This window comes from Pseudomonas sp. NPDC089392, from assembly GCF_044749595.1.
Classification (GTDB): Bacteria; Pseudomonadota; Gammaproteobacteria; order Pseudomonadales; family Pseudomonadaceae; genus Aquipseudomonas.
This window is the reverse complement of record NZ_JBIVIF010000025.1, coordinates 1-54977: the sequence shown is the minus strand read 5'-3', so window position 1 is coordinate 54977 and position 54977 is coordinate 1. Positions and strand designations below refer to the sequence as shown.

Below are 54977 nucleotides of genomic sequence, written 5' to 3'. Positions count from 1 at the left end.
TTGATTTGTACGAGTATGATAAAGATTTGATTCCTATTGAGTCTCTATGGCGAAATTATGGTAATGGTAGGTATGCGACCACTTGTCGGGAATAGCTGACTGAGCGTTGCTGCACTTGCATGTTAAGTCTTGGTCGATTGGGTAACAATTTCTAGTAGGTTTCGTGCTTCTGGGTAGCGATTCCTTTTTTCTAGGCACCGATGCAGTGTGGGCACCAACGCGAAAATATGACTAGCTCGAACAGGGAAATTCGTGGCCGAGTATTTCAGTCTTTGAATGCTCAATTCAATTGATTCGCATAGTTGCCTGTCGCGAGCACTCCAATCGATTTTTTGATTGTTGCCTACGCGACCACTTGGCATCCGCTTAGTTTGAGCCATCAACCAGTCATTATCGTTCCGGTATAGCCATTGATAGACCTTGGGGAGCATTGATCTCAGGCTTTTCGGACTGGCGTCTGGATTCATGCCGATGGCGCTAACCCACTCCGCACGGTGATTGTGTAGCAGTAGCTCCCTGCGCTGAGTTGTCCAAGCAGCCATCAGTAGAGGATCAGCACTTAGGGAGACGCTGAACAATTTACCTCTTCAGTCCGCATTCCATTTTCCAACCGATTTTTTCAACCTGACGGTCTTATTTTGCGTTTATGGGCCGATTTCAGGCCCTGTTTTACTGATTAGCGGGTAAACCCCGCCTTTCAGACGGATTTATCCCGCCACCCGTTGCAAGTACCGCTTTGCCAGCATCAGATTGGCCAACCCGAACAGACTGAATAACTGCGCCGTATTCTTTTCCAGTCCACGGTAACGGACTTTGCGATGGTTGAAGCGCACTTTGATCACTTGGAACGGATGCTCTACCTTGGCACGCAGTTGCGCCTTGGCGTATTCGATCTTGCGCTTGACCCGGAACAGCACGCTGTCTTTGCCGTGATGCTGGTAGCTGCTTGGCCGTGCTGCAATCGACCAGATAACGTCCCGTTCAGCATACTCCGCTCGCTTGGCCGCACCGGTGTATCCAGCATCTCCCGAGACATAGGTTTCGGCACCGTGCAGCAGCTTGTCGACCTGGGTGACATCGGCCACGTTAGCCGCGGTCCCCACCAGGCTGTGCACCAGCCCCGACGTGGCGTCGACGCCAATGTGGGCCTTCATCCCGAAGTGCCACTGATTGCCTTTTTTAGCCTGATGCATCTCAGGATCGCGCTTACCTTCTCGGTTCTTGACCGAGGGCGGTGCGGCGATCAGGGTGGCATCGACGATGGTGCCTTCCTTGAGCAGCAGACCCCGACTGGCCAGATGCTGGTTGATCGTTTCAAACAACACCCGCGTCAGCTGATGGGTTTCCAGCAAGCGGCGAAAGCGCAACAAGGTAGTGGCATCCGGTGCCGACTCCCGGCCCAGGTCGATGCCCATGAAGCCACGAATGGCCTGGCTGTCGTAGATGGCATCTTCGGTGCCTTCATCGGAGAAACCGAAACACTGCTGCACGACATACATGCGCAGCATGCGCGACAACCCAATCGAGGGGCGTCCGCGCTTGCCGGTGGTGTCGCGGTAGAACGGCGCCACTTGAGCTTCCAGCTGTGCCCAGGGCACCAACTGCTCGATATCCGCCAGGAAGCGATCTCGTCGGGTTTGCTTTTTCTTGCCGGTGTATTCGAGTTCGGAGAAGGTCTTCTGCATAGCGCGTAACGAGGCTCACGAAGAGGGGGCTGATTGAGGGGGTCAGTGTGCCAAGGCTCTGAGCGGTTGGCTATTTATGCAGCGTCTCCTTAGGATCCTGTTTATTGTAGAAACCGAAACGTCATATCGTTCCGCTATGGAATGTTTCTCCACTCCTTTGCCCAAGCAACCCAAGATTTGTTCCCGAAGCTCGGGTTTCAGCTTTTTAGGCTTCAGTTTTTTGAAGACTCTATCCCTGATTTCCTGACCTTTAAATCGGTGTGCTGCTTTATCGCCTACTGCTCGTCTTCCGTGGTCTGGAGACTGTACTGGGGTTTCCTGATCCCCTGGAGACTGAAATCTTTTTAACGCACATAAAAACGGCGCAAACTCGCCGAATATACAGGTGATCAAAATCAGATGTTTGAGCGGATGGGAGTAAACGCGCGGTGTACGGGTCAGACTCTGTATAAAAGTTTCAGCTCTCTTTGGAGTGGTCGGAAGCGAGGCCAGTGGAAGATACGGTTGCAGTTGTGAAGCGAACGAAGCTAGGTCTGCTTGGGCATCAAAGCATGCTTCTGTATTGACTGAGAGGCGACGAATAGCTTCGTTATAAGCAGCCGTGACATTTTCTGGACGAAATTGCTCAGAAATGCCTAGCTTGGCTAACTCAATCACTGAGTGTCCTAAACGCTTGAGGGTTTGTACCACTGTCGGGCATACGGGCTGCTCTGCAACGCTCGCTATTAGGTGCTCGGCAGGTAATACCCAGTGCGCAGAGTCCGACCACTGCCGGTTGGCCGAGCAAATCCTGATGAGAGTTCCGTGCTTAGGGCATAACGTGACGCCTGGATACTGATGGGACAGGTGCCAGTAGGCGACCCCATGATTGATACGGTCTTCCCTTAAACATTCGAGGCATGCTTTCAATGGGTGCTCTGCGCCAAAGCGACCGGTCACCAGACCCAGGCGATATTTTAAGGTGCCCAAAGAATTGTTTGAAACTGTATGAAAGACGTCGTCAATTCTTTCCTTGGATTGAAAAGGAAAAAACAACGGCAATATCGTATGTTCTGTAATGATGTTGAATGGGCTTCCCCATACTTCTTTGGCTTTTTGGGGCAAAGAGTTTAGTCTGCTAGGAAAGTCATGCTGCACACTACTTGATCCCTCACCAAATAGCCATGCAGTGGTGCTAGCCTTAGTAACGTGGCACATAAAACGATGCTGACGACAACAAATACTGAAAAAGGTCTCATCCGGTAGCCATCGAACGACAGGGACAGATGCATTTGCAGAATCAGCCATTTCCCTCACCAAACGCTTGTCGTTTTCAACATTTTATTTGATTGGGGCTAAACCCTTAAATTATCAGTTGAGATAAGGGGGTGAAGATATATATCCGATGGGTGTGAGGCGCACGGTTGATCTAGATAATGACCCAAGCTGGACAATTTTGAATCCAGTCGCGACCCAGAGAGGGATGACTTTTCAGTTGTCACCCTGTTAACCACGGCGGTAACATACCCTGCTAAGCGAAGCGCTTTAAAATGTGCACACAGATACGTGTACACCCAGCGAATCCATTGCAGATAGCTGCTAACTATGTCCTAGATTCTTAACACGTATGAATAATAAGGAAGTATTGAATGAAATCTGACTAGTTAATTAGCGCTAGAATTCAGATAGACAAAGGCCCAAGTGCGACCTTGGGCCTCTGTGGATAAGTCAGAATTTAGCGACCTGACCTTTCCATTGTCTATTCCGAACATGCGGGACGTCAAGTCCTGCAGGGCTTCGTTCATCCACAAGAAGGTGAGCGTTATCCACAACCCGCACTCTTGGGTACGCCCGGGAGGCAAGGGCTATAGGGGCATCCAGCAAATTATCCCCAGGCTGGATGACGATCCTAGGTCCGTAGACATTGGACTGTATTGATGACTTTGCAGGAGAGATTTGCCCTCATCAGGAGCCGACAAGCTCACTTCGCGTGGGGCGATATCTACACGCCTTCGATTTTAGCGGTTCCACGAGAAGCCCCTAAGGGCTCTCGTATCAGCAGAATGAATAGCCGGAAGCTCGGCCGTGCGATTCACTCGCTGTCCACCCCAGAAGCGGTGTTCGCACAGCTCGCGCTCTTCCATCCTCAGCTGCTCGATATTCACGAGCAGAAGATGCTGTGGCCATATCACGCCCCGCATCCATTGCACGGGCATCCACTCACCAAAGGACATTTTTCTCATCCTGTCACTGGGACGATGGAAATTGCCAAGCAAATTGGCTTCAAGCATCACCAGGTGGTGATTACCACTAAAGCTGGTAGCCGACAGAGAATGCCCTTTCCCTATCAGGGGGACCTTTTACTGTATTTGATGGGTTCAGATGGGAAACCCTACGCGGTCAATTGGACGGTGAAGGATCAAGCTCATGCCTTCAGCGAGAGGCGCTACTCAGCAGCCAAGACCCCTAATCAGCAAAAAAAGGACCGTGATCATGCTGAGCTACGCACAGCCCTAGAGCAACTGCATTACGCAAGCGGCGGTATCAGGACCGTGCAAATGTCTTTGGATCGTCTGGACCCGATCGTCATGGGCAATCTCGATCTGCTATTTCCGATGCATGGCTTGCCGCTGACCCACGACCCCGAGCTGCTCAGGGAGTTTAGCGCTGAGATTGAGGGCGCTGTGCATGCTGGGGCCTTGATCCACCCCATCATTTACCGGTATGCAGCCCGATGGGGTAAGCGTGACCAGTTTATTGCGAAGGTCTACCAAGACATCTGGGACCGAAAGCTGCCAGTAAATTTCTTCAAGCCGATTCTGATCGACCATCCTCTCGATACCGACGGTGGTGATCTGCTGGCAGCCTACGGCAAATTTTTCTTGGAGATTGAGCCGTGATCACGGGCGCTAGGTTATTTGCGCCTGAAGGTTATCGGAGCCTTGTCAAAGGCCACTATTACCATTTCCTGAACAGTGATGCGGTCCACAACCGGGTGCGCTTGGTGGAGTTCAGTGATCTAGCGAAAGACGTGCGCACCACCTTGATCACCCTCACAAGGTTCGAGTTCGAAGAAGCGCTCGAAGCGGGTGCGCTGCTGGCGTCAGGGGAGACGGACAAATTTCCGCCATGGCTGGAACCGATTAAGGGGATCGCAATTTCAGATCGTGAAACGAAGCGGGTTTCTGCTAAGGAAACCTACGACCAAAAGGTCAACCGCCGTTTTCTGGCTATCTCAGGCCTGATGGTTCGTCTCCAGGAGGTTCTAGCCAGTGACGATCCGGACGCTGTAATTAACGCTCATGCCAAAAGCCAGTCGCCTCAGCAAAATGCAGCTCGCTTGAGGTTGTGGTTCTACACTTACATTACTTTTGGACAAAACAAGTGGGCTCTCATGCCTCCCCTGCACCGCATCGGGAGGTGGGACAGGGAGGGGCCGGGGAAATTACGCAGGCTGGGCCGGCCATCACCCAATGGCAAAGAGTGGGGTTACCGGGCCGATAGCGCCATGAGGGAAAGAATCCTTTCTGCGTATCTTAGGTTCCGTTCCGCTGACAAAACATATAGTCAAGTTTACCGAAAAATCCTTACAGAGGAATTTGGTTGCGTTTCCGTTGAACGAAATGGAGTAGCATTTTTCATCAATCGTAAAGGGCACCCATTTCCAACTATTGACCAAGTGCGTTACTGCATCGAACAACAAGTTAGCGCTAAAGAGAAATCTATTGGCGTAAGAGGTAAACAAAAGACCCGCGACCAGAGCGGCAGTTTGGGCAGTTTCTCAGAACGCTTGACGAATCTAAATCAGCAGGTCGAGTTTGATGGTTACTACATAGTTGAAAAACTTTCGGGCCTGACAGAGGGTAGCCCCGTTGACGGATTTTGCGTCGTTCGTGCCGTGTGTGGATTGTCCGGAATGGTGGTTGGCATTGGATTTGCCGAAGGTAAAGAAACCAAAGAAGCTTATCGGATGTGTCTGTTTTCCATGGCTGTCGACAAAGTATGGTTTTGTGGGCTTTTCGGAGTAACCATCAAACCGGACTGGTGGCCCTGCGAAGGCTTGGCAGGTGGGCTGGTGTTTGATCGAGGTCCTGCAGCAGCCCTGGACACGGAGCCTGAGATCCACTGGCTAGGCACACTTGAAAATACGCCAGTTTTTTCTGGCCAGTCTAAAGCTACGGTTGAGTCATCGCACCCGCGAGCAAAATCCGACCTCGATCAACCCACCTATGTTCATAGCACACTGAATTTTGTCCAAATGGCCCGCAGGGAGATTCACCAAGTCCTGAAAGACAACCGGTCGTCTGACGCAAGTGGCCGCATGGAAACCGAAATGTATTGGTGCGGAATAAAGCCCACCCCGCTGGGTATCTGGAATTACTGGGACAGCCGCTTCCGTAATTCTGCAATCGGGATGCAGCAAGAGGTTGCCATAAAGAGCTTCCTGTCTGTGCACCCGGCCGTTGTACGTCAAGACGCAGTCTATCTGTACGGGCGCAAGTATAGGTCTGTTGATTTGATCAATACCGGGATATTTGATCGAGTTGCTAGGAGCAGCGTTATTGAAGTTGATGTATATGTACTGACTATGTGCGTTCGGCATATATGGATTGAGGTAGGAGGCACACTGTTCGAACTGGACTTTGTAACGACGCAAAGGACCGTTGACGGTGATCGGGACATATCATTACGTGATCTTCAGTCACTAGATGCCTTAAGGCGAAAATCTCAAACTTTGCTTCGTAATGAGATGCCGGCAATTCATCAATTTCACGATGATAGATTCAAAGAAGATACCGGTGAAGAGTGTAAAGGTGGCGTGAGAAGAATTGGTCGACCACCTAAATCGGCATCTGCGCAGCGAGATACAGATGACTATGATCGATTCCGAGGTAAAGCCAAATGAATGAGGCCATTGCGAGTTGGTTCGACGGCTGCCAAACGGCTGATCAGGTCCGCCAGATCATCACGCGTCGACCTGAGCCATTGGAAAGTCTGTACGAAATTGAACCTCGGTTGGCGGCAGAGGTGCTGTCTCAAGCATTGCGTGAATCGTTCATTCCCAACGCATTTACGATTGAGTTCATCCAGGAGATGGTGGGGCGCGCAGCGCTGCATGCGCGAGCATTGTTCTCTTCTGAGCGCGAGTACGCCCGAGGGCTCTATGAAGCACCTGCAGTCGATGCTGTGCCGGTGTGTTTTACAGGGCTTGCAGGGGTTGGGAAGAGCCAGACCATTGCTGCGCTGCGCAAGGTTCTGCCTGGCCCCGTTGATCTGTCCTGCGATCACTTCCAGGGTGAGCTACCGTTGCGGTCGCATTGGTATGCAAGCGCCCGAGGTACCACCAATGCTAAGGCCCTTCTTCGAGAGTTCGTTGAGTTGCCTCTGTCGCGACTGACCGTTGCTGAGCTGCTGAGTGAATGCCGGCGTAGGGCGAATCGTGATGGGGTATCGTTAGTCATCCTGGATGAAATGCAGTACATCCAAAAGGGGCTTGGTGCAGCGAAGGTTACCGATATCCTCTTGAACATGGCTGGTATCGGTCCGCCAATGGTCTACGTGTGCAATTACAGCTTGGGTCACAAGTTGTTTGAGAGAAACAATGAGGATCAGCAGCGCTTGCTGACGGACCCAAGAATCATGCTTCCCGATGAGCCTGGCAGTTCCGACTGGAAAGCTTTCATTGATGAATGTGTTCGCGTGGGCAATGGCGCGATTCGCGGTAATCAGGGTGAATTGGCAAGGGAAATTTACCGTTGCACCTTCGGTATCAAGCGCCTGGCGGTGGAGTTGTTGAAGCAGGCGTACATTGAGTGCCGCAGTGCAGGCCGTCATGCGGCCTCCCTTCAAGACATCGGCCATGCTTACCGCTCAGCGGCTTACACGTCCAGTGCCAAACAGGTCGAACACCTTCAAAAATTGGCTCTGGGTGGTCGGGTGTCCAAACAGCATCCAGACCTGCGGTGTCCGTTTGACCTGCCAGCCGCGTTCACGTCCAACGTAGTGAAATTTGCGCGAGCTGAACGGCAGGACCGAGTCACCCAGAAGGTTTTCGACTCATCGCTCACTGCGTCGGAACGATCTGTAAAAAAGCAACTTGATGCCTCAGCGAATGCTCTGCAGAAGCCGACTGCGCGCCCGCGGCGGACTCCGGTTGAGGAGCTCTCCGAGGAAGAGCAGGCCAAAGCTTTCTTTGCCTTGATGGAGGACGACAAGGACCCCAAACCCAAGTGATGGTGTGGCGAAGAATTCCGTTCGCGGGCCCTATGATTGCTGGCGTGTAAACCTATTTTTTTCACTGTTAACCAGAGTGGTTTACAGTGAAAAAAACAGGTTTACACGCCTGAGTTAGCGAGGGGCAGGTACACCAGGATAGAGCACCTGAGCTCGGATGCATCTCCGACGCCGCTGAAATGTGCTATCACGTGCCAGTACAAGCATGTCCAGATTCGCGTCATGCATTGGCGTTAGACAGTTAACTCCAGGTACAAAGATCTTATGAGCACACCAATTACGCTGTCTGTGGGTAGCCTCGATCTCACATACAACACTGGCTATATGGGCATGGATCACGGGATGCTCTATCAAGAGTCCGACCGCCAGTACCGTCGGCACGAGGGCATCGACTACGACTACGCTCATAGCCCTGAAAGTCTGGAGCAAATGGAGCTGTGTTTTTGCCGGACACTTGGTTCGATGGTGTCACGGTTGGAGCTGCTCGGATACACATTGGCGGCGGTGAGGTCGGAATACGAAAATCAGGTCGTGCTCGACAGAGACCAGTTCGAGGAATACCTGCCAGGTGAGCGTCGATCCGACCGTTTGACTTTCGATCAATTTATCGACTTCATCAAAGCGTACGCATTGCGAGACCTAAAAAGCGACTATGTCGCCAGCTACGATTCCGATCATGCACAGGGCCGGGGCCGCTTTGCGGCTGATCCAGCGGCATCTCTACTCCCGACGGGAGTGTTTGATCGAGACATCGGAGGCTACTCCGAGCGCAGCCATTTCGGCTCAATGTTAGGATTTCTGAGCCCATATGCAACTCTGCGAATCCTTGCCGAAAACCCCGCTAATCTAGGTGAAGATGTCGTCTGGGATTACGGCAATTTTGTGGATGCAGGATGGGCTAAAAATGAGGATTTCATTGGGAACGCACGTCGGACCCAGACCTATTTGATAGCGACTGAAGGCACTTCTGATACCCACATTCTGAAGCGGGGTCTGGCGCTGCTCCGCCCGGACATCGAGGATTTTTTTCGATTCATTGACATCGAGGAGCGTCACCCATTTTCCGGTACAGGTAATCTGTCCAAGTTCGCCGAGGGACTGGTCAAAATTGATGTTCACAATCGCGTGGTCTTCCTGTTCGATAACGACGCCGAAGGAGTGGATACCTATAAAAATCTACTCAAACGCTTTCAATTCCCAGTGAACATGAAAGCTATGGTTCTTCCTGACTTGGACGAGCTGCGCGAGTTTCCGGCGAAAGGCCCGTGTGGTGTTGCCAACGCTGACATCAACGGCTGCGCGGCCGCTATCGAGTGCTATCTCGATCTCAATCTTAAGGGGCGACCCCCAGCGCAGGTGACCTGGACGAATTACAAGGAGTCGTTAGGTATTTATCAGGGCGCCCTCGATTTCAAAGATAGCTACGCAAAGGCGTTTTATGAAACCACTCAGGAGGATGTTGAATCAGGTGTGTATGACGCGAGTAAGCTCCGATCCGTGATAGCGGCGCTTCTTGAGGAATGCACTGGTTTGGCTGCTGCGATGCTCTATTCGAAGTCCTAAACCTCAATAGCCTCTCGGCGAAGGCGCTTCCACCTAACGCGGACCGAGATGATTTCTGGCCCCTACCATCCGCTCGTCGCTACCTCTTGGAGATGGCCATCCATCCAATGCCCATGGGGTACAGCATGGCTAGAATGGTATAGTCTCTCATTTATTTGCAGAACAGCCGCAGGAAGCCGCTGGGAGATTTCACATGGCGATCTACACCGCAGGCTATGAAGGGTTGTCTATCGACGCCTTCATCGCTCGTCTTAAGCAAGCTCAGATCGACAAGGTTCTGGACGTTCGCGAGTACCCTCTGTCCAGAAAGCCTGGTTTCTCCAAGAAGGCTTTCGCCCAGTGCTTGGCGGATGCAGGAATTGCCTACGAGCATTCCCCTCCCTTGGGTTGCCCAAAACCGATTCGAAACCGCTATAAGGTCGATGGCGATTGGGGGGTCTATGCGCGCGACTTCAGGGCTTACATCCGTACCCGGATGGACCTTCTGGAGAACCTGACAGCTGATGCCTCAAGCCAGCGCATTTGTATGGTTTGCTACGAAGCTGACGCGAATTTTTGTCACCGCAGCCTTATCGCCGAGGCTGCGAGTGAATTGGATTCATCCCTGGATACGCGGCATCTGCCTCTCAAAATAGAGAAATTTGCTGATTTGCTTCGGGCGGTTGCTTAGGTGGATAGATGAGACTGATGATAAGCCACTGTTGCGGAAATCGATGAATCGTTCCCATTAGAAGCATAAGATCTTTTCCTGGTAACTCGACCTCCAGCTTCTGTCGAAACGGCGCTTCCCAGCCGTTAGGCCCATGAGCTCGGCGCATGTTTCTGTACAGCTGGCTTGCCTCCCAGTCTACGATCTTGTGCTTATAAATCTTTACCTCACCATCAAGTACTGACTCATAGCTGTAGTAGAAATCGAAGGGCACCTTCTCTAGGCGCTTGATGCTGGCTTTGACATCGTCCTGATCGAATAAACCGGGCTGGCGCTGCAGTCTCTCCAGTTTTTCAAGCTCCTCATCAGTCCAGCTTTCTGACGCGGCTTTACGGATCTCTAATCCAATAATTCGCTCAGGCTTGATCAAGCCGAGCGTGACATTGGAATTCTGTCGAGCCTGCTCCAGAGCCTCAAAACTGTCGTAGATGGGCAGCTTGCTAAGCATTTCCCTCCTTCGAATCCACGCTTTCGAGGTTGGAATAATGTCTTGGGGCTGAATCGTATCCACGCCAATCTTATGGCTTTCAGGTCGGTGATCGTTGGAGCTTTTTTCGATGGAGGCTTCGATCCACTGCCACTTTGAAAATCGTTGATCATCAGTGACCAGGCGGAACGGTACAGGGTAAAGACGGATCAGATTGCCTGCCTCGTCCATCCCCGCAACGCACGAAGTCTCTGTATAGGCAGCGCTGGGTGACGGGTATGTTTTGCATAGGATTAGTATGCGAGCTTTCCTTCTCATACAGGCACGTCCTTATTGTACTGCTGATACTGTAGCGACCAGAGCGTAAACTGGCCATATGATATCGCCCTGTCCCGACAAACCTCATCCATGTGCGGCTGCCACTGAGCGTCATCACCAAGAGCGAGCAATTCAGGCATAGCTGCTGCTAGGGATTGCCTAACCGGGCTGCACCGCAGAAAGATTGAACGCAGCTTCGGCACGAACTTGCCGTCCGATTGAAGCGGACGAGCTACGCACCGTTTGGGGTTGCGGCCCCTTTCGATGTTCGTCGATGGGATCTAGCTCAGTCGCAAGGGGCTTCCGGCGTACTGAACACTCCAACAAAATGGCATTTGCAAAGCTGCTTGAGCAAATCACCGCTTGCATGGCTGCTGGAGTATGATGGGGACTGGTAGCTCTGGCAGGAGAGCCCAATGACTGAATCAGCGCGCACCACGGTAAAGTGCCTGGATCCCGGCGACGGCTCCGGCGATGTGATTGTGGAATTACCTGACGACATTCTGCGCGAGCTCGGGGTCACGACGGGCGACAGACTCTCCATAGAGCTCATCAACGGCGATATCGTACTCAAGCCAGTCCGCGAGCGCCGCGAATCTGATTAGCTACGCGTTGCAGGCCCTCTGTGTCGTCGTGTTGAGCTGATGAAGCTTTCTAGCGGGGATACATGGGACGGCAGTCAGCCTACTGCCGTCCTTCTGGTCGGTGCGTTATTTGGCTGGATAGTTGGCGACTACTAGGTCCGCGCCGCTTTTGGTTAACCCAATGACTTGGTAGGCATGGCTTACGCCATCAACCTCCATGCCTGGGGATCCAGCTGGCATTCCTGGCACGGCGATCCCGACCAGATCGTTCCGCTCCTTGAGTTCTCGAATCTGCTCAGCTGGCACGTGACCTTCAACAAACTTTCCATCAATCACGGCTGTGTGGCAGGACGCTAACCGTGGCGCTACGCCCAGCTTCTGTTTCACTGCGCTCATGTCCGTCTCAATATGGTCGGTCACTTTGAAACTATTGGCTTCCAAGTGCGCGATCCATTTCTTGCAGCAACCGCAGTTCGCGTCTCGGTGAACGTCGATGGACAAAGGCTCGGCAGCGTAGGCCGCTGAGGTCACCAGCAGCCCAGCGATAGCGGCTAGACGAACGAGTATCCGGTTAGTTGGCATGAGTGTGCTCCTTACCGTCTTTGTGAACATGCGTCTTTGTCGACGATTTCGGGTGGGCGTCCGAATGGGCTTCGGCCGCATTGTGGTCACCGTGATGATCTGCCGCTTGGGTGGCGCCTGCGGGTGGAGCTCCATGGTCGTGAGCTGCCTGGGCATGATCGTTGTCTGCCGCTTCGTCGTGATCGCCATGCTCGGCATGCCCGCTCCCGCCGTGCTGGCCCTCATGGTTATGCATATCGCTTTCGCCGCCGCCGTGCTGATGGCCACCGCTCGTGGCCACCAAAGCCTTGTACTGCTCGGGATTCATTTCGGGAAGTTGATCCAGGAACGCGACTATTCCCCAGATGTACTCATCACCCATGCTCTTGCCCCAAGCGGGCATGCCGGTGGCTTTGATGCCGTGCTTGATCGTCCAGAATGCGGCAGCCGGTTCGCCTCCGACACCCACCTTGGTGAGGTCAGGTGGCGACGGGTATAGCGCTTGGCTAAGTTCTGTCTTTCCAACGCCAGGGGCGAGGTGGCACCCAATGCACATGGCGTTGTAGTTGCCTGCGCCTGCCTTGATCAACGCAGCGTTCTTCAGGTCAGGCACTTCAATGTCTCGCGCTCGAACCTCAATCGACCGGTCGCGAGCCATGGCGAGAAACGAATGGACAGCCGGGAAGTGAGGATCATCGGCGCCGACATTCACCAAGCCGAAATACGCGGTGCCCAATACCGCAGCACTTCCGACAGCACCGGCCACAAGCAGCGTTGTAATTGTTCTTTTCATGTTGGAATTCTCAGAACCACATCCTGATACCGGCAACGAAGCGTGCCTCATCAACATCTCCACCCTCGTCTCGGATGAAGTCAGCGGTGTTGCCGTAGGAGCGGCTCCAGGTAACGCCTATGTACGGGGCAAACTGGCGGACGATTTCATACCGTAGACGCAGCCCGACTTCGGTATTGGCCAGACCCGATCCAACACCGCGCTCAGGATCGTTCTTGCCATAGAAGTTCGCCTCGGCCGTGGGCTGCAAAATCAAGCGATTGGTCAGCAGGATGTCGTATTCGCCTTCAAGACGCGCAGCAGTCTGGCCGTTCTCGCCGATGAACGCCGTAGCTTCGGCCTCGAAGTCATACAAGGCCATGCCCTGAATACCAAAGGCTGCCCAGGTCTGCGGTGATTCCGGTTTGAAATCCTGACGGACTCCGGCGACCACGTCCCACCAAGGACTGACCGAGCGCCCGTATAGCAGTTGCAGCTCAGCGTCTTCGGTTACCCCATTGGTGCGCTCGCCTTCCGAGCGAACCCAGAGTCGATTGATGTCGCCGCCTACCCAGCCTGATGCGTCCCAGGCCAGGGTGCTGCCCTCATCGGCGTCTTGGTATTCGAGCTGGTCCAACAGGAAGAAGCTGTTGATTCCGCTGTCGTGCACCTGGTGGCCACCCAAAGGCGGAAAGGCTGCCTCGCGGTCGGCATCAGTGAGCACTGGAATCGGCGTGCGACTCGTTGTGGTCGGAGAAATCGCTGAACCATGATTCATCTGGGAATGGTCCATGCCCTTCATCGAACCGTGATCCATGCCCTTCATGTTTCCATGGCCCATTTTGCTGTGGTCCATCTTGCTATGGTCCACCGGGCTGGATTTGCTCTGGCTTTGAGCATGCTCCATCTGGCTGTGATCAACAGGGGCAGGCTGTTTCTGCTGTTTGCTCACCCCCATCTTGCTGTGATCCATCGCCGGCATCGATTCGGACGGAACAGCATCCATTTGCATGGAACCGTGCCCCATTTTCGAATGATCCATGCCCGAGTGATCCATTTCTTCAGCGGCGAAGCTGGGCGTTACGCCCAGCATGCCGATTGAAACAGTCAGGGCCAGCAGCGAAGGCCGCCCAAGGCTATTGACCATCTTTCCCTGCCTTAGCTTTGTCGCTGCCATGCGATTCCATCATTTTGTCGTGGTCCATGCCTTCCATCGAGCCATGGTCCATCCCCTTCATCGAGCCGTGGTCCATACTTTCCATGGACCCATGGTCCATGCCTTCATGGTTCATCCCCTGACCCTGCTTGTCCTGCGAACCTTTGGCTTTACCGGCCTCGGTAGATTTCTGGGAATGCTGATCATGGTTGTCGCTGGACCACGACGACGGGGCATAAACAGCCAACATGCCGACCATCGCAGCAGAGAGGAAAAAGGCGCTTCGTTTCATTGGTTTGCTCATCTCAAATCTCCAGCTCATTCGTCCACACGGACTTCTCGGAACATGCCCATTTCCATGTGGAACAGTAGGTGACAGTGATAGGCCCAACGTCCCAAGGCATCTGCGGTGACGCGATAGCTTCGTTTTGAGCCAGGTGGCATGTCGATGGTGTGCTTGCGAACCATGAAGTTGCCGTTCTCGTCCTCCAGATCACTCCACATACCGTGGAGATGGATGGGGTGAGTCATCATGGTGTCGTTGACCAAGGTGATGCGAAGACGCTCGCCATATTTCAACCGCAGCGGTTCAGCATCAGAGAATTTGATACCGTCGAACGACCACGCGAACTTCTCCATGTGGCCGGTAAGGTGCAGTTCGATTGTGCGTCCAGGCTCTCGACCATCGGGATCGATGAAGGTGCTCCGCAAATCGGCGTAGGTCAGCACTCGGCGCCCGTTGTTGCGCAGGCCAATTCCCGGATCGTTCAGCTTCGGGGTCGGCGACATGGTCTGCATATCGACCAACGGGTTGTTTGTCTCGGAAGCCGGATGGCTCTGCATTGCACCGCTCATGCCGGCCATGCCCTCATGACTCATCCCAGCCATCGTGCTGTGATCCATGCCGGCCATGTTGCTATGGTCCATTCCAGCCATCTTGCTGTGGTCCATGCCGGCCATGCTGCTATGGTCCATTCCAGCCATCTTGCTGTGGTCCATGCCGGCCATGCTGCCATGGTCCATCCCAGCCATCTTGCTGTGATCCATCCCGGCCATGTTCCCCTGGTCCATGCCAGCCATGCCGCCGTGATCCATTCCGCCCATGCTGCCGTGGTCCATGCCCATATCGCTCATGGCGATGATCGGGCGTGGATCTACCTCCGGCACGGGCGCTTGCAAGCCTTCACGAACTGCCAGGGTGCCTCGGGAGTACCCGGTACGGTCCATGGATTGCGCGAAGATTGTATAGGCCTGCTCGTTTTCAGGTTCGACGATGACATCGTAGGTTTCGGCAACGGCGATCCGGAACTCATCGACCGATACGGGTTTGACGTACTGGCCGTCGGCAGCCACAACCGTCATCTTGAGCCCAGGAATCCGGACATCGAAATAGGTCATGGCCGAGCCGTTGATAAAGCGCAGGCGGATCTTCTCGCCGGGCTTGAAGATACCCGTCCAGTTGCCGTTCGGAGCCTGGCCGTTCATGAGGTAGGTGTAGGTATACCCGCTCACGTCAGCGAGGTCGGTGGGGCTCATCTTCATTTCAGCCCACATCTTCCGATCCGCTACAGCGGCCGACCAGCCTTTCTCGCTCACATCGTCAACGAAGTCGCTAACAGTGCGCTTGTGGAAGTTGTAGTAGTCAGATTGCTTCTTGAGTTTGGAGAGCACCCGCGCCGGGTCTTCATCCGTCCAATCGCTGAGCATGACGACGTAATCACGGTCGTACACAAACGGCTCCGGATCCTTGGCATCGATCACCAACGCCCCATAGACCCCGGACTGTTCCTGGAAGCCTGAGTGGCTGTGATACCAGTAGGTGCCGTTCTGGTGGACCTTGAACTTGTATTCGTACATGCCATCGGGAGCGATGCCGTGGAAGCTCAAGCCCGGCACACCGTCCATGTTGGCGGGCAGGATGATGCCGTGCCAGTGAATGGAGGTGTCTTGTTTCAGCCGGTTGCGTACGCGCAGTGTCACGGTGTCGCCTTCGCGCCATCGCAGGATCGGCCCTGGCACCGAACCGTTGATGGCCATGGCCGTGCGAGCTGCACCCGTGATATTGACGGGGAGTTCGCCGATATACAGATCGAAGTCCGTGCCGCTCAGCACGTTCGGTTGGCCAGGGCTGGTCACGGCCCAGACCGGCGCGCGCCACATGCCGAGCCCACCCAGAAGTCCGGTAGCGGCCAGGCCTTTGACGAAAGATCGTCTCGTGGTTTTGCTTTGCATGCCGTTGCGTCCAGTCAGGTAGATCGCTGATATCCAGGCTGCTCGATGGGGCAGCCCTTGGGTTCATTGGAGCTCTCACCAGTCTCGTAGACTTTCGTCACTGCGCGAGGCTGATGAGAGGCCGTAGTCTGAAACTGCCATAGTTCAGATTCCGGGGTGATTACATTTCTGTAAGCTGGGATCAGCAGCTTTCGTGGCCGGCATGCTTGCTGGACTGGGCGGCAACTGGCGCCTGCTCTTTCTTCTCCTGCGCAACTTGGAATGCCTGCATGGAGCTTTGGCGAGCCGCTTCCATCCGCGCAAAGGTCCGGTCCGCGCCGCCCTCTGCCAGGGCGATGCCTGCCATGCCGAAGGTAACGACCATCACAATTGCTTTGACCATGTTCATCTGGAGATCCTCAGTGGGTTCTGCGCCTCATGGCGTCAGGTACAGGGTCAAGTTAGCTTCGCGGTGCTGTCAGAAAACTGATCTCGACATTACTTTTCCGTCAGCTTCTGGTTGGGCGTCTTTTTTCCTGCAAACTGGAGATGCACCCCGCGTGGATGAGAGCAGATGAAATTACTCGTAGCCGAAGATGAGCCAAAAACCGGTGTCTACCTCCAGCAAGGTCTGACAGAAGCTGGCTTCACCGTTGACCGGGTGATGACAGGCACTGACGCCCTGCAACAGGCACAGAGCGAAGCGTATGACTTGCTGATACTCGACGTGATGATGCCGGGGCTCGATGGCTGGGATGTCCTGCGCAAGATCCGTGCGGCGGGTCAGGATGTGCCGGTTCTTTTCTTGACGGCCCGAGACGGCGTAGACGACCGCGTGAAAGGTTTGGAACTGGGCGCTGATGACTACCTGGTGAAGCCCTTTGCGTTCTCGGAGCTGCTGGCTCGGGTTCGCACGTTGTTGCGCAGAGGCAACGGTGGTGCTGCTCAAACCACCATGAAGATGGCAGACCTTGAGGTAGACCTGCTCAAGCGTCGAGCTACGCGAAACGGCAAGCGGATCGACCTTACCGCAAAGGAGTTTTCCCTGCTGGAGCTGCTCATGCGCCGACGCGGCGAGGTGCTCCCCAAGTCGCTGATCGCTTCTCAGGTCTGGGACATGAACTTCGACAGTGACACCAACGTGATTGAGGTAGCGATTCGCCGACTGCGGGCCAAAATAGATGACGACTTCGCGCCAAAGCTCATCCATACCGCCCGAGGCATGGGCTACATGATGGATGTGCCCGAGTGATGCGCCCGCAATCATCGCTCGTCAAGCGACTGACCCTGATGTTCATGTTCGCAGTGACTGCTGTCCTGGTGGTTGCCGGGGTGGCTTTCTACGGGCTCAGCCAGCACCATTTCCGGATGCTGGATGAGCAGGCGCTTTCCGAAAAGCTGGAGTCAACGCGTCATATCCTGTCCATCTCAGCAGCGCGAGGCGGGCTCCACGATCAGGAGCAGCAGCTGCGGGCATTGCTCGGCGCACATCAGGATTTGTCGGCGAAAATCACCAAGGCTGACGGTACGGTCCTGTTTTCAGACCCCAAAGCCTCCCAAATTCCCCAGCGGTTCGAGCAGGCGCACCGGGGTGCGGTCTGGGAATGGCAGGATGAATCGCAGAACTTTCGCGGCATTACCGCCCAGCTGACCATTGCAGGCGAGCCGGAACCGGTGACGGCCGTGCTGATGCTCGATGTCACCACTCACGCCCATTTCTTTGTCACCCTGCAATGGTGGTTCGGAATTGGCCTGGTGATCAGCGCGATTGTAAGCGCAGGCTTGGGTTGGGTCGTGGCCAAGAGTGGGCTTCGGCCTGTTGGGCAAATCACCAAAGTGGCCACCGGGATGTCGGCAAGATCGCTCCGCGAGCGCATTCCCCTGGAGCCCGTGCCGCTAGAGCTTCAGGAGCTCATCCTGTCTTTCAACGGGATGCTGGGACGGTTGGAGGATGCATTCGTTCGGTTGTCCAACTTCTCTGCCGATATCGCTCACGAGTTGAGAACGCCAGTCAGCAACCTTCTGACCCATACTGAAGTGGTGCTCACCAAGAAGCGTGACCTGGATGCCTATGAGGAGAACCTCTATTCGAACCTGGAAGACCTCAAGCGTATGTCGCGCATGATCGACGACATGCTGTTCCTCGCCAAGGCGGATAACGGTCTGATCGTCCCTGAGCAGATTGATGTGGAGCTCTCCGACCTCGTTTCCAAGCTGTTCGAGTACTACCAGTTCCTGGCTGAGGATCAAGGCATCCAGCTGACCCTACACGGGCAGGGTAAGGTTCGTGGCGATCGCCTGATGATTGACCGAGCGCTTTCCAACCTTCTATCCAACGCGTTGCGCTACACCCCGGAAGGTAACGAGATATCAGTGCGAATCGAGCAGACGCCTGAAAGCGTGACGCTTTCCGTGCGTAACAGCGGGGTAATCATCGATTCCCAGCACATTGGCAAGATCTTCGACCGATTCTATCGAGCCGATCCAGCCAGGCGCGAAGGCGGCCCAAGCAATGCAGGCCTGGGTCTGTCGATAACCCGCTCTATCATCGAGGCTCATAGCGGACGAATCTGGTGTACTTCAGCGGAGGGTGTCACAACCTTCTTCATCAGTCTCCCAGCCTCTAAGCGGTGGGTTAGTGCAGCCCCAACCCCTTAATGCTGAACTCATCCCGGTAATCTATACTCGCCCATCATGAATCGGTTCATTCGACTGCTCACCATCCTGATGCTTATCGTGGCGCTTCCGCTTAACGGGATGGCGGGCATCGATTCGGCGACTGAACCTTGCCCAATGCAGACCATGGGCATGGAAATGATGGCGGGTATGGATCATGACTGCTGCCAGGACCAAGACCTGGGCAAGGCCGGCGATCACGCCAAATCCTGCAAGGTCGGCCAGGAGTGCAGGACTGCTAGCACAGTGCAGCTCAGCTTCCTGACGCCTGGGCTGACCTTTGCCAAGCCACGACCTGCCGATACCTACGCGGTAGGCATAGCGACAGGCTCTCCCCCCGATCCATGGCGGCCTCCCCGCGTCTGATTCCCTCTTAATTTCACACCGTCGTTCCGCCTAGCAGCGGGGCGATGGCACGCGCCTGGGCGCTGATCTTTCGAGGAATCATTTTCATGACTCCCCAACGTTTTCAGGGACGGATAACCACGGCCGTCCTGTTCATACTGCTGCCGGCTGTCTCGGCACAGGCTGCAACGCTGTCGCTGGATGAGGCGCTGCAACTGGCTGAACGCAACGCTCCCTCTCTACAGGCCCGCCAGGAGCAGGCATCAGCTGCGCGCAGCGCAGTCATTCCAGCGGGCGAACTACCCGATCCGCGCCTGAATCTCGGGGTACAGAACCTGCCGATTGAAGGCACCGACCGCTGGAGCATGAACAGAGACTTCATGACCATGCAGGTGGTTGGCCTGTCCCAAGAAGTACCGAACCGGGACAAACGCAAAGCTCGCATAGAGACAGCGCAGGCCACGGTCGAGCGAGCCGATGCCGAGGCGCTGTTCGAACGGCTGAAAGTTCGGGCGGCAACCGCACAGGCTTGGGTGGCTGCATACACCGTGCAGCGAAAGCTTGAACAGTTCGACGCCTTCTACAAAGAAAACCAGCTGCTGGCTTCCACGGTGCGGGCCAGCCTGGCCGGAGGCGCAGGCTCAACGGCCGATACGTTGGCTCCCAAACAGGAATTGGCACAGTTGGACGAGCAGAAAGACGTTCTGTTGAGTCAGTCAGCTCAGGCGCGAGCCGCGCTGAAGCGCTGGATTGGGCAGGACGCCGAAGTGGGCGCGCCGACGTTCCCTGTCTGGCCTGTAGATGCAGCTGAATACTTGCACTCCGTCCATGCCCATCCGGAGCTCAATACCTACAACGCCATGACACGCGAGGCTCAAGCCCAGGTACACCAGGCTCAGGCGGAAAAGAAATCGGATTGGTCCTGGGGGGTGGATTATCAGCGCCGTGGTCCGGACTTCAGCAACATGGTCAGCCTGCAAGTCAGCTTCCAGTTGCCGTTGTTCACCAGCTCCCGGCAAGACCCAATGATTGCGGCACGACGCGCACAAGTTCGCCAATTGGAAAATGAGCAGGACGCTGCCCTGCGCGAGCATCAAGCTCAGCTTGAAACAGACCTTGCCGAGTACCAACGCTTGCAACGGGCTGTACGGCGCAGTCGCGAAACACTTTTGCCCCTGGCCGAGGACCGGGTACGCCTCGCTCTGGCGGACTACCGCGCCGGTAATTCGCCGTTGAGTGAAGTGCTGTCGGCACGCCGGCAGCGTGTGGAAGCGCTGCTACAGGATGTGGACCTGCAAGGACAGTTGGCGGCAACAGCAGCGCGTCTGCATTTCGTTTATGGAGAGGTGCGGGCATGAGGAATAGGTCGATTGGTTTGCTCGTGGCTGCTGCCCTTGCTATTGGGATAGGCGCGGGCTTCTGGCTAGGTGGAAGAGGTGCGTATTCCTCATCCCAGCCAGTAGGTGAGGAAAAAAAAGCGCTGTACTGGTATGACCCGATGTATCCCCAGCAGCACTTCCCGGCGCCCGGAAAATCGCCGTTCATGGACATGCCGCTCGTGCCCAAGTATTCGGATGACACGGCTGGCGAGGAGCAGCCTGCGGTTCAGGTCTCGGCTGGGCTCCAGCAAAACCTTGGGATTCGATTGGCGACGGTGACGGCTGGCCGGCTAGAACGGACCCTGAGTGTGAGCGGCGTTCTAACGTTCGACGAACGCGACTTCAGCGTATTGCAGGCCCGGACTGGCGGCTACGTCGAGCGCGTCTATGGTCGAGCGACGGGCGACATCGTTGCCAAAGGGGCTCCTCTAGCCGATGTGCTAACCCCGGAGTGGGCTGGTTTGCAGGAGGAATACCTGGCGCTGCGGCATTCCGGCGACACGCAGCTGACGGCGGCGGCACGACAGCGGCTTGTGCTCGCCGGCATGCCGGCCGACCTGATCAACCGGGTCGCGAGCACTGGGAAGGTGCAGCTCTCGGTCACACTCTCCGCACCCACGGCCGGAGTCATCCAGGTTCTCGATTTGCGACCCGGAATGACGTTGACGCCGGGGGCTACCTTGGCGAGGATCAATGGAGTGGCCAACGTCTGGCTGGAAGCGGCTGTGCCGGAAGCCCAGGCTCAAGGTCTTCGCGAAGGCCAGCCTGTGCGGGCGCAATTGCCAGCGTTCCCAGGCGATCCCATACCGGGCAAGTTGACCGCGTTGCTCGCCGATGCCGATTTGCAGAGCCGCACGTTGCGCCTGCGTATCGAGTTGCCCAACCCGGATGGACGGCTTCGTCCTGGGATGACCGCTCAAGTGGCTCTCCATCCCGGCGAGTCTTCCGAGCAAAGCCTCTTGGTGCCTGCCGAGGCGGTCATCCGCACCGGCAAGCGAGACCTGTTGATGCTGGCTGAAGACGGTGGTCGCTTCCGGCCGGTGGAAGTCGTGTTGGGCCAGGAGAGCAGAGGGAAAGTTGCGGTGTTGCAGGGCCTTCAGCCAGGACAGCGCATCGTCGCGTCCGGGCAATTCCTGTTGGACTCCGACGCTAATTTGAAAGGCATCGAGGCGGCGACGGCGCAGGATAGTCAGCCTAATGCGGGGCCAGCCCTGCATGAAGCGGATGGCCGTGTCGTGCAGATAGACGGCACCCAGCTCACCGTTGCCCACGGTCCTTTCATCACCCTGGGCATGCCAGGGATGACCATGACCTTTCCTGTGGTTGATCAGTCTCTCCTTGATGGCCTCAAGGTCGGTGCGCAGATTCGCTTTGGCATACGCGAACGCGACGAGGGCATGGTAGTTGAGCAGATCAACGTGGTGGAGGGCCAACCATGATTGCCAAACTGATCCGCTGGTCGGTAGGCAACCGTGTGCTGGTGCTCCTCGCCACGCTGTTTCTGGTGGCATGGGGCTTCGTCTCGGTGCGTAGCCTGCCAATCGACGCCTTGCCCGACCTGTCGGACGTGCAGGTGATCATCCGCACGTCCTACCCAGGCCAGGCTCCCCAAATCGTTGAGAATCAGGTGACCTATCCGCTGACCACAACCATGCTCTCGGTTCCGGGGGCCAAAACGGTACGCGGTTTCTCCGCCTTCGGTGACAGCTTCGTCTACGTGCTGTTCGAGGACGGCACCGATCTGTATTGGGCGCGCTCACGGGTGCTTGAGTACCTGAGCCAGGCGCAATCGCGATTACCTGAGGCAGCCAAGCCGGTACTGGGCCCGGATGCCACCGGAGTGGGCTGGATTTATCAGTATGCGTTGGTCGATCGCAACGGCGGCCATGACCTGTCGCAACTGCGCAGCCTGCAGGACTGGTTCCTGCGCTATGAGCTCAAGACCCTGCCGGATGTCGCTGAGGTAGCCACCATCGGCGGTATGGTCAAGCAGTACCAAGTCGTCCTCGATCCGCTGCGCATGGCCAGCCTCGGTATCACCCAGGCTGAGGTGGTTGAGGCTATAGGCAAGGCCAACCAGGAGACCGGTGGCGGTGTACTGGAGCAGGGCGAAGCGGAGTTCATGGTACGTGCGGCCGGCTACCTGCGATCGCTGGATGATTTCAGAGCGATACCGCTGCGACTGGCTACCAAGGGCGTGCCGGTGACATTAGGCGACGTCGCTACGGTGCAGATAGGTCCGGAAGCCCGCAGAGGCATAGGCGAACTGGACGGCCTCGGCGAAGCCGTAGGAGGGGTGGTGATCCTGCGCAGCGGGAAGAATGCTCGTGAGGCCATCGGGCACGTCAAGGCCAAGCTAGAAACCCTGAAGAAAGGCCTGCCAGCCGGGGTGGAGCTTGTCACCGTCTACGACCGCAGCCAGTTGATCGACCGTGCCGTGGAGAACCTCAGTCACAAGCTGATCGAGGAATTCGTAGTAGTGGCGTTGGTATGCGCAGCGTTTCTCTGGCACCTGCGCTCGTCGTTGGTGGCTATCGTGTCGCTTCCCGTGGGAATCTTGATTGCGCTGATTGTCATGCGTCATCAGGGTATCAATGCCAACATCATGTCCCTTGGCGGAATCGCTATTGCCATCGGTGCAATGGTGGACGCTGCCGTGGTCATGATCGAGAACGCCCACAAACGTGTTGAGGCTTGGCATGCCCGGCATCCTGGTCAACCCTTGCGAGGCGAAGCGCATTGGAGGGTAATGACAGAGGCGGCCGTCGAGGTAGGACCGGCACTATTCTTCAGCCTGATGATCATCACGCTATCGTTCATCCCGGTGTTCACGCTGCAAGCCCAGGAAGGGCGTCTCTTCGCACCCCTGGCCTTTACCAAGACCTACGCAATGGCAGCGGCGGCTGCGCTATCGGTGACCCTGATTCCGGTGCTGATGGGGTACTGGATCAGAGGGCCACTGCCTGCGGAACAGCGCAACCCGCTCAACCGGGGCCTCATCCGGCTGTACCGTCCGGCATTAGAGGTCGTCCTGCGCCGGCCTCTGGTTACCCTCGCTGGAGCATTGCTCATCCTGCTCAGCAGTCTGTGGCCCTTGAATCATCTTGGGGGCGAGTTCCTTCCTCCGCTCGATGAAGGTGATCTGCTTTACATGCCTTCAGCCTTGCCTGGACTCTCGGCGCAGAAAGCTTCAGAGCTGTTGCAGCGAACGGATCGTCTGATTCGAACTGTTCCCGAGGTGGCCAGTGTCTTTGGTAAAGCCGGCCGCGCCGAGTCCGCTACCGACCCGGCACCGCTGGAGATGTTCGAGACCATCGTTCGGCTCAAGCCCAAGAGTGAGTGGCGTCCAGGAATGACCACGGAGAAGCTCATCGAGGAGCTTGATCGCACTGTGCGTGTGCCTGGGCTGACCAACATCTGGATCCCGCCCATCCGCAACCGCATCGATATGCTGGCCACCGGTATCAAGAGCCCAATAGGCGTCAAGGTGGCCGGCAGCGACCTAGACCAGATAGACCGGGCTACCCTCGCTGTGGAGCGGGCAGCGAAAAAGGTTCCTGGAGTGACTTCGGCGCTGGCGGAGCGTTTGACTGGTGGCCGCTACATTGATCTGGATATCGATCGCCATGCCGCTGCCCGTTACGGTCTGAACATCACCGACGTACAGGCCCTCGTGGCTGGCGCCATTGGTGGCGAAACCATTGGAGAAACGGTTGAAGGCTTGGCCCGCTATCCCATCAGCGTGCGCTATCCACGCGAATGGCGTGATTCCGTGGAGGCGTTGCGTCAGCTGCCGATCTACACCTCGCAGGGCGGTCAGCTGACGCTCGGCAGCGTGGCCCGCATACGTATCGCTGATGGCCCGCCCATGCTTAAGAGCGAGAATGCTCGCCCCTCGGGTTGGGTGTACATCGATGTGCGCGGCCGGGATCTATCGTCTGTTGTGGCAGACCTTCGTCAGGCGATCAACAGCGAGGTGAAGCTCGATCCAGGCATGAGCTTGAGCTACTCCGGCCAGTTCGAATACCTGGAGCGGGCGAATGCCCGTCTGGCCTGGGTGGTGCCGGCGACGCTGGCCATCATCTTCGTGCTGCTCTACCTGACCTTTGGGCGCCTCGGTGAGGCGTTGCTCATCATGGGCACACTACCGTTCGCGCTGACCGGAGGCGTTTGGCTGCTGTACCTGCTGGGCTACAACCTGTCGGTGGCCACAGGCGTTGGTTTCATTGCCCTGGCCGGCGTAGCGGCGGAGTTCGGAGTGATCATGCTCATCTACCTGAATAACGCTTGGGCTGAGCGTCAAGCCAAAGGCGAAACCACACGAACAGCGCTGCTCGACGCGATCCGTGAGGGCGCGGTGCAACGCATCAGGCCCAAGGCAATGACTGTGGCGGTCATCGTTGCAGGCTTGCTGCCCATCCTCTGGAGCAGCGGTACCGGCAGCGAGGTCATGAGCCGCATCGCGGTTCCCATGGTGGGCGGCATGCTCACCGCCCCCTTGCTTTCCCTTTTTGTAATCCCTGCGGCGTACTGGCTGATCCGTCGCCGCGAACTTGCTGTAACTACCCCCAACCTCTCAGGAGAAATCCAATGAAAAAGCTAATTGTCATCGCAGGCCTGGTCACCGCTTTTGCCACCAGTGTGCATGCCCAGGACATGGATGGTATGGACATGAAGAAAATGCCAGCCTCCGCCGAGGGGGGCCAAGGGAGCCAGGCGGCTCCCACTGCGCATGCTGAGGGGACAATAAAGGCGCTGGATCTTCAAAGCGGGAAAATCACCTTAGCGCACGGCCCGGTAGCAGAGCTCAAATGGCCGGCGATGACCATGGGCTTCCAATCTGAGCCTGCACAGCTGAAGGGCTTGAACGTAGGCGACAAGGTGAAATTTGGGTTCCGCATGGAGGGAAGCTCCGCGAAAATCGTGAGCATCCAGAAGCAGTGATTGAAAAGCCTTGAATGATCGGGCACGCCTTCATACTGAGATGATTCGGACAAGCTTACAGAAATGTAATCAATCTTCAGGAACCCCTCAGGTCGAACGCTACATACCGTCATGAGACGGTGCACTGGCATCACATCGACCCGATACCGGAGATATGATCATGAACAGTAGCTTTGATGAATGCATCTCGGAATGCCTGCGCTGTGCGCTGGCCTGTGAAGGCTGCGCGTCAGCCTGCCTGCAAGAGCAGGACGTAAAAATGATGGCTGACTGCATCAAGTTGGACAGGGATTGCGCAGATATGTGCAGGCTGGCGGCTACCTTGATGGCACGAGAAAGCATGCTCGCCAAGGAATTTTGTGCGTTGTGCGCCAGGATTTGCCGCGCCTGCGGGGAGGAGTGCAGTAAGCACACGGCAGACCACTGTCAGCATTGCGCACAAGCCTGTTTGGCCTGCGCACAATCCTGCGAAGCAATGGCTGCCTAATTAATTTCGACCGACCGTCGTTCTTTTGCAAAGTACTTAGGGAAGACCTCGGTCGGTCGATCACAAGCCCCCTGGCGGCCGATCAGCTGGCGCTACTGGTGATCAGCTGACTTCAAGAATTAACCTGTGCTTCGGTCAGTTTTGACCCCTGCAGTTAATTCCGGCAGTGCGATATTCAAGGATTTTCAGCTCTCCTGTTGAGTCCTCGTAATTCATCTGTGCCGGCATCACGTCGCAGCTGCCGTTGGTCGAAGTCCTGCTGATGACTCTCGCCACGTCCAGCTTCATTCCATAGCGATAATGGATCACCTCAGGTGGCTTTTTTCCATTGGCCGCTGCGTATGCACGCATAGCCTGCTCATTCGCCTGAATCATTTTTCCGTGCAAACGATCAGAACCTCCTTCGGAAAAAGCGGATGAGGAGGCGATTAAGAGAAGTAGGCCGGCGATGCATTTGGCTTTGATCATTTCAATTACTCCATGAAAACATGACTGCAGCCTAAGGCCCGGTAGCTGTCATCCATGTGATCCAGGCATTACATCTTTGTAAGGCTGTGCTGGGTTGACAGCGCTATTCCCTCATAGACAGTTTGCGGGTGCCTAAGGTAAAGCCGACACGGGACAGAGCTTTTCAAACTCTGCGGAGTTGGAAATCACCCTAGGGGCTAGGGATCGCTCTCTGCGCTCATATCCCCGAGCCTCGAATAAATCGGGCGCAATTGTGGTCCGCAGAGGCTTTAAGCCCCGTCGGCTTCGGCTATGCGTTCAAGTGCTCTAAGCAGCAAGGTACCGACCCCGGATCCTCTTTCCCAGGATCCACAACCAGCGAACGAATTAGACGAGCCTGGCCATCCTTCGATGCCCCATATCCCAGTTCCGTTTCTCCACGGTGAAAGGAATAGAACATGCGGTCGTGCTGCAGAAGGTCCGGGGTAGGCAAGCCGGCTGCGGAAAGATACTCATCCAACCCCTGGATCTGATCGGCACCAAGCAATCGGAGAGACATCTCAGGGTGGTTCATCGTGGACTCGATGGGAAGGGAATCAATATCCGGATAAGGGCGCGAACCCTGGATTTTGCCTCCTACTGTGACTCGGTCATCTGGTCAGTGAATTAATATCTGCTTTACCGTATATCTGAATGGTCATATATTCGAGCCTCCAGATATGAGCCGCCCGTGCTGCGTTCCCCAGGAGGTCAAATGCGGGAAACCCTAACCCCCCCCATCGTTTTTAAATGTCTCGCTGACGAAACACGAGCCCGGATGACCTTGCTGATCGCCAGTGAAGGCGAGCTATGCGTATGTGAGTTGACCTGCGCACTCGACCTCAGCCAGCCGAAGATTTCTCGGCATCTTGCTCAATTGCGAGAAGCCGGAATCCTCATGGACCGGCGGCAGGGACAATGGGTGTATTACCGCCTCAATCCGTCCTTGCCAGAATGGGTGCAGATGATGCTCAAGAGTGTTGTCGATGCAAACGCCCAGTGGCTAAGCGCCGATGCTGTGCGCCTTGCTGAAATGGGCGAGCGTCCACAAAGCCCTGCTGCTTGTGCTTGATTTTCACTTCGCTGACTGAGTTGAGCCATGTTCATCGCATTTTTGATTTTTCTCGCAACGATCGTTCTGGTGATCTGGCAGCCAAAGGGTCTGGGGGTGGGCTGGAGCGCTGGTCTAGGGGCGGTCGTGGCGCTACTGGCGGGCGTAGTGAATCTGTCTGATATCCCAGTGGTGTGGCAGATAGTATGGAACGCCACCGCAACGTTTATCGCTGTCATCATCATCAGCCTTTTGCTGGATGAGGCGGGTTTCTTCGAATGGGCAGCGTTGCATGTGGCCCGCTGGGGCAACGGCAGTACCCGCAAGCTGTTCGCTTTCATCATTCTCCTGGGAGCAGCAGTGTCGGCGTTATTCGCCAATGATGGCGCAGCGCTGATCCTGACGCCGATCGTTATCGCCATGCTGCTTGCCCTGCGTTTTTCCCCGGCGGCGACGTTGGCATTTGTCATGGCAGCAGGTTTTATCGCCGATACCGCGAGCCTGCCGCTGGTGGTGTCCAACCTGGTGAACATCGTTTCCGCCGACTACTTTGGCATCGGTTTCAGCGAGTACGCCTCGATCATGGTGCCGGTGAACCTGGTCAGTATCGCCGCCACGCTGGGAATGCTGCTGTGGTTCTTCCGCAAGGACCTGCCGCGAACCTATGAACTCGACCAACTGAAGGCTCCCGAAGCCGCTATCCGCGACAAGGCGACGTTCGTTGCCGGCTGGTGGGTGCTTGCGCTGTTGCTGGTCGGCTTCTTCGCCATCGAGCCGCTGGGCGTTCCGATCAGCGCCATCGCTGCTGCCTGTGCGCTGATCCTCTACCTGATCGCTGCGCATGGGCACGTGATCTCAACCCGCAAGGTGCTCAAGGACGCGCCTTGGCAGGTCGTGGTGTTCTCGCTTGGCATGTACCTGGTGGTCTATGGCCTGCGTAATGCCGGCCTCACCGACTACCTGACGCAGATCCTCAATGTCTTCACCGGCTACGGGGTCTGGGGCGCATCCCTCGGGACGGGGCTGCTCGCCGCTGGCCTGTCGTCGGTCATGAACAACATGCCCACTGTACTGGTAGGAGCTTTGTCGATCCATTCCGCCGAGGCCACTGGCATCGTGCGTGAGGCCATGATCTACGCCAACGTCATCGGCTGTGACCTCGGTCCGAAAATCACCCCAATCGGCAGCCTGGCCACCTTGCTGTGGCTGCACGTGCTGGCCCGCAAAAACATCGTTATCACCTGGGGTTACTACTTCCGCACCGGTATCGTCCTGACGCTGCCGATCCTGCTTGCCACCTTGGCCGCATTGGCCATACGCCTGAGCTTTTGAACCGGAGATATCTGATGAAAGTCTTGTTCATGTGCACCCACAACAGCTGCCGCAGCATCCTGTCCGAGGCGCTGTTCAATCATCTGGCCCCCGAGGGTATGGAAGCTGTGAGCTCGGGTAGCTTCCCAAGCGGCAAGGTCAATGAGCGGGCGCTGAAGACCTTGGAAGCCGCCGGTATCCCCACCGCTGGTCTTTCAAGCAAGGCCTCGGATGTCTTCGAGAGCTCTCCTCCCGACATAGTCGTCACCGTGTGCGATCGAGCTGCCGGCGAAGCCTGCCCGATCTTCTTCGGTCCATCGCTCAAAGCCCACTGGGGCCTGGCCGACCCTTCGGCGGTTACCGGCAGTGAGGCGGAAATCGAACAAGCCTTCCAGACCACACTTGCGAAGATCGATGAGCGCGTGCGCGCTTTCATTGCGCTGCCCTTCTCGCAACTGAGCCAGGACGAACTGAAAGCCGAACTTGCTCGCATCGGCGCGCTGTAGGCCCTGGATCAATGGAGACTGAAATGAACGACCACCTGCCAAATATCCAGCCAGAACTGATCGATCTGCCGTCGCTGGAGCGTCTGGAGCCGAAGGATCCCTCCACGCATAAACCACGCATCCTGCTGCTGTACGGATCGACCCGCGAACGCTCATTCAGCCGCTTGATGGTCCAGGAAGCTGCGCGCCTGCTGGAAGAGTTCGGCGCCGAAACCCGTATCTTCGACCCTTCCGGCCTGCCGCTCCCGGATGACGCTCCGGACTCCCACGAGAAGGTGCTGGAACTCCGCGAGCTGATGCAATGGTCCGAGGGCCAGGTGTGGTGCTCGCCCGAGCGTCACGGTTCTATGAGCGCAGTCTTTAAGGCGCAGATCGACTGGGTACCTTTGGCCATGGGCGCCGTACGTCCGACCCAGGGCAAGACATTAGCGGTGATGCAGGTTTGTGGTGGCTCGCAGTCGTTCAACGTGGTGAACCAATTGCGCGTGCTGGGCCGTTGGATGCGCATGTTCACTATCCCTAACCAGTCGTCGGTTCCAAAAGCCTTCCTGGAGTTCGATGATGCCGGGCGCATGAAACCTTCTTCCTTCTATGACCGGCTGGTTGATGTGATGGAAGAACTGACCAAGTTCACGCTGCTATTGCGCGACCGCCAGGATTACCTGGTGGATCGCTACTCCGAGCGCAAGGAGTCGGCGGAAGAGCTGTCCAAGCGAGTCAATCTGCGGTCCATTTGAGGTCATGAGCATGTCACATCCCTACTCGATGAAATCGCTGCCCCATGCCCCAGGAGCGCTAATTTTCACACCCTGCCCGGGCACCCAGGCCAGCGATCTTGCTGAAAGCCTGAAGACGCTGAAGCAGGCTGGCGCCGTGGCGCTGGTTACCCTGATGTCGGATACAGAGCTTCAGGAAAACGGCGTTGGTGAGCTTGGCGTCGCGGCCAGGCAGTATGGGTTGGAGTGGTACCAGTTGCCGATCGAGGATGATCAGGCTCCTGATCAAACCTTCGAGGCTCGGTTGGGGGAGATTCGCCACCAGTTAGACGATTTGCTCGCTTCCAACAAGGCCCTGGCCATCCACTGCAAGGGCGGCTCCGGTCGCACCGGGCTGTTCGCTGCCCGTCTGCTGATCGAATCCGGAATGCCGCGTCGCGAGGCGATCGCTTGGGTGCAGGAGCTTCGCCCACGGGCGATTCAGAAGCCTGCGCACATCAACTACATCAACCAATTCGGCGAAGACTGAGCGCTCCAGCCAGACAGGAGAGACCATGGCCACCGACGGCGAACTACTCGATGTCATCGTGATTGGCGGCGGGCAGTCCGCGCTTACGGTGGCCTATTTTCTCAAGCGGGCCAAGTTGTCGTTTCTGCTGCTCGACGCCGAAGAGGCTGCGGGCGGGGCGTGGCGCCATGGCTGGGACTCGCTGACGCTATTCTCACCCTCAGCATGGAGCTCGATCGCGGGCTGGCCGATGCCGCTAGTCACCGAAGGTAATCCCGATAGGGATCACGTGGTCAGCTATCTGGAGCAGTACGAGGCGCGCTACGGGTTTCCTATCGTTCGCCCCGTCAGCGTTACGGCGGTGGAGCGAACCGGGCGTGGCCTTCGTGTTCGCTCGAAGGACCGCGACTGGGAAGCCCGTGCCGTCATCAGCGCAACGGGGACTTGGAGCAAACCCTATGTTCCGGTTTATCCGGGGATAGAGCTGTACGGGGGGCAGCAAATTCACTCCGCCCATTATCAGTCACCAGAGGCTTTCCAAGGAAAGCGCGTGCTGGTCGTTGGTGGTGGCAACTCGGGGGCGCAAATCTATGCGGAGCTGTCCGAGGTCGCCGACGCAACGTGGGTAACCACGGAGGAGCCGGCGTTTCTGCCTGATGATGTCGATGGCCGGGTGCTGTTCGAGCGGGCTACCGAGCGCCTCAAGGCTCAACAGGAGGGCCGTGTTATCAACGTACCGGTCGGCGGGCTTGGCGATATAGTCATGGTGCCCCCGGTGGTCCGGGCCCGCGAGCGAGGAGCCCTACGGTCTGTAAGGCCTTTTGTCTCATTCACGCCTGACGGGGTCGTCTGGCCCAATGGTGAGAAAACCCAGGTCGATGCGGTGATCTGGTGTACCGGTTTCCGGCCGGCTCTGGATCACTTGCGGGACTTGGACGTGCTGGATGACAGCGGTAAGGTCGAGGTTGACGGGTCGCGCTCTATTCGCGAGCCGCGCCTCTGGCTGGTCGGATATGGCGACTGGACCGCCCTGGCCTCGGCGACGCTGATCGGCGTCACCCGTACCGCGCGCAGCACCGTAAACGAAGTAGTGGAATACCTGAACAGCTTGGAGCAGCCGGATGCATAGCGGAATCGAGATTCGTATTGCTGGTCCAGAAGACGCTGCAGCCATACAGGCTATCTACGCTCCGATTGTGCTCCACACTGCCATCTCGTTTGAAGAGGTAGCGCCGAGCGCGGAAGAAATGCGCCAGCGTATCGAGACGACGCTTCATACCTATCCATATTTTGTGGCTGTGCAGCAAGGTCGGGTGGTCGGTTATGCCTATGCTAGCCAGCATCGAGCGCGAGCGGCATATCGGTGGGCGGTAGATGTGACCGTCTACGTTGCAGAGGGGCAGCGTCGGAGTGGGATTGGCCGGCAGCTTTATGACGTTCTCCTGCCGGTTCTGAAGCAGCTAGGATATCGTTCTGCATACGCGGGTATTTCTTTACCGAACGAAGGAAGCGTGGGTCTCCATGAGCGACTCGGCTTTCAGCACATCGGTACGTTTTCGCAGGTCGGGTTCAAACTCGGTGCGTGGCATGACGTGGGATATTGGCGGTTTGATTTCGGTGGCGAGGGTTGTCGGCCTGAGGCTCCTACAAGCTTCTTATCCCAAATCCCGATGCCGCGTTAGAACATGAGGTCCATTTTGAAGGGTCCATTTGAGCGGCCGCTGAGCGTTTCGTCACCAGGGCTTGAATCTGAGCTAGCGTGTTGCGAAGACACGTCGGCGGCCTAGAAGACTCGATGGAACCATCAGAGATATGATCCTGCGATCACAACTCGAAGGTGGCCTCTATGCCATACCCCGTAAAGCCATGGGCAGAAATAGCTCAGCATTATCAGCGCGGTACCATCTTGTTGGGCAACGGCGCGAGTATCGCTGTGTCGCAGAGTTTTGCGTACCGCTCACTGCTAGAACATGTCAGGGAAAATGAGCTGCTCCAGAACGACGTGGCGCGTCTGTTCGAGTTTTTTGAGACAGAAGATTTTGAGCTAATTCTGCGGGTCGTCTGGCAAGCATCCAACGTCAACAAATCGTTGGAGATCCCAGATCAGCGTACCCACGAAGCCTACGTGCGCGTCCGGGATTGCCTGATCCAGGCAGTGCGGGATGTTCACCCTGAATATCACCAGATCACCGATCATCTGCCGAACATGTACCGGTATCTGAAGGAGTTCGACACGGTCTTGTCGCTAAACTATGACCTGCTGGTTTACTGGACGGTGGCCTATGGTCTCAACATCCCGGACGGCCATATGTTCAAAGACTGCTTCGTCGATGGCGGGGTATTCGATGACGACTGGCGTCGATTCCGGAAGCTGTACAAGGAGCGAGTGAATACGTTGGTGTTCTACCCCCATGGCAGCTTAGCTTTATGCCGCAACAACATAGAGGAAGAGTTCAAGATCCGCGCATTGGGCGGCGGCTTGCTGGAAGCCATTCTTCAGGAGTGGAAAAACGAGCGTGTGGTACCGCTGTTTGTCAGTGAAGGAACCATGCGTCAGAAGGTAGCTTCGATTCAAAATAGCTACTACCTGTCGACTGTCTATCGAGAGGTGCTTACGGCGCCCCGGAAGACACTGACACTGTTCGGTTGGGGCTTGGGGGAGCACGACAGGCATTTGCTCAAGCGAATGAAGGGGACGGGCATTGAGCGCGTAGCCGTCTCAGTCTTTCGGGGATATCAGCCTTATTGCAACATGGCTTACCAAATCATTCAGGATGACCTGGGGCCAGTTGACGTCGATTTCTTCGACAGTGAGAGCCCGGGCTGCTGGGTTCAACCCGAATAGCGGGCAGGACATCCACTCCTGAAATCTCAGAGGTGGCTGTAAGGCCCGTCATTACTGGGCTAGACAGTTTTTATTCTCTGGCGCATTTGTCCGAGTCAACGGTTTTGGGGGCTCGCGACAGTTTTGCGTTTACTCCGAATCGGGCTGAAGGCCACGGAAACTGGGCCTCTTTGCGACAGTTTTAATTCTCTAAATCCAGCGCCCTCAGCCATGCATACACCTTCCTCTGCTCGTGAAACCCAGCTGAGTATCCAGGTGCTGCCAGAGGCTGAAGCCTGATGCTCCCCGTCGACGAACTGAAGGCGGTCAGGGCCCGTGTCACAGAATGCCTGGCGTTAGCGTCCTCAGGTTTTGGCCGAGTATTTCCGGAAATACCTGTGCGATTTGATCTCACCGGCCGTACAGCTGGCATGTATCGATACAGGATCGACAAGCACACAGGCAAGCCAAAGGATCAGGAGTTCCGGTTTAACCGAATACTGGCCAAGGAAAACCTTCGCACGTTCCTTGATGACACCTGCCCTCATGAAGTGGCTCATTACATCACGCGCACTATCTGGGGAATGGAGCCTTCCTCACATGGAGCAGAATGGCAGGGCATCATGAGGGATGTGTTCAAGCTTGACCCCAGCAGGTGTCACAGCATGGACACGTCGAGGGCGGTCAAAAAAAGCTTCGTCTACAGATGCGGGTGTAAGGGCAAGGACCATAAGCTCAGCACCACGAAGCACAATCGGGTCCAGCGTAAGGCAGCCATACTCCAATGCAAGACGTGTGGTGAAATTCTGGAGTTCGTCCAGCAGGCAGAGAAAGCACCTGCTCCTGTAATTTCGAAACTCTTCATTAGTACCTCAGGCCCCGCGCTCGACAGCGCTCAAGCTGACCGGATCGCCAAGCTCATCATTGATCACCAGGTGAACCAGGTCGTCGTTGACTCCTTAATCACGGGTGAACGCCACCGCCAGCTGTTGAGCAAGAAATTGAATGTCCCGTTGGCCTCGGTGACCAGGCATCCGACCCCCGACACCTTGCCAGGCGGGGTGACTCACGCCATCGTCTTCGGCGATGGCCAAGACGAGCGTCAAGGGCGCGTAGCTAAGGCTTTCGAGCAGCGAGGGGTGAAGGTGCGGATGGTGCGAGCAGGTGTAGGCTGAAGTGGCGGTTATGAAAGCGCCCATTACCCCTGAAGCAATTCGCGTAGAGCCCGTCATGCGTCATACCGAGCCTACCCAGCAACACCCCGATGCCGCGGACACTTTCCGCCTGAAAGCATTCCGAGTCGTCACCGGCGAACTGTTCGCTGCAGCCAATGCGCAGCATGCGCTCGACATGGCCAAATCGCACCTTTCACAGCCCCAGCTCAGCCTGCGTGACGTCGTCGCGGCGAACCACTGGGACTGGATGGTAGCGGATGAGAATGGCGCTGAGCTCGCCGCTGGCGGTTCGGCGCTACTCGCCCGGGCTACCGCACCGGGCATGCTTGGTCGCTGCAGAACAGACCATTCGTACCAGACCGTGTTTGTCGAAGATCTGAGCGGACGAAGCTTGGAATGGGCCATGCGTGAAGCGAGCTTCAAGGCATTTGGTTTCATGATGAGCGCTGAGCCTGGCTGCCCAGTCGCCACTCAGAGGGACGCCGTACGGCGGTGGCTTGGGGATGTCGTGAGCGTCCCTGCAGATCTACATATTCTGGACGTGCAAGCGGCGTGAGCCTTTTGCATGCCGGCACCATGCACCATGCACCCAGCGGCAGGGGAGAGGCCTCACGCCATACATGTCCGTGTGGGCCATCTCCACCTACAAACTTAACGCACATGAGGTGCCGCACCATGACTAACCCAAACCAAGCAGTAGCAGTCTCCACTGAAGGCCGTGTACCAGCTGATTGGAAAGCTCCTGACTTCTATCAGCCATTGGACCTTCTGCGGGCCAAGCTGGCGTTCCAGTTCGGTGATTTCGCACATCTTGTGCTCAGTCAGTTCGAAAAAGCGAAGACAGCCTACATGGGCCGCGATATGTCTCAGGTTCAGTTCCCCCGGACTGGCGAGGAGGCGATGATCGAGCTTGAGGTTCGAACTCAAACACTGCAGTGGGTTGTTGAAATGGCCGGTCTGACAGGGAAAGCTGTCGACTACGCTGCCAACCGCTATCACGAGGACACCGCGTTCTTGCTGGTCTACTCGATGCCAAACGAAGATGGGCTCCAGACGTTCCGCTGCGGTGGTGGTAGCCCGGGCGCCGCTCTTGCTCAATTCGCGCAGCAGAATCCAGACCGAGTTCATCTCGTGCAGGAAATCTACGTGGACAAACGAAGCCTTCAGCCTGAAGCTGCATAACGATTCACCCAAACCCCACCGCCTAGCGCTGGGGTTTTTTTACGCCTACAGAAAACCCGGACGTTCGGCCGAAAATATTTTTCTGTATGCATAACACGTATGTGTAATTTTACTGTTGTGCGTTTCGGATACTGGCCGTAATATCGGTGCGTGTGAAAATGACAGCATGGTGCCATCAACCTGCCGTATCGATCTTAGAGACGCTGGCGCCAGGCACATTGACCCAACCAATCACGAGGCCCAATCGATGACCCCTCAGGAACTGTTGCAACAGCCCGACGACCAGTACATGAACCCTGAGCAAGTAGCGTTCTTCAAAAACCTGCTGGCGAACGAAAGTGCTACAGCCATGGGGCGCATCGAGCAGCTGCGCGTCGACCTGACGGGCTTGGAGAAAGCCCCTGATGAAGCCGACGCAGCACTGATCGAGCAAGAGCGCCAGTCCATCCTGGGCAGCATCGAACGCGAGAACCAAAGTCTGCGTGATATCAAACAGGCGATGTCAGCGATCGCAGACGGTAGCTACGGCTGGTGCGAAGACACCGGTGAGCCGATTGGTCTCCGTCGCTTGCTCTCGAACCCTCGATCGCTACTGACTGTCGAGGCCAAGGAGAGCCGCGAGAACAAATCCCGGCACCTTCGCGCTGCGTAATCACCATTTACCTGTAATGCCGCCAGCCCGTCATACTGAGGTTAATCCCCATGCCCAAGTCCCAATCCCTGCCCGTCAAGTCCTCCCGCACAGCTGACAAATTCGTGGTGCGCCTGCCTGACGGGATGCGCGAGAAGATCGCTGATATTGCGAAAGACAACCACCGCAGCATGAACTCTGAAATCATCGATCGCCTGACGCTGAGCATTGCGCAGGATGAAGAGGGCGATCTGACGGTCCGTACGCTGGCGCAGGTTACTCGGCGTTGTGAGGAGCTGGAGCAACAGCTGGCAGAGCTTAAAGCAAATCAGGGCACCGAAACCCCGAAGCCAGGTCTGCAGCTCCCACCTAGACTGTCGATCGCCAGCGCGCAGTGAAGGACGACCACCATGGGGAACTTGCTTGATGTAGGTCCGGGCGCAACTGCCGCTGGCGCTGGCGACATTGCTGGGGTCCTCTTGAAGGCCGCTCAGCGGTATTTCTACTTGCGTGGCCCTGCCCTCCGGACTGGGAAAGCCAATGTCCCAATGGTACGTATCGGCATCGACAAGCTGCTAAGCGGCGAATCGCTGGATGCTGAAGTCGACCGGGCGATGATCGAGGCCCATGCCGCGGGGCTCAGTGTTCCACCAGGAGCCGGCGGCCATACCGGCAGCTATCAGTTCTCAGCCGCTGAGGCAATGTTTCTGCGGAAGCTTCTCGCAGCGCCACAACCAGCCCAGGCGGCTCAACTCCTGAAGTACGCGACTGCGGTAGGGGTGCGTGACACAGCGAATCTCTTTGCTAACTACATCGCGTACATGAACTCTCCGATGCCCTGGCTTCAGATAACAGTCAAGGAAGGGGCCCTCGAAACTTTCCGCGGTTCACCTACGCAACGTTTGATTTATGAGCCTGATGAGCGCCAGCGGGCTATTGAGGGCCGTACACGCCGAATCTGGTCACAAGCGGCCCCCGAAAGTGCTGGTCATTACTGGAATTGGAGCGGTAAGGAGGGCATCGAAGCATCCTTGTTGGCTGTCACCTGGTCCTCAGACATAGGCAAGTTCTGTGTAGAAGGGGCACCAGGTTTAAAGCGATCAATCAGTTGTGAGGAGTGGGGAGGATGGTGGGCATTGCTCGACCGGCCTAACCCCCTCGAAGAGATCGACTGCTTCCGCAACACATCTGCCAGCTGATCAGCATCTCGCCTAGCTGCATCAGAAAGCACTCAGCTGCTTCAACCTCAAGCATTCAAGTCAGTGCTCATAAGGGCGCTGTCATCACCCCCATTACCTAACAAGGCATGACCATGTGGTTTAAGAATCTGACCGTTTACCGTTTGACCCAAGAAATTGAATTTGCCACGCATACCCTTCAAGCCGCCCTGGCGTCGAAACCTGCACGGCCGTGCGGTTCGCAAGAGTTGGTCACCTATGGGTTCATCGCGCCGCTGGGCAATGGAGAGGATGCTCCGCTCGTACACCAGAGCGGCAATTTTTTCCTGATCAGTGCTCGGAAGGAAGAGCGAATCCTGCCGGCCAGCGTGGTCAATGAAGCTGTGAAAGAGAAGGTCGAAGAGATCGAGAACTCACAGCAGCGCAAGGTCTACAAGAAAGAACGTGATCAGATCAAGGACGAAACGATCCAGGCCATGCTGCCGAAGGCGTTTATCCGTCGTGGTGTGATCACAGCAGCCATCGCACCCAAGCTGGGTCTGATCATCGTCAACAATGCGAGCGCCAAACGTGCAGAGGATCTGCTCTCCACGCTCCGCGAGGTAATGGGCTCCCTGCCGGTGCGCCCGGTGTCAGTGAGGATCGCCCCGAGCGCGACACTCACTGACTGGCTCAAAACCGGCGAGGCAAGTGAAGGCTACTACGTCCTGGATGAATGTGAACTGCATGACACCGCCGAAGATGGCGGATCGGTTCGCTGCAAGCGGCAGGATCTCACCAGTGACGAGATCAAAAATCACCTGGCAACCGGCAAGGTCGTGACCAAGCTGTCGCTGGCCTGGCAGGATAAATTGTCGTTTGTCCTTGACGACAAGCTCGTGATCAGACGCTTGAAGTTCGAAGAGTTGCTTCAGGAGCAGGCCAGCCAGGACGGAGGGGAGGATGCGCTGGCGCAGGCTGATGCTACGTTCGTGCTGATGATGATGACCTTCGCCGAATTCCTCCCGTCTCTGTACGAGGCGCTGGGTGGTGAGGAAGTGCCCGCGTCCATCTGATCCCAGCAGGACACCAAGCCTCCGCCGCGACGGGGGCTTTTTGTTGCGTGAAAAAAGTATGGAGCCCTGTTCTGCATTCCAGGTAGGTACGGACAACCAGTTTGTCATTCCCCCGATCGGGCCCAGTCCCCGTCAGGGGAGCTGTGCCGACTACTTGGAGCAGCACAATGACCACCATCATTAACGCAAAAATCGGCGAGTCGAAGGGCGTTTCACGGGTCTTTATGGAGGGCCGTCACCTTTTGACAGCTGGTATTCAGATCGGCAAGAAATACTCGATTAAGTCTGACAAGGTAGCCCGACGCCTTGAACTAATTGAGGTTCCAACCGGCTTCGCCGGGAAGTGCATCAGTGTATCTAAGCGCGAGCGTAATGGGGTTGTACATCCAGTAATTGACCTGCGATCTGAGCAACTCCGCGAAGTCTTTGAAGATGACCATAAGGTCCGTGTTGCGATTCGTCGTGGCCGGATTGTGATCACTGCTTTGCAGATTCAAACTAAGATCCGCGAGCGCCTCAAGCGCATGAAGGAAAAGTTAGAGCGTGGTCAAAAGCTCGCTGTAGCTTCGCTCTTCCACGGGGGCGGGGTCCTCGACCGCGCATTGCACTCAGGCATGGTGAAGGCCGGTGTCGGCTCGTTTGTGCAGGTTGGCGTTGAGATGGAAAGTGAATATCTCGACTGCTCAATGCGTAACAATGTCGATATTTGGACAGAGGACTCAATCGCTATTAACTCCGATGTTCGGGATGTTTACTTGAGTGAAAATACGCCACTTTGCGAAATACTTGTCGGAGGTATACCCTGCGTAGGGGCAAGTAAGAGCGGCAGGAGCAAAAACAAACTTGCATTCGCAGAAGGTCATTCTGATGCCGGCGCACTGTTCGTCGAGTATTTGAACTGGTTGCGTCATGTAAATCCGTGCATTGCAATTATTGAAAACGTAGGCGAGTACGCTAACACTGCATCGATGTCCGTTATTCGAAGCGTCTTCACACATCTTGGCTATGTGGTTCATGAAGCTATTCTGGATGGCTGGGATTTTGGTACGCTCGAACACCGTAAGCGGCTTGTGGTTGTGGCAATGACTCCTGGGATTGGAGATGGTTTTTCTTTCGATAATCTCAAGGTTAACAAAGTCCGTGAGTCATGTATTAACGATATTCTCGATCCGGTTCCTCTCAATGATGGATCTTGGAAGGAATACTCATATCTTGCGGAGAAAGAAGTTAGAGATCTGGCTGCAGGAAAAGGGTTCGCCCGTCAACTTTTAACAGGTGAAGAAGATGGTTGTGGTGTATTGTGTCGCGGGTATGCCAAAGGCCGGAGTACTGAACCCTTCCTGGTGCATCCAGAGGATCCAAACCTCAGCAGGCTATTCAAAAAGTCCGAGCACGAGAGACTTAAAGGAATTCCAGCTGGGCTCACCGATGGTGTTTCTGAAACTACTGGGCATGAGATCTGCGGTCAAAGCGTGAGCTTTCCAAAGTTCGTATCTGTAGGTGAGGAAATCGGCAGGGCCGTCATGGTTTCACGCAACAATGTTGTTAACTTTCCCACTCGACCCGCTCAAGCCAGCACGGATGATTCGGTTGGTGCTGAAGTCGACAAACTCCAAACTGGAACCTTGGCTTTGCTGATCTGATTGCTAGGTTTCGCCTTAAACGCCACACATGCCCGGTTCGCTTATGCGAATCGGGTTTTCTTTGTTCGATGAAATTGTTTCAGACGCTTGAAGGTACTGACGTATTTTGCTATACATTGGTTACTAGTTTTCCCAGAGAGGAGGCAAACACATGAAAAATATCACTTTCGCTTCTGAGTTTATGAGTGCTGCAAAACAGGCACCACGCATCTATTTTGCGCCTTTGGTTGGTGCCTATAAAGCTATCAAGGCTGAGATGGCAAAGGCTTCGGGTGGTGACCGCCCAGGCGAAACGACGCCTAAACACTGATGCTCACGAAAAACCCGCCGATTGAGCGGGTTTTTTGTGCCTGGAATTTACTGGTTTCTGTGAAGCATCCCCTTGAAGCAAGTTAACTTTCAGGGGCCCACCATGCTTCTCGCAATCAACGATCCTGCGGTGCAATCCGCTTTGATAAACGCATTTGCTGCTATCGTCAGTACTGTCCTGGCTGCGGCATCAGCCGCTCTGATCGGAAAGAAATTTTCAGACCGAAAAAAATTGGAGCGGTCGTTGGAGCTGTGCCAAAAGGACGTCGAGTTCTTGCTGAGGGTAGAGGCTGAGCATGTCGAGCTTCACAAGGAGCGGGGTGACAAGCCCAATAAGCTCAAAGTACGTGAACGTGTGAAGGATCTGGGGTTCTCGTTCTCGGGGAAATTCACACCAGGCCGGCTGCGGCAGTCCAGGCAGAGCTGATTGAGATGTACCACCCAGCCAGGTTATGCCTGGCTTTTTTGTGCCTACCAATTACAGACCCGCGTTACGCATCTCCAAGGGCTAGGTCTACCGCAAGAAGGCCTATGGGATTTCTCAACGACCGCCCCAGGTCCTTTCAGGAGTAACAGATGTCCAAAACCCACAAAAAACCTTGGTGGAGCCCGATCGCTCACTTCGGAGCTCATGGCTTCGTCGGTACTATCATCTTCTTGATCATCATGGTGCCAGCAGTTCTGCTTAACCATTTGGTCCAATACTTGGCTAAGTTCGGGATCAGCGACTTTACCTTACTGATCCTAGGGCTGCTTGAGCATGCCATTGTGCTTGTAGATGCTGGTCTTTTCTTCGTCTTTATATGCATTGGGGCAGCCCGAGCAATCAAGGAGTTTGCTGAATGAATCAAACATTTGGGTCTGAGTTCGCTAACGCTGCAAGGCAGGCACCACGAATCTTCTTCGCGCCATTGATGGGAGCTGTAGCTGCCATCAAGGATGAGTTCAGGCGCGTGAAGTATGGTGCAGACCAAAACAGCAAGCCGCTGCAATCCAAATAAACGCTCAGCAGAGCTACCTATAAAGTAACGCTAAATCCGACCCACCATCCTAGATGGTGGGTCTTTTTTTGGATCTGATTTCTCGGTACCGCCCGGGAGCCTCCTGGGTGGGGGCAAGGTCTGGATGGAGAGTCGGCAGATTCTAAAGGAATCTATCGCCGTATGCGTACGCGTTATGTATTATGCGGACTGCACATTTCAGGAACCGATAGGAGCGTTCAATTTGGCCAACTCTCTCGAATTCGAGGTCGGCGCCGGCTACGAGGTAACCAATCCACCCAAGCTGGCTGTCGGTGACGATCATACGCACCAGCTCTCCCGTTTTCTCACCGTGCTCGCCACCGACGAGCACGGTGTGACGGTGTATGACGGGTGGTACGGTGAGGGTTTAGCAAGCTTGCACCTCTCACATGAGGTCCTTGCGCAGTTGGACGTTAAAAGGTTGCAGTCTCGCGGTGACGGTGTTGCTGCGGACTTGGCCAGCGCTATCGCCAGCTCAGCTGCAGCTGCCATCGAGCGCCGTGACCAGGTGAAGGAACACGGTGGGGCAGAGCAAAGCGTGCACGCCTCGCAACGATTCTTCGTGCAGTTCTTCTCCGGCCAGATCAGGGGGCTCGCGTCCAAAGGGCTGATAAACCCAGACCTTGCAGTTCAGATGATCAGCCTGTCGACCGGGGTGGAGCTTGCTGTCGGTGAATAGTCGAGGGCGATTCTTCTCTCTGCGCATCGCTATAGCTGCCGTTGCCACTGTCTGCGCTGTTGCTGCTGTCGGCCTGATTCTGTTCAAACCTTGGGCCCAGCGTGGCTTCGAGGTAGCAGCAGTTAAGCCGGTGGGGCGGTACTGCCTGATCAAGCCAGGTGAGCACCGGACCCATTGCGAGGGCGAGGATACCGGTCCCAGGGACCCAGTATTAGCAGCCATCAAAACCATGACTCAACAAGGGGGCGGCAGCCGTGATGCCACCTCTCGCTAAGTAAGTCGTTTACCTGTTCTGTATCCAACCCAACCTGAGGAACCGCTATGACTATCACTACCGACATGCTCGCTCGTATCGCCGTTGTGGTGCTGGCCGTGATCATCTCGATCGCAATCAAGCGCCGGAAAGCTCTTTTCAGTGTGAAAAACGCCTCTGGCCCTGAGCAGGCCCAGGCCATTCAGGGCTTTGCTGACCGCTCGCTGCGCGATGTCAATATCCTGCTCTGGCTTTGCTCGGCCCTTTGCGCAGCTGCACTGGCCGTGTGCTTCTATTCGATTTTCAACCCTCTGTAAGTCACTCCCTGGTCGGTGACCACAAGGCCTCGGTTCATTACTGTGAACTGAGGCCTTTTTTTGTGGCGGCATCATGACATCGAATGGCTAGCAGCATATAGATTCTTCTTGTATTATGCGTACGTGTTATCAATCAATTCAAGGAGCTTGAAATGCAACGAATCCAATTTTGGGCCATGCGTACATTGAACATTGTCGGCCAAGTGCCGGCAGCCCTGGCACTGGCGGCTTTCGTTTTCGTGTGGGCAAAGATTGGCCACATCACCCCTGCACTCGCTTTCGTGCTGATCGCGGTCCTGATGATGGCGGTGCTCTTCGTGCAGCTGATGAAAATGGCCGACCGTAGAAAGGCCAAGGCCAGTGAGCAGGCTCGTGCTGGCACCGGTCTGCGCTGAGTTTCACTGTGCCTGCCAGCCTGGCGCAAGTCATCCCCTGCCGCCCGTATGTGCGAAGCCTGATCGACACCGGTTTCTACAGCGAGATACCGATGCACCGCGGGGTGGTTGAGCGCGTAGAGCTCGCAGGTGGCTATGCCGTGGAGCTGAGCCTTTCAGGGGATGTATTTGATGGCTCTGCGGTATGTGAAGGGCGACTGGTTACAGCCTGGCTGCTATCGAAGTCAGAGGCTGTACCAGTCGCTGTCCTGGACGCGGTTTTGTTGTCCAGTGGGGAGGGGAAGCGATACTCCTTGGCTGAGGCTTGCGATCTGGTCAGCGAGACCGTCCAGAAGCTGGTTCACGAGCTGGTGAGAACCTGCCACCAGGACTTCTCTGCTGTGCTCGAAGCTGGCAGCGTCTTTGTTATAACCCGGCTGGAAGTTCGCGACAAATTCAGGTCGTCAGAACAGAGCGAGTCTATTATCGAAGCTTCATGCACCTGGCTTCGATCGAAATTCCGGTTGGTGCTGCTAACCCTGCAGCCGTTTCCTCTCCAATACGAAAATACTGCTCCAGTTCTAGGCAGCCGGCATTACGAGGCATACTGGCGAGCCCTTAGAGCGGACGTGGAGAAGCTTTCTTTATACTACAGCTATCACTTTGATTGTATTGCTGCGTCACTTGAGTCTACTTTGTTGATCAAGCCGCTGAGCGGATACAAATGCGCGCTAAGCCGTGCAGGGTGGTCGTTTATAGCAGCGGAGTAAATATGCTCGCAAAATCGAAGCAGCCCAATGGCGTAAAGTATAATATTCAACTTCTCATGAATGGGTGGGTGGTTGCAGCGCTCTTCTGGGTGGTTGGATCCTTAACTGATTTCCTCCTGGAAAAGTTCGAAATCATCCCTGCTTACAGCTACGGCTTTTGGGTCAAGGTTATTGGCTGGGCAATGGGTGGTTTTTTTGTCGCTCTGTTCATAATCCGCCTAGTTATCTATCGTTACCATGTAAAGATGGGCAAATACCTATGAGTCTGTTCTTGATCGGGGTTGGCTTGACGGTAGCTGCTCCGGCGCTGTGTCGCAAAAAGTATCAGGCCCATGGACCAGCCTGGATCTACTCCCTCGGGTGCGCCGCTGCGGTGCTTGGCCCATACATTTTGCTTTGCACATTTTTGGACATGGCGACCTTGCTCGCGACTGCAGCAGTCCTTGGGCTGCCGTTTTGGATGTATGAACGATATCTGGGAGCTAAAGGCCGGCATCACTTCACGCAAGGGGTAGTGGCCTTTCTGGTGGAGTTGACGCCTGTTGCCGTGTTCCTGCTCCTATTCCGATCCTTTGTCGCCGAGCCATACCTTGTTCCGTCGTCATCAATGCGCCCCACACTTGTGGTGGGTAGTGTCGTTGTAGTCGATAAGTTCACCTATGGTATGAGATTACCATTCGTTCCGAAGCCAATCACGCAAGGCCGACCACCGAAACTTGGGGATGTTGTGGTTTTCCGATTCCCACTCGATCCGTCTAAGCCTTACATCAAGCGTGTGGTTGGAGTCCCCGGTGACCACATCACTTATCAAGGTGGTGTATTAGCCATTAATAATGCACCGGCGGTACATCTGGGCGAGAAGCCATTTGCTTACGAAGATGAAGCTAGCGGAAAGCTCAAACAAGCCGTTTATACGCTGGAGAAAATTCAGGACTTACAAATCGGCACGATCAAAGACCCTGGCAGCAGTGACTTTGGTGTAAGCACTGACTTTCCTGCCATTCCCGGCTGTGAGAGAAGCGTGTCAGGCTTGTCATGTACTGTTCCTGCCGGTTCTTATTTTGTACTGGGTGATAACCGCCCCAATAGCTTGGACAGCCGCTACTGGGGTTTTGTCTCGGACAAGGAAATAATAGGTCGCGCCATTCTTGATCTTGATTTCACTAACGGCAGATTGGAATTCAGTCGAATATCTCGCTGATTCGCTATCAAGGAGCAAGCTGTCATGGAGCAACGCAAGAATACACCCCCGTGTTCCTCATTACCTGTTTGTAAGGCAACGCAAGGCCTTGCACCCACCTTTCAGGAGAGAAACGCATGAACTTCCATGACACCGCAATCAAATATGCCCAACTCGCAGCAGCTGCAGTCGATTCTCGCGGTAACCTGCTGCACCAGGTGGGGTCGTACCCTGCAGGAACGGTACGTGACGCTGAGCTCGCTGAACTTGAGCAAGCGTATCGATCGACAGTCTTCGCCGAGTTGGTGAGCTCCAGTGAACTGAAGGCCACGGCCCACGTAGTGTTGTCCCAGGATGACGACGAGTCTGGTGCGGATGCAGAGGTGATCGGTATCTGCTTTGACTCCGCTTCGGCAGAAGGTCTTGCCGACGAAGCTGCATCCGAAATGGTTAAACGCATCAACCAGTTGCTGGCCAATGACATGGGCGCCGATTTCGAACCTGTTTCAGTTACGCAGACTGGCCAGGAGCGCATCGTTTCCAATTCCAATGTCGGAATTCTGGGGGCTATTCGCATCAAGACTGCTTCGGTAAGCATCGAGGGGAACGGTTTCGGACTGCATGCCGTTACCTCGCCAATCATCCCGCTTGGGGTGGCCAGTTTGTAAACCAGCTGTATGCCCGGGCCAAGTGCCCGGGTTTTTTTTGCCCTCGGACCTTTGGGCTCCGAGGGGTCACACATGGCGTTGTACTGATATGCACTCATCCAGTATTATCAGTACACGTTACGTATCGAAAGGGCCTAGTCATGGATAGCCGTTCTTCACATTCTCTGATCATTCGCGTCGTGGTTGCTCTTGTCGTCGTAGTCATGGGCCTGCTGGCTACCATGGCTGTTGGCGCCGGCGTGGTGCAGATTTCCCCCCAGCTCATTTTTAAGGGCGTCTTCCTTTGTCTTGTCGGAGGGGCCCTGTACCTCATCATTCGCTCTTTCGTGGCCGCTCCTGTTGAGCTGGATGACCAGGTTGCTGCAGAACCGAACGGAAGCAAATAGATGTTCGACCTTCATGAAGGGAGCAGCGGTACCGAGGCGGCAGCCAACCTGAGCTCTCGCAATCTCTTTTTCGAATCGGCGGATAGCGGTTTGAGCAATGTTGCCTGGGCCCAGCTGATGGACCAGTTCCGCGACGAGCAGGGCTGGGCGGATACCCGGCTTAGCAAAGAAATTGGCATCAGCATCTCCATGATCCGCCAATGCCGAGTGCACATGCGCCCGTTGCCTCCTCCAGCGCGCATACGCACGCTGGGCGCGATGGGTGTGGAGGTGACCTTGTCGACTTTGCTCGCAGCATTGCCAGAGCCCATTCGGGAGGCAGTGGAGGCGGCCAATCAACAGTCACAGGTGGTCCGCGAGACATTGGTATACGGTTTCTTCGATCGCCTTGACGCCGGCGGTTCACCAGACCTGGTCAGTGCCTTCTTCGATGGTTTGGCAGCGATCTCTGGGCTGAGTGACAGTGAGCAGGCGTCCAGAATCGGCCTGTCACTGGAGGATTTCATTCTGATCCGCACGGGGCGTAAGCCCATCCCGTTTCGCGTCAAGATGGCTATATCCGGTGCTTACACGGCCAAGGAGCTTGGCCCCCTAATCCTGTCGCTGCTGCCGGCCGCCTAGGGAAGGGAAATTCACAGAATCAAGTGATCCATATCGTATACGTACGTGTTATGCTTCAGATCGATTCCGGTGGTTTTCGCCGGCAAAACTTCTGGAGGTGTCCATGGCGGCTCACATTACTGCTCCAACCAAGTGCCTTTGTGGGCACATTGATCTGTTCAGCTTTTCCTCTCCAGGGATGAGCGGGCGCCGGCAGGATCGCCTCTACGCCAACAGCACTCTCTGCGGGGATTGCAGCGCCCACATCCGCGACCTGGTTAAGCCCCAAGCAAAGGGCTTCTATAAGATCACTTTGCCCCAGCTGGTGGGCCGCCCTCGTTCTGTTTCCTGGGCCAATTCGCTCCGCGTGGCTCATATACGCTCTCTCGGTCCGATCATGGCCCGTCTGAAGTGCAGTACTGATCCAGTGGCAGTTGTGGCGCTGGCTGTCTTCGAGATGCTCTTCAAGATCACTGATGCCAACTTCTGGCTTTCGGGCAAGGATCAAGCTTTTGGCGCTGGCCACTGGGTGGTTTCGGAGATCGAGCATTTGATGCGCAAGCGTGACCTGTCCATGCACGAGAACTCCCGTTCGGCCTATTGCTACTGGAAGGCAATTAATCCCGCAGTCATCCACCAAGCCCGGCAGGAAGCGTCTGCGCTTCTGTCCTCGCCCCCAGTGTCGACGGGTGAGTCGCCGGCAGTTCAACCATCCCAAGCGCAACCCCCAGCGGGCGGCACCTCGGTGTTCCTCTGATCGGTGTCTCAGGTGAATTCGTGCAACTAGAGAACTCAATAGCGCACCAAGATGCAGCTGCGCTTGCTTCACCAGCTCCAGCCGACACCCCTTGCTGCGCGGTAATAGGGGGGTCGGTTGAATGCGCTGGATATGGTTTCGTGGCGAGCCAGGGGGCTATCGTTGGCCATAATGAGATGCCCCCTTGCCCTGCGTGCAATACCGTGTTGTTTCTGGCCAACGCGAAGAACCAGGCCTCTGCGCCTGCAGGAGCAGCCGGCAGCGACATGACAACAGAGCAGATCTGGCTGGATGCGCTCCGTGTGGCTCATCGGGAGAACCCAGGTGGCGTGCACGCGGCCTTGGAAGAGGTCGGTGAGGTGCATGTCAGGGTATCTGGGCCTGATCGATCGACCGCTGTTGTTCGTACTTACAACGCTCCATACCAGCTCAGTGAGACAGAGCTCGATGATGCGGCCGTCGACGCCATCGCGCTCAACATGAAGGTGAAGATGGCCAGGAACCGGGCGAAAGGCCGTGCTGGCTGGAATGAAGGCGATACATGCACAGCTGATTTCCTTTCGAAAGAGCTGCGCGAGCACGTAGAGAAAGGAGATCCGCTCGATGTCGCGATCTACGCGATGATGTTGAACCTTCGCGGAGAGGTCATCTCAGCGGCAGATTGCAGCGCCCACACATCAACTGAATGAGTAAGACCCCCCCCATGATCAAATTGACAAAGCTTGCCCTCCTGGCCATTGCGTCACTCAGCGCATGCAATGCCTCTGCTGTCGAACTGGTGCTTTCTTCCAATGCCACTGAAATCCCCCATGACCTGGTCAAGGAAACGATTTCAGCGCACCTGCCACGGCAAATCGTAGAGCTTGATGGCAGCTACAAACTTTACGCATACCTGGAGACGGCCGACTACCAGCCGGGAGAACGGCTTTACAGCTATTCAGTGCAGCTTCATAAACGGGTGGAGGAGGCTGGCACCGGTAAGGTCTATTGGGTTAGTACTGGCGGCATCCGCGGCCATGGTGTTGCCACCGTAGCGCAGGACACGATTCTGGCCAACCTGGGTAGTGATCTCGTGGCCGGCGCCAATTCTTTCAAGCTCGATCAGATGTAATGCCAAGGTAGGTAGGGAATCCCTGACAGCTCATTCTTACAGCGTGACAATAAAAATTCATAGGCGATACTATTCGGGTACGCGTACGCGTTATGTATCTGCAAGCCTAGTGAAGCTGTCAGCGTTGGAGCTCGATATGACTGCAAAACCACCTTTTCTTTTGTCTCTGTCAGGGGCAGTCGCACTGTCCCTAATCTCAACTGACTCGTTCAGTTTCAGTCTTGTGCCAGACCCGCCTTCGAGCGAACTGCCTACGTACCTGGCTGCATCTGCGGGGGCCATTTTCCTCCTCGGCGCCTGGTACAGGTTCAACCGGTACAGAACTACGGCACAAGTGGCAGAGCTGCGGATCCAGCGCCAACTACAGGCGCTTGAGAAGCTGGAGACCCAGGTCGGCCGAGCGGAACAAGTACTGTCCTTGGAGTGTGAATTCATGACGCACCAGGTGCGCACCGAGCTTCAAGATTCCCTGTACGCCATCACTACAGACACCATTCGGAACATGGGTGGGCTGCGCAGGGGGGAACTCATGACCGACAAGCAGTTCAGCAAGTTGATGGCGCGGTCTTATGAGCTTTTCAGCAGCCTGGAGAAAGCGCAGGCCAATGAGGTCACGCTCAGTCTGGATGATGATGTGCCACTGCTCATGCCAGAACGGGGCAATCCTCTACCTAAGCCGGTACCACAAAAGCGTCCTGATGCCCCCCTGACACTCCAAGCCCCCACGGCAACTGCGGCAGCGAGTATCCCGATTCCGGTGAAGCCGCGGCCGAAGGGCGCCAACGCAGACGCAGGGGAGTCGGATGGGGTGCCGGCGCTGGCAGTTACGTCAGCTCTCGTTCTGGGTGGTGCTCTGCTCTCCAGCAATGGGATGTTCTTGGGTGGTGATGATGCCCAAGAGTCAGGTCAGAACGACTCCCTGGATGATTGAGGCTTATGGAGAACTCCAAGCCCGCGCCTGGTATCGAAGTGTCCTCTGCTAGGCGCATCACTGACTCAAGCATGCAGGGCATCACCCGTGACAATCGCCCATCGAAGCCTTCTGATGCCGGCTGGCGTGTTCGACTGATGAAGGATGGGAAGTTTGTCGCCGATCGCCATTTTCGCGACCTAGCCTACCACGGCCGTTCCCGGGCGAAGCACGCAGCGCAATGCTATCGCGACGACATGGCCACAGAACACCAGATCCAGTTCGCCCAAACCGTGCACACTGATCTTGCGCACCAGCGCCATGCAGCAGGCCTGACTCAAGCAGCTATAGCCTCGATGCTGTCCGTGTCGCCCGGGCTGGTATCGAAATGGGAGAAGGGGGCCGATATGCCGGTTGCAGCTCGATCACTCTTCCGCGCTGCAGTGCAAGCTGAGTTGGTCGGCGACGCCCCGAGCCTGGCCGGTGCGGATATCAGGCGCATCAGGGCCGAGGTTCTAGGCTGGACACAAGCACAACTGGCCGATGCGCTGGGGTGGGCTTACGCCGCAGTAGGCTATTGGGAAAGAGGACAACGGCGGATACCAGGCTGGGTCCAGGTGTACATGAAGGCGATCGACGAGGGCCGTGTCAGTGGCAAGCAGTGAGGATGTTGGTAGCAGTTCAACAATTGACGGGGCGATCAGCCAGTGGAGGCAAGTGAAGCCCTTGCACCTACGCCTCCCGATCGTCTTTTCAGATGGTACTCAACTTGCCCGCTTCGCAGTCGACTGCGGCCAGTGCCGGCGTAGTTTGAACGGACATTTGGTGAGGGGTGAGATCAGACCTCAGCCGGGCGATCGCTTCGAGCTGGTTGGGCTTGCTGCCTGTGAGGCATGCGCGTCGTTCACCCGATTCGCGATCATGTGTACGGGGTCATCCGGTTCGGTGCGGCTTGAGTTGTCAGCTGCTGGGCAATTGAAGCGGCATGAGGTGCACACAACTTGGTGGACGAAGTTGAGGGCCATTTTTCGATAGGCAAAAAAAACCCCTACATCAAGTGTAGGGGTAGCCTGGAAGGCATGGTTAGTCCTCAGTAGTTTTGAGGTTGAGCTCTTGCTCAGTGGACGGGTTTACGTTCAGTTTTTTCTCTTCCTCTTCCGCCAGGCGGAATTGTTCGAGAATATCTTCAAGCCGCTTTTGGTTTTCCGGGGAAAGCTGGCTGAAGCCTTTGTCTTGCCGAATCTCTAGGATTGCCGTTTTCATCGTTGGTGCTGCGTTGGTGATTGCCTTCTTGATGACCTTGCCTGGTACAAAACGAGGCATCAGCTTCTCTGTTCTGCCGCCTGCAGCAGCTGAACGGGCAAGGCCTTGCTCGATCACTTGCAGAGCTTTGGGACCATGCTCTTGAAGTATCTGAACTGCCAGCGTGAAGGAAACCACTTCGTCGCGGACATAGTTCCTGATCTCGATAGGTCCGTTGATCATCAAGAGGTAGTCCGAAACCTGGGCGGGCCAGAGATTCAGTTTTTTGGCGATCGCGGTATGGTCATCGGGGTGGAAGCGGGTCATGCGTTTGCAAACGACTGCGGTCGCATACGGGCTAAGCGGTGAACCATTGTTGCTGATCACGAGGTCTGCCGTCATGTCCTCTTCAGAACAATCATCTGCAGCAATGATGCAAGGAATGGTTGGAATGCTTTCACCGTCAGCGATCGCTTCCAGCGTGGCTTCAAGCCGCTGATGGCCACGCTTCAGACAAATAGACTGCCCGCCATTTTCATCGCGACGGATGATGACCGACAGAGCGGAATCCTTTTTAAAACCATTGTCTTTGATTGACTGCTTCAGCTTTTGAACGTTGGCCAGGTAGGCGGCATTGCGCTCCCTGACATTGTATCCCGGGATGACCTTGATGGTGCTTGGCGCCACATTCCACAGGTCGCCGGCGGTAAATTTCTTTTTTCCATCACCTTCTTCCATTGCCTTCTTGATGTTGCCAGTGGCGATGATCATGCGGAAATCCAGATCCATCTGGTGTTCGGTGCTGCTGTTTTCGACGGCTGCGGTCATGGCGGTGCCCTCCTGAAGGGTCAGTGATCGTTGAACTTGCTAACAGAGATGACTGACACCTGCGCATAACCCAGATTTGCCGACACCAGCCATCCGGACAGATATGCTACCTGTCTGGCGCGGCAATAATACATAACGCGTACGCATACGCGAAAGGTATTTCTTAAAGGATTGCTGCGTTACCTGCGCTCAACTACCCAGATCGTAGAGCGCTGCGCGGCATCGAGTTGCCCCGTGGCGGTGGCTCCGTCGACAAGGGATAACTTGATACCGACTGAGCTGCGGATGGTGTCTTCCAGATGGTCAAGGCCCGATTCTGTTTGGTAGGGAGACATGGCCACCTCGATTGCACCCGTCACCTTAAACAACTCACAGCCAGGGCTGTGGTTGTTCGCTCCAACGCGAGTGATGGTCAGGTCACGGATGGCACCATTCGTAATAGCGAGACTCATTGCCTCAGGACCTTGTCCGAAGATGCACAGACTTGCACTGACTAGCCCATTCAGTTCATCTCTCGATCGACAAGCGTCGACTGAAATGATTTTCTGGAAGGTAGCAGTGAACCCTGGCCAGGTGTCAGGGGGGGAAATTTTTCCGTGTTTTGATGACCAGACGGGATGATGGCTGACCATGACTCTTGTCACGTGGTCGAGGCTTTCCGCAAACGACCAGTGCTGGTCGGCGCCGGCACGAACTTTCGCAACTTGCCACTGGGAGCGAAACGCCCACAGCTCAAGGGAGGACGATTCGTCGATCTTGTAGAAATCACATTTGCTTTGAGCGTGGGTCAGCGCTGGCGCCATGACGGCATCACCATGCCATTCAAACTGGTCGAGGTTTTTTAACCTCTGATTCCCGTGCCAATACGAAAGCTCGACAGTGACCTGGGAGAACCACTTAACCGCTGAGGTGCTGGCGGCCGGCAGATGGGCGGGGGAAGAAATGCCTTGCTGGGGCTGGCTCGTGAGCATGGTTAGTCCCTCATAGTTTTGACGCGTGAATGATACATGAACACATACGCCACCTGTATCGTAATGCCATCGCTACATTTGGTGGACGAAAAAAACCGCCCTCGAAGAGGGCGGCTGGGTATGGTCAGTTTGTAGCTGAGGCTGCTGGCGCAGGCAGAAGCTCCTCTACAGCTGCGCCGGCGAGGGCTGCTTTCACCATGCTGTTGATGACGTCAGCGGTAGTGCCCGGCTCTGTTCGTTGGATGCAGGTGCTGTATGAGAACAGCAGTTGCTCTCCGATCAGGGGGATGCCGTTTTCGTCGGGGTCTTTCTCGTGATCGAACGTCCCGCAACCATTACCGATCTTCAGCTTAAGGGCTGCAGAGTTTGCACAATAGGCCGGGTCGCAGATGCCGCGAACGTCAAAGCGAATGCAGAATGCTTCTGCAAATGCGCGGATCTTCGGCGGTACGTTGTAGCTCTTGAAGGCCTCCTCGAAGAAGCTTGGGTGCACAGCTGGGCGTTGAGAGGTAGCGTCGAGGGAAGTGGTGGTCATGAATCATCTCCTGGTGGGTTGAACTTGCACCAGGAGATGCAGAGCAGGGTTCTGTAAATCTAGAGGGCGAGGGTGATAGCAATAATGGTCAAAAGCCCTATGCCCATGAGGACCTTCCTGTTCCGGTCATCAAAGTAGATCCCACGGCGGTTCAAGAAATGTTCGACGATCGTCCACCCGTCCATTGGGGGCAAGGGGATGATATTAGTCGCTGCTAGGAGGATCGAGCCCTGGGCCGCGACAAGCGTCGGCCAGTTCGGCGAGACGTAGTTAATACCGAAAAACAGCAGGCCGGTCGCCAGCGAGATGAGTGGGCCGCCTGCAGCAATGATCGCCCGGCGGTCTGAGGGCGCCTTTTCATAGTCGGTACTGACCACATAGGCCCAAAGCGGAATCAAACCGATTTCATGAATGATCCCGGATTTTCGGAACGAGAAAAGCTTATATCCGCCAATAATGAGTTTGTCAGGCTTAATGCCAAACCGCTGCATCGGTATTAGATGCCCGGCTTCGTGGATCAAAAGCAAGAACACGAGCATCAGCCAAATGACGAAAAAGGCGATGGCGAACATCCCGATGGTTACCAGTGCGTCAGGCAGCATGGTTTTCATTCCTAGAACATGATGCAGTAATTCTTTAGCAAAGCTTCAAAACGTTCAAGTCAATATCCGGATATTTGTCTTGTCCTGTGTACTGCACAGTACAACTACAGGCCAGATGGTAATACAGGTCCGTGTGCGTCATTACAGATGGTTATGAAACTACTCTGGTGAAGTATGAATACTTGTTTTCAGCTTGCGGCTTACGCTCGAACTCAATGGGCGCTAGCCCTACTACTCATGAAATCTCCGGAAACCACTCAACTAGCAGCCAGCGCATTTCAAGATGCAAAGGATGCTGCCTGGGGATATGGCTGGGGGGCTTCTGAAACCCCTCATGCACTCCTGTCTGATGTCCCGGAACTGTTGAACGCTTTCAATGAAGGCAAAACTGCGCTTCAGCAAGATATGAAACTTGCTGGCTGATACTAACTTTCAAAGGAACACCGATCATGAGCAGCACTGAAGTAAAAGCTAATCAACCAGCCCTTGCATTGTTCGCAGTTACTCTGAATTGGGGGCAGCAGGATGAGGGGACATATTCCGAATATGCCTTTGCAGTTTCTCAAAATGAAGCCTGCTTCAAAGTAGCTGAGTCGATGGCAGAGCAGCGTGAGTATATCGACGAACTGGAAACCCCAGAGGAAAAGCGAGAATGGATTTCTGGCCGAGCCTGGGACCTCGCAGATTGTCACTTGGTTGAGGACAGTTTGGCTTCTGATCTGGTAGCACTGTACGGCGACGTTCTCTTCCCTGATGGCGTTAAGCGCTCGATCGATATGACTGAATTGCGAGCTTTGATCGTTGAGCATCGTCACCGCCTGGTACCACCAGTTGAAGTCACACAGGTTGAGCAGTTGGCATTCCACTCTGTTGAGTCGGGCTTCTGCCGGGTCTACTACAAACGGCCGAAGGGCACTTTGTGCTGCTTCCAGTTGGACACGCGTAACTCCTTCAAGCTCTACCACTGTTCGCGTGATGGTGAGCCAGAACATGAGATCAGTCACGAGAACAAGGCGGTTATCACCTTGCCTGAAGACAATGGCTGCTCTCTAGTATCCAGCTTCCGCACATGGTGGGAGCAACAGAACAGGCAGTCAGCTGCCTAACACCAATGATCCCCGGCCACTCTTCGGAGTGGCTTTTTTTTGCCTCACGATAACCACCCAC

65 protein-coding genes (1 of these 65 running past the window's edge) are annotated in these 54977 nt (G+C 55.7%); 50 read left to right on the top strand and 15 right to left on the bottom strand.

All coding sequences use genetic code 11. The annotated features are described in order from the left end of the window. A protein-coding gene (locus tag ACIP1G_RS20310) for a TniQ family protein (RefSeq protein ID WP_110765414.1) crosses the window boundary here: on the top strand, positions 1-95 show its 3' end. 820 nt of this gene lie to the left of the window's left edge; only the last 95 of its 915 coding nucleotides appear in the window; its start codon lies off the left edge, out of view; the stop codon is at positions 93-95. 27 nt (positions 96-122) lie between these two features. Here ACIP1G_RS20310 and ACIP1G_RS20305 read toward each other — a convergent pair whose 3' ends face one another. From ACIP1G_RS20305 to ACIP1G_RS20295, 3 genes are all read right to left on the bottom strand, one after another. Then, positions 123-542 carry a TnsD family Tn7-like transposition protein gene (locus ACIP1G_RS20305; RefSeq protein ID WP_375139569.1) on the bottom strand — a complete coding sequence of 140 codons (420 nt, stop codon included), beginning with the start codon at positions 540-542 and terminating at the stop codon, positions 123-125. A 165-nt stretch (positions 543-707) separates the two neighbouring features. Then, entirely contained in the window at positions 708-1685 is a 978-nt protein-coding gene (locus tag ACIP1G_RS20300; RefSeq protein WP_033991331.1) for an IS5 family transposase, read from the bottom strand. A gap of 42 nt (positions 1686-1727) precedes the next feature. Beyond that, positions 1728-2972 carry a TniQ family protein gene (locus ACIP1G_RS20295; RefSeq protein ID WP_181132483.1) on the bottom strand — a complete coding sequence of 415 codons (1245 nt, stop codon included), beginning with the start codon at positions 2970-2972 and terminating at the stop codon, positions 1728-1730. Between the two features lie 629 nt (positions 2973-3601). On the opposite strand from ACIP1G_RS20295, the gene ACIP1G_RS20290 reads away from it, so the two are divergent. The 5 genes from ACIP1G_RS20290 to ACIP1G_RS20270 all read left to right on the top strand — a co-directional run bounded on the left by ACIP1G_RS20290 (position 3602) and on the right by ACIP1G_RS20270 (position 10131). After that, positions 3602-4564 (top strand): hypothetical protein, encoded by a 963-nt coding sequence (locus ACIP1G_RS20290; RefSeq protein ID WP_060519787.1) that lies wholly within the window; start codon positions 3602-3604, stop codon positions 4562-4564. After that, positions 4561-6570 (top strand): transposase, encoded by a 2010-nt coding sequence (locus tag ACIP1G_RS20285; protein ID WP_165961575.1) that lies wholly within the window; start codon positions 4561-4563, stop codon positions 6568-6570. The genes ACIP1G_RS20290 and ACIP1G_RS20285 overlap by 4 nt, the downstream gene beginning before the upstream one ends. Continuing rightward, entirely contained in the window at positions 6567-7898 is a 1332-nt protein-coding gene (locus ACIP1G_RS20280) for a hypothetical protein (RefSeq protein WP_060519786.1), read from the top strand. The genes ACIP1G_RS20285 and ACIP1G_RS20280 overlap by 4 nt, the downstream gene beginning before the upstream one ends. Before the next feature lie 264 nt (positions 7899-8162). Continuing rightward, a complete protein-coding gene (locus ACIP1G_RS20275; RefSeq protein WP_060519785.1) occupies positions 8163-9461 on the top strand; it encodes a HEPN/Toprim-associated domain-containing protein in 1299 nt (432 codons plus the stop codon). Between the two features lie 193 nt (positions 9462-9654). After that, positions 9655-10131, top strand: coding sequence for a DUF488 family protein (locus ACIP1G_RS20270; protein WP_060519784.1), 477 nt, complete (start codon positions 9655-9657; stop codon positions 10129-10131). Here the strand turns inward: ACIP1G_RS20270 and ACIP1G_RS20265 are convergent. Beyond that, entirely contained in the window at positions 10088-10828 is a 741-nt protein-coding gene (locus tag ACIP1G_RS20265) for a hypothetical protein (protein WP_197864294.1), read from the bottom strand. The two genes, ACIP1G_RS20270 and ACIP1G_RS20265, sit on opposite strands and share 44 nt — an antisense overlap. A 503-nt stretch (positions 10829-11331) precedes the next feature. Here ACIP1G_RS20265 and ACIP1G_RS20260 point away from each other — a divergent pair. Next, positions 11332-11520 carry an AbrB/MazE/SpoVT family DNA-binding domain-containing protein gene (locus ACIP1G_RS20260; protein ID WP_060519780.1) on the top strand — a complete coding sequence of 63 codons (189 nt, stop codon included), beginning with the start codon at positions 11332-11334 and terminating at the stop codon, positions 11518-11520. Between the two features lie 105 nt (positions 11521-11625). Here the strand turns inward: ACIP1G_RS20260 and ACIP1G_RS20255 are convergent, their stop codons facing one another. From ACIP1G_RS20255 to ACIP1G_RS20230, 6 genes are all read right to left on the bottom strand, one after another. Then, positions 11626-12081 carry a DUF411 domain-containing protein gene (locus ACIP1G_RS20255; protein WP_060519778.1) on the bottom strand — a complete coding sequence of 152 codons (456 nt, stop codon included), beginning with the start codon at positions 12079-12081 and terminating at the stop codon, positions 11626-11628. Then, complete coding sequence (locus ACIP1G_RS20250; protein ID WP_060519775.1) at positions 12071-12853, bottom strand: cytochrome c; 783 nt, start codon at positions 12851-12853, stop codon at positions 12071-12073. Before ACIP1G_RS20250 ends, ACIP1G_RS20255 begins: the two co-directional genes overlap by 11 nt. Positions 12854-12863: 10 nt before the next feature. Beyond that, positions 12864-13979: a copper resistance protein B gene (locus tag ACIP1G_RS20245; protein ID WP_060519774.1), complete on the bottom strand. Its 1116-nt coding sequence runs from the start codon at positions 13977-13979 to the stop codon at positions 12864-12866. Further along, on the bottom strand, positions 13969-14292 hold the full coding sequence (locus tag ACIP1G_RS20240) for a hypothetical protein (protein ID WP_019470286.1): 324 nt from the start codon (positions 14290-14292) through the stop codon (positions 13969-13971). The genes ACIP1G_RS20245 and ACIP1G_RS20240 overlap by 11 nt, the downstream gene beginning before the upstream one ends. A 14-nt stretch (positions 14293-14306) precedes the next feature. Continuing rightward, positions 14307-16220 (bottom strand): copper resistance system multicopper oxidase, encoded by a 1914-nt coding sequence (locus tag ACIP1G_RS20235; RefSeq protein WP_060519772.1) that lies wholly within the window; start codon positions 16218-16220, stop codon positions 14307-14309. Between the two features lie 181 nt (positions 16221-16401). Further along, complete coding sequence (locus ACIP1G_RS20230) at positions 16402-16608, bottom strand: co-regulatory protein PtrA N-terminal domain-containing protein (RefSeq protein WP_060519770.1); 207 nt, start codon at positions 16606-16608, stop codon at positions 16402-16404. A 165-nt stretch (positions 16609-16773) separates the two neighbouring features. Between ACIP1G_RS20230 and ACIP1G_RS20225 the strand changes: the two genes are divergently transcribed. The 7 genes from ACIP1G_RS20225 to ACIP1G_RS20195 all read left to right on the top strand — a co-directional run bounded on the left by ACIP1G_RS20225 (position 16774) and on the right by ACIP1G_RS20195 (position 26030). Further along, a complete protein-coding gene (locus ACIP1G_RS20225; protein ID WP_060519766.1) occupies positions 16774-17451 on the top strand; it encodes a heavy metal response regulator transcription factor in 678 nt (225 codons plus the stop codon). After that, entirely contained in the window at positions 17451-18857 is a 1407-nt protein-coding gene (locus ACIP1G_RS20220) for a heavy metal sensor histidine kinase (protein WP_060519764.1), read from the top strand. The genes ACIP1G_RS20225 and ACIP1G_RS20220 overlap by 1 nt, the downstream gene beginning before the upstream one ends. A gap of 470 nt (positions 18858-19327) precedes the next feature. Continuing rightward, on the top strand, positions 19328-20578 hold the full coding sequence (locus ACIP1G_RS20215) for a TolC family protein (protein ID WP_060519761.1): 1251 nt from the start codon (positions 19328-19330) through the stop codon (positions 20576-20578). Continuing rightward, on the top strand, positions 20575-22038 hold the full coding sequence (locus ACIP1G_RS20210) for an efflux RND transporter periplasmic adaptor subunit (protein ID WP_101195989.1): 1464 nt from the start codon (positions 20575-20577) through the stop codon (positions 22036-22038). The genes ACIP1G_RS20215 and ACIP1G_RS20210 overlap by 4 nt, the downstream gene beginning before the upstream one ends. Further along, a complete protein-coding gene (locus ACIP1G_RS20205) occupies positions 22035-25193 on the top strand; it encodes an efflux RND transporter permease subunit (protein WP_060519757.1) in 3159 nt (1052 codons plus the stop codon). The genes ACIP1G_RS20210 and ACIP1G_RS20205 overlap by 4 nt, the downstream gene beginning before the upstream one ends. Then, the gene (locus tag ACIP1G_RS20200; RefSeq protein WP_060519755.1) at positions 25190-25543 is read left to right on the top strand and encodes a copper-binding protein; all 354 of its coding nucleotides are present in this window, start codon (positions 25190-25192) and stop codon (positions 25541-25543) included. The genes ACIP1G_RS20205 and ACIP1G_RS20200 overlap by 4 nt, the downstream gene beginning before the upstream one ends. Before the next feature lie 160 nt (positions 25544-25703). Then, on the top strand, positions 25704-26030 hold the full coding sequence (locus tag ACIP1G_RS20195) for a four-helix bundle copper-binding protein (RefSeq protein WP_101195988.1): 327 nt from the start codon (positions 25704-25706) through the stop codon (positions 26028-26030). A 135-nt stretch (positions 26031-26165) separates the two neighbouring features. Here the strand turns inward: ACIP1G_RS20195 and ACIP1G_RS20190 are convergent, their stop codons facing one another. Then, positions 26166-26498, bottom strand: a complete 333-nt coding sequence (locus ACIP1G_RS20190) for a DUF2790 domain-containing protein (protein ID WP_039614978.1) — start codon at positions 26496-26498, stop codon at positions 26166-26168. Positions 26499-27231: 733 nt separating this feature from the next. Between ACIP1G_RS20190 and ACIP1G_RS20185 the strand changes: the two genes are divergently transcribed. The 34 genes from ACIP1G_RS20185 to ACIP1G_RS20020 all read left to right on the top strand — a co-directional run bounded on the left by ACIP1G_RS20185 (position 27232) and on the right by ACIP1G_RS20020 (position 50297). Further along, the gene (locus ACIP1G_RS20185) at positions 27232-27588 is read left to right on the top strand and encodes a metalloregulator ArsR/SmtB family transcription factor (RefSeq protein WP_060519748.1); all 357 of its coding nucleotides are present in this window, start codon (positions 27232-27234) and stop codon (positions 27586-27588) included. A gap of 27 nt (positions 27589-27615) precedes the next feature. Further along, on the top strand, positions 27616-28899 hold the full coding sequence (locus tag ACIP1G_RS20180; protein ID WP_060519746.1) for an arsenic transporter: 1284 nt from the start codon (positions 27616-27618) through the stop codon (positions 28897-28899). A 14-nt stretch (positions 28900-28913) separates the two neighbouring features. Continuing rightward, positions 28914-29384, top strand: a complete 471-nt coding sequence (locus ACIP1G_RS20175; protein ID WP_031314387.1) for an arsenate reductase ArsC — start codon at positions 28914-28916, stop codon at positions 29382-29384. 23 nt (positions 29385-29407) lie between these two features. Continuing rightward, positions 29408-30121 carry an arsenical resistance protein ArsH gene (arsH, locus tag ACIP1G_RS20170; protein ID WP_060519744.1) on the top strand — a complete coding sequence of 238 codons (714 nt, stop codon included), beginning with the start codon at positions 29408-29410 and terminating at the stop codon, positions 30119-30121. Positions 30122-30125: 4 nt separating this feature from the next. Continuing rightward, the gene (locus ACIP1G_RS20165) at positions 30126-30629 is read left to right on the top strand and encodes a cyclin-dependent kinase inhibitor 3 family protein (protein ID WP_082422063.1); all 504 of its coding nucleotides are present in this window, start codon (positions 30126-30128) and stop codon (positions 30627-30629) included. A 25-nt stretch (positions 30630-30654) separates the two neighbouring features. Further along, a complete protein-coding gene (locus tag ACIP1G_RS20160) occupies positions 30655-31737 on the top strand; it encodes an ArsO family NAD(P)H-dependent flavin-containing monooxygenase (protein ID WP_101195987.1) in 1083 nt (360 codons plus the stop codon). After that, positions 31730-32290 (top strand): arsinothricin resistance N-acetyltransferase ArsN1 family B, encoded by a 561-nt coding sequence (locus tag ACIP1G_RS20155; RefSeq protein WP_060519738.1) that lies wholly within the window; start codon positions 31730-31732, stop codon positions 32288-32290. The genes ACIP1G_RS20160 and ACIP1G_RS20155 overlap by 8 nt, the downstream gene beginning before the upstream one ends. A 164-nt stretch (positions 32291-32454) precedes the next feature. Beyond that, positions 32455-33453, top strand: coding sequence for a DUF4917 family protein (locus ACIP1G_RS20150; protein ID WP_060519736.1), 999 nt, complete (start codon positions 32455-32457; stop codon positions 33451-33453). 278 nt (positions 33454-33731) lie between these two features. Beyond that, the gene (locus ACIP1G_RS20145; protein WP_181132485.1) at positions 33732-34607 is read left to right on the top strand and encodes a SprT-like domain-containing protein; all 876 of its coding nucleotides are present in this window, start codon (positions 33732-33734) and stop codon (positions 34605-34607) included. A 55-nt stretch (positions 34608-34662) separates the two neighbouring features. Further along, positions 34663-35163, top strand: a complete 501-nt coding sequence (locus ACIP1G_RS20140; RefSeq protein WP_181132486.1) for a hypothetical protein — start codon at positions 34663-34665, stop codon at positions 35161-35163. Positions 35164-35282: 119 nt separating this feature from the next. Beyond that, complete coding sequence (locus ACIP1G_RS20135; RefSeq protein ID WP_181132487.1) at positions 35283-35789, top strand: hypothetical protein; 507 nt, start codon at positions 35283-35285, stop codon at positions 35787-35789. A gap of 247 nt (positions 35790-36036) precedes the next feature. Then, positions 36037-36441, top strand: a complete 405-nt coding sequence (locus tag ACIP1G_RS20130) for a TraR/DksA family transcriptional regulator (RefSeq protein ID WP_181132488.1) — start codon at positions 36037-36039, stop codon at positions 36439-36441. 50 nt (positions 36442-36491) lie between these two features. After that, positions 36492-36818: an Arc family DNA-binding protein gene (locus ACIP1G_RS20125; protein WP_181132489.1), complete on the top strand. Its 327-nt coding sequence runs from the start codon at positions 36492-36494 to the stop codon at positions 36816-36818. A 150-nt stretch (positions 36819-36968) separates the two neighbouring features. After that, a complete protein-coding gene (locus ACIP1G_RS20120; RefSeq protein WP_219856739.1) occupies positions 36969-37619 on the top strand; it encodes a hypothetical protein in 651 nt (216 codons plus the stop codon). A 113-nt stretch (positions 37620-37732) separates the two neighbouring features. Next, the gene (rdgC, locus tag ACIP1G_RS20115; RefSeq protein WP_181132491.1) at positions 37733-38653 is read left to right on the top strand and encodes a recombination-associated protein RdgC; all 921 of its coding nucleotides are present in this window, start codon (positions 37733-37735) and stop codon (positions 38651-38653) included. Positions 38654-38820: 167 nt separating this feature from the next. After that, positions 38821-40296, top strand: coding sequence for a DNA cytosine methyltransferase (locus ACIP1G_RS20110; protein ID WP_181132492.1), 1476 nt, complete (start codon positions 38821-38823; stop codon positions 40294-40296). 151 nt (positions 40297-40447) lie between these two features. Next, positions 40448-40606 (top strand): hypothetical protein, encoded by a 159-nt coding sequence (locus ACIP1G_RS20105; RefSeq protein WP_181132493.1) that lies wholly within the window; start codon positions 40448-40450, stop codon positions 40604-40606. 102 nt (positions 40607-40708) lie between these two features. After that, the gene (locus tag ACIP1G_RS20100) at positions 40709-41032 is read left to right on the top strand and encodes a hypothetical protein (protein WP_181132494.1); all 324 of its coding nucleotides are present in this window, start codon (positions 40709-40711) and stop codon (positions 41030-41032) included. Positions 41033-41181: 149 nt separating this feature from the next. Beyond that, complete coding sequence (locus ACIP1G_RS20095) at positions 41182-41451, top strand: hypothetical protein (protein WP_023383712.1); 270 nt, start codon at positions 41182-41184, stop codon at positions 41449-41451. Next, on the top strand, positions 41448-41606 hold the full coding sequence (locus ACIP1G_RS20090; protein WP_181132495.1) for a hypothetical protein: 159 nt from the start codon (positions 41448-41450) through the stop codon (positions 41604-41606). Before ACIP1G_RS20095 ends, ACIP1G_RS20090 begins: the two co-directional genes overlap by 4 nt. Before the next feature lie 223 nt (positions 41607-41829). Continuing rightward, on the top strand, positions 41830-42306 hold the full coding sequence (locus ACIP1G_RS20085; protein ID WP_181132496.1) for a hypothetical protein: 477 nt from the start codon (positions 41830-41832) through the stop codon (positions 42304-42306). 321 nt (positions 42307-42627) lie between these two features. Next, positions 42628-42876 carry a hypothetical protein gene (locus tag ACIP1G_RS20080; RefSeq protein WP_060515403.1) on the top strand — a complete coding sequence of 83 codons (249 nt, stop codon included), beginning with the start codon at positions 42628-42630 and terminating at the stop codon, positions 42874-42876. A gap of 152 nt (positions 42877-43028) precedes the next feature. After that, on the top strand, positions 43029-43271 hold the full coding sequence (locus ACIP1G_RS20075; RefSeq protein WP_060515404.1) for a hypothetical protein: 243 nt from the start codon (positions 43029-43031) through the stop codon (positions 43269-43271). Between the two features lie 8 nt (positions 43272-43279). Continuing rightward, positions 43280-44020, top strand: coding sequence for a hypothetical protein (locus ACIP1G_RS20070; protein WP_181132497.1), 741 nt, complete (start codon positions 43280-43282; stop codon positions 44018-44020). Between the two features lie 2 nt (positions 44021-44022). Beyond that, positions 44023-44283 carry a hypothetical protein gene (locus ACIP1G_RS20065; RefSeq protein WP_060515405.1) on the top strand — a complete coding sequence of 87 codons (261 nt, stop codon included), beginning with the start codon at positions 44023-44025 and terminating at the stop codon, positions 44281-44283. Beyond that, positions 44280-45221, top strand: a complete 942-nt coding sequence (gene lepB, locus ACIP1G_RS20060; protein ID WP_181132498.1) for a signal peptidase I — start codon at positions 44280-44282, stop codon at positions 45219-45221. The genes ACIP1G_RS20065 and lepB overlap by 4 nt, the downstream gene beginning before the upstream one ends. A 116-nt stretch (positions 45222-45337) precedes the next feature. Further along, complete coding sequence (locus ACIP1G_RS20055; RefSeq protein ID WP_060515406.1) at positions 45338-45868, top strand: hypothetical protein; 531 nt, start codon at positions 45338-45340, stop codon at positions 45866-45868. Positions 45869-46008: 140 nt separating this feature from the next. Continuing rightward, a complete protein-coding gene (locus tag ACIP1G_RS20050; RefSeq protein WP_060515407.1) occupies positions 46009-46254 on the top strand; it encodes a hypothetical protein in 246 nt (81 codons plus the stop codon). Then, entirely contained in the window at positions 46255-46875 is a 621-nt protein-coding gene (locus ACIP1G_RS20045; protein ID WP_060515408.1) for a hypothetical protein, read from the top strand. It abuts the gene before it with no gap. Between the two features lie 103 nt (positions 46876-46978). Continuing rightward, complete coding sequence (locus ACIP1G_RS20040; protein ID WP_060515409.1) at positions 46979-47611, top strand: hypothetical protein; 633 nt, start codon at positions 46979-46981, stop codon at positions 47609-47611. Positions 47612-47814: 203 nt separating this feature from the next. Then, positions 47815-48300 (top strand): hypothetical protein, encoded by a 486-nt coding sequence (locus ACIP1G_RS20035; protein WP_219856741.1) that lies wholly within the window; start codon positions 47815-47817, stop codon positions 48298-48300. A gap of 14 nt (positions 48301-48314) precedes the next feature. Further along, positions 48315-48722, top strand: a complete 408-nt coding sequence (locus ACIP1G_RS20030; RefSeq protein WP_060515411.1) for a hypothetical protein — start codon at positions 48315-48317, stop codon at positions 48720-48722. 136 nt (positions 48723-48858) lie between these two features. Continuing rightward, complete coding sequence (locus ACIP1G_RS20025; RefSeq protein ID WP_181132499.1) at positions 48859-49653, top strand: hypothetical protein; 795 nt, start codon at positions 48859-48861, stop codon at positions 49651-49653. A gap of 71 nt (positions 49654-49724) precedes the next feature. Next, positions 49725-50297 carry a DNA-binding transcriptional regulator gene (locus tag ACIP1G_RS20020; RefSeq protein WP_181132500.1) on the top strand — a complete coding sequence of 191 codons (573 nt, stop codon included), beginning with the start codon at positions 49725-49727 and terminating at the stop codon, positions 50295-50297. 418 nt (positions 50298-50715) lie between these two features. Here the strand turns inward: ACIP1G_RS20020 and ACIP1G_RS20015 are convergent, their stop codons facing one another. The 4 genes from ACIP1G_RS20015 to ACIP1G_RS20000 form a co-directional block, all read right to left on the bottom strand. Beyond that, a complete protein-coding gene (locus ACIP1G_RS20015; protein WP_060515414.1) occupies positions 50716-51702 on the bottom strand; it encodes a hypothetical protein in 987 nt (328 codons plus the stop codon). A 179-nt stretch (positions 51703-51881) separates the two neighbouring features. After that, a complete protein-coding gene (locus ACIP1G_RS20010) occupies positions 51882-52673 on the bottom strand; it encodes a hypothetical protein (protein ID WP_060515415.1) in 792 nt (263 codons plus the stop codon). Between the two features lie 124 nt (positions 52674-52797). After that, on the bottom strand, positions 52798-53208 hold the full coding sequence (locus ACIP1G_RS20005) for a hypothetical protein (RefSeq protein ID WP_060515416.1): 411 nt from the start codon (positions 53206-53208) through the stop codon (positions 52798-52800). A gap of 59 nt (positions 53209-53267) precedes the next feature. Continuing rightward, positions 53268-53810: a site-2 protease family protein gene (locus ACIP1G_RS20000; RefSeq protein WP_060515417.1), complete on the bottom strand. Its 543-nt coding sequence runs from the start codon at positions 53808-53810 to the stop codon at positions 53268-53270. 237 nt (positions 53811-54047) lie between these two features. On the opposite strand from ACIP1G_RS20000, the gene ACIP1G_RS19995 reads away from it, so the two are divergent. Further along, positions 54048-54233, top strand: coding sequence for a hypothetical protein (locus ACIP1G_RS19995; RefSeq protein ID WP_181718144.1), 186 nt, complete (start codon positions 54048-54050; stop codon positions 54231-54233). A 26-nt stretch (positions 54234-54259) separates the two neighbouring features. Further along, a complete protein-coding gene (locus ACIP1G_RS19990) occupies positions 54260-54916 on the top strand; it encodes a hypothetical protein (RefSeq protein WP_181132502.1) in 657 nt (218 codons plus the stop codon). Positions 54917-54977: the final 61 nt, after the last annotated feature.

Coding starts and splice junctions, on each gene's coding strand:
- ACIP1G_RS20205 (WP_060519757.1), top strand. CDS start 22,035: ATGATTGCCAAACTGATCCGCTGGTCGGTAGGCAACCGTGTGCTGGTG.
- ACIP1G_RS20045 (WP_060515408.1), top strand. CDS start 46,255: ATGTTCGACCTTCATGAAGGGAGCAGCGGTACCGAGGCGGCAGCCAAC.
- ACIP1G_RS20015 (WP_060515414.1), bottom strand. CDS start 51,702: ATGACCGCAGCCGTCGAAAACAGCAGCACCGAACACCAGATGGATCTG.
- ACIP1G_RS20050 (WP_060515407.1), top strand. CDS start 46,009: ATGGATAGCCGTTCTTCACATTCTCTGATCATTCGCGTCGTGGTTGCT.
- ACIP1G_RS20155 (WP_060519738.1), top strand. CDS start 31,730: ATGCATAGCGGAATCGAGATTCGTATTGCTGGTCCAGAAGACGCTGCA.
- ACIP1G_RS20130 (WP_181132488.1), top strand. CDS start 36,037: ATGACCCCTCAGGAACTGTTGCAACAGCCCGACGACCAGTACATGAAC.
- ACIP1G_RS20010 (WP_060515415.1), bottom strand. CDS start 52,673: ATGCTCACGAGCCAGCCCCAGCAAGGCATTTCTTCCCCCGCCCATCTG.
- ACIP1G_RS20215 (WP_060519761.1), top strand. CDS start 19,328: ATGACTCCCCAACGTTTTCAGGGACGGATAACCACGGCCGTCCTGTTC.
- ACIP1G_RS19990 (WP_181132502.1), top strand. CDS start 54,260: ATGAGCAGCACTGAAGTAAAAGCTAATCAACCAGCCCTTGCATTGTTC.
- ACIP1G_RS20240 (WP_019470286.1), bottom strand. CDS start 14,292: ATGAGCAAACCAATGAAACGAAGCGCCTTTTTCCTCTCTGCTGCGATG.
- ACIP1G_RS20225 (WP_060519766.1), top strand. CDS start 16,774: ATGAAATTACTCGTAGCCGAAGATGAGCCAAAAACCGGTGTCTACCTC.
- arsH (WP_060519744.1), top strand. CDS start 29,408: ATGAACGACCACCTGCCAAATATCCAGCCAGAACTGATCGATCTGCCG.
- ACIP1G_RS20000 (WP_060515417.1), bottom strand. CDS start 53,810: ATGCTGCCTGACGCACTGGTAACCATCGGGATGTTCGCCATCGCCTTT.
- ACIP1G_RS20305 (WP_375139569.1), bottom strand. CDS start 542: ATGGCTGCTTGGACAACTCAGCGCAGGGAGCTACTGCTACACAATCAC.
- ACIP1G_RS20290 (WP_060519787.1), top strand. CDS start 3,602: ATGACTTTGCAGGAGAGATTTGCCCTCATCAGGAGCCGACAAGCTCAC.
- ACIP1G_RS20100 (WP_181132494.1), top strand. CDS start 40,709: ATGCTTCTCGCAATCAACGATCCTGCGGTGCAATCCGCTTTGATAAAC.
- ACIP1G_RS20265 (WP_197864294.1), bottom strand. CDS start 10,828: ATGGACGAGGCAGGCAATCTGATCCGTCTTTACCCTGTACCGTTCCGC.
- ACIP1G_RS20140 (WP_181132486.1), top strand. CDS start 34,663: ATGCGTCATACCGAGCCTACCCAGCAACACCCCGATGCCGCGGACACT.
- ACIP1G_RS20250 (WP_060519775.1), bottom strand. CDS start 12,853: ATGAAAAGAACAATTACAACGCTGCTTGTGGCCGGTGCTGTCGGAAGT.
- ACIP1G_RS20190 (WP_039614978.1), bottom strand. CDS start 26,498: ATGATCAAAGCCAAATGCATCGCCGGCCTACTTCTCTTAATCGCCTCC.
- lepB (WP_181132498.1), top strand. CDS start 44,280: ATGAGTCTGTTCTTGATCGGGGTTGGCTTGACGGTAGCTGCTCCGGCG.
- ACIP1G_RS20020 (WP_181132500.1), top strand. CDS start 49,725: ATGCAGGGCATCACCCGTGACAATCGCCCATCGAAGCCTTCTGATGCC.
- ACIP1G_RS20245 (WP_060519774.1), bottom strand. CDS start 13,979: ATGGTCAATAGCCTTGGGCGGCCTTCGCTGCTGGCCCTGACTGTTTCA.
- ACIP1G_RS20260 (WP_060519780.1), top strand. CDS start 11,332: ATGACTGAATCAGCGCGCACCACGGTAAAGTGCCTGGATCCCGGCGAC.
- ACIP1G_RS20175 (WP_031314387.1), top strand. CDS start 28,914: ATGAAAGTCTTGTTCATGTGCACCCACAACAGCTGCCGCAGCATCCTG.
- rdgC (WP_181132491.1), top strand. CDS start 37,733: ATGTGGTTTAAGAATCTGACCGTTTACCGTTTGACCCAAGAAATTGAA.
- ACIP1G_RS20210 (WP_101195989.1), top strand. CDS start 20,575: ATGAGGAATAGGTCGATTGGTTTGCTCGTGGCTGCTGCCCTTGCTATT.
- ACIP1G_RS20230 (WP_060519770.1), bottom strand. CDS start 16,608: ATGAACATGGTCAAAGCAATTGTGATGGTCGTTACCTTCGGCATGGCA.
- ACIP1G_RS20300 (WP_033991331.1), bottom strand. CDS start 1,685: ATGCAGAAGACCTTCTCCGAACTCGAATACACCGGCAAGAAAAAGCAA.
- ACIP1G_RS20005 (WP_060515416.1), bottom strand. CDS start 53,208: ATGACCACCACTTCCCTCGACGCTACCTCTCAACGCCCAGCTGTGCAC.
- ACIP1G_RS20055 (WP_060515406.1), top strand. CDS start 45,338: ATGAACTTCCATGACACCGCAATCAAATATGCCCAACTCGCAGCAGCT.
- ACIP1G_RS20235 (WP_060519772.1), bottom strand. CDS start 16,220: ATGCAAAGCAAAACCACGAGACGATCTTTCGTCAAAGGCCTGGCCGCT.
- ACIP1G_RS20295 (WP_181132483.1), bottom strand. CDS start 2,972: ATGGCTGATTCTGCAAATGCATCTGTCCCTGTCGTTCGATGGCTACCG.
- ACIP1G_RS20030 (WP_060515411.1), top strand. CDS start 48,315: ATGATCAAATTGACAAAGCTTGCCCTCCTGGCCATTGCGTCACTCAGC.
- ACIP1G_RS20105 (WP_181132493.1), top strand. CDS start 40,448: ATGAAAAATATCACTTTCGCTTCTGAGTTTATGAGTGCTGCAAAACAG.
- ACIP1G_RS20180 (WP_060519746.1), top strand. CDS start 27,616: ATGTTCATCGCATTTTTGATTTTTCTCGCAACGATCGTTCTGGTGATC.
- ACIP1G_RS20135 (WP_181132487.1), top strand. CDS start 35,283: ATGACTAACCCAAACCAAGCAGTAGCAGTCTCCACTGAAGGCCGTGTA.
- ACIP1G_RS20090 (WP_181132495.1), top strand. CDS start 41,448: ATGAATCAAACATTTGGGTCTGAGTTCGCTAACGCTGCAAGGCAGGCA.
- ACIP1G_RS20125 (WP_181132489.1), top strand. CDS start 36,492: ATGCCCAAGTCCCAATCCCTGCCCGTCAAGTCCTCCCGCACAGCTGAC.
- ACIP1G_RS20025 (WP_181132499.1), top strand. CDS start 48,859: ATGACTGCAAAACCACCTTTTCTTTTGTCTCTGTCAGGGGCAGTCGCA.
- ACIP1G_RS20185 (WP_060519748.1), top strand. CDS start 27,232: ATGCGGGAAACCCTAACCCCCCCCATCGTTTTTAAATGTCTCGCTGAC.
- ACIP1G_RS20200 (WP_060519755.1), top strand. CDS start 25,190: ATGAAAAAGCTAATTGTCATCGCAGGCCTGGTCACCGCTTTTGCCACC.
- ACIP1G_RS20275 (WP_060519785.1), top strand. CDS start 8,163: ATGAGCACACCAATTACGCTGTCTGTGGGTAGCCTCGATCTCACATAC.
- ACIP1G_RS20145 (WP_181132485.1), top strand. CDS start 33,732: ATGCTCCCCGTCGACGAACTGAAGGCGGTCAGGGCCCGTGTCACAGAA.
- ACIP1G_RS20280 (WP_060519786.1), top strand. CDS start 6,567: ATGAATGAGGCCATTGCGAGTTGGTTCGACGGCTGCCAAACGGCTGAT.
- ACIP1G_RS20095 (WP_023383712.1), top strand. CDS start 41,182: ATGTCCAAAACCCACAAAAAACCTTGGTGGAGCCCGATCGCTCACTTC.
- ACIP1G_RS20160 (WP_101195987.1), top strand. CDS start 30,655: ATGGCCACCGACGGCGAACTACTCGATGTCATCGTGATTGGCGGCGGG.
- ACIP1G_RS20040 (WP_060515409.1), top strand. CDS start 46,979: ATGGCGGCTCACATTACTGCTCCAACCAAGTGCCTTTGTGGGCACATT.
- ACIP1G_RS20150 (WP_060519736.1), top strand. CDS start 32,455: ATGCCATACCCCGTAAAGCCATGGGCAGAAATAGCTCAGCATTATCAG.
- ACIP1G_RS20075 (WP_060515404.1), top strand. CDS start 43,029: ATGCAACGAATCCAATTTTGGGCCATGCGTACATTGAACATTGTCGGC.
- ACIP1G_RS20120 (WP_219856739.1), top strand. CDS start 36,969: ATGGTACGTATCGGCATCGACAAGCTGCTAAGCGGCGAATCGCTGGAT.
- ACIP1G_RS20165 (WP_082422063.1), top strand. CDS start 30,126: ATGAGCATGTCACATCCCTACTCGATGAAATCGCTGCCCCATGCCCCA.
- ACIP1G_RS20195 (WP_101195988.1), top strand. CDS start 25,704: ATGAACAGTAGCTTTGATGAATGCATCTCGGAATGCCTGCGCTGTGCG.
- ACIP1G_RS20270 (WP_060519784.1), top strand. CDS start 9,655: ATGGCGATCTACACCGCAGGCTATGAAGGGTTGTCTATCGACGCCTTC.
- ACIP1G_RS20255 (WP_060519778.1), bottom strand. CDS start 12,081: ATGCCAACTAACCGGATACTCGTTCGTCTAGCCGCTATCGCTGGGCTG.
- ACIP1G_RS20080 (WP_060515403.1), top strand. CDS start 42,628: ATGACTATCACTACCGACATGCTCGCTCGTATCGCCGTTGTGGTGCTG.
- ACIP1G_RS19995 (WP_181718144.1), top strand. CDS start 54,048: ATGAAATCTCCGGAAACCACTCAACTAGCAGCCAGCGCATTTCAAGAT.
- ACIP1G_RS20220 (WP_060519764.1), top strand. CDS start 17,451: ATGCGCCCGCAATCATCGCTCGTCAAGCGACTGACCCTGATGTTCATG.
- ACIP1G_RS20065 (WP_060515405.1), top strand. CDS start 44,023: ATGCTCGCAAAATCGAAGCAGCCCAATGGCGTAAAGTATAATATTCAA.
- ACIP1G_RS20110 (WP_181132492.1), top strand. CDS start 38,821: ATGACCACCATCATTAACGCAAAAATCGGCGAGTCGAAGGGCGTTTCA.